Source organism: Neobacillus sp. PS2-9, from assembly GCF_030915525.1.
Lineage (GTDB): Bacteria > Bacillota > Bacilli > Bacillales > Cytobacillaceae > Neobacillus.
The window spans coordinates 1,578,837-1,636,507 of the sequence record NZ_CP133269.1 but is presented as its reverse complement, the minus strand read 5'-3'; the positions used below and the strand labels follow the sequence as shown (position 1 = coordinate 1,636,507).

The 57,671-nt window shown below is 37.9% G+C and carries 61 protein-coding genes and 1 pseudogene (2 of these 62 cut by a window edge); 10 read left to right on the top strand and 52 right to left on the bottom strand.

Annotated elements, in window-relative coordinates; translation table 11 throughout:
* On the top strand, positions 1-480 hold the 3' portion of the coding sequence (locus RCG25_RS08045; protein ID WP_308083148.1) for a 4-hydroxy-3-methylbut-2-enyl diphosphate reductase. 471 nt of this gene lie to the left of the window's left edge; 480 of the gene's 951 nt are visible here — the last part of the coding sequence; the start codon falls outside the window, past its left edge; it ends in the stop codon at positions 478-480.
* Positions 481-713: 233 nt separating this feature from the next.
* On the opposite strand, the gene RCG25_RS08040 is transcribed toward RCG25_RS08045, so the two are convergent.
* The 24 genes from RCG25_RS08040 to rpsU all read right to left on the bottom strand — a co-directional run bounded on the left by RCG25_RS08040 (position 714) and on the right by rpsU (position 23,026).
* On the bottom strand, positions 714-1,829 hold the full coding sequence (locus RCG25_RS08040) for a Nif3-like dinuclear metal center hexameric protein (protein ID WP_308083147.1): 1,116 nt from the start codon (positions 1,827-1,829) through the stop codon (positions 714-716).
* A complete protein-coding gene (locus RCG25_RS08035) occupies positions 1,816-2,535 on the bottom strand; it encodes a tRNA (adenine(22)-N(1))-methyltransferase (RefSeq protein ID WP_308083146.1) in 720 nt (239 codons plus the stop codon). Before RCG25_RS08035 ends, RCG25_RS08040 begins: the two co-directional genes overlap by 14 nt.
* Before the next feature lie 101 nt (positions 2,536-2,636).
* The gene (gene cccA, locus RCG25_RS08030; protein WP_308083145.1) at positions 2,637-3,005 is read right to left on the bottom strand and encodes a cytochrome c550; all 369 of its coding nucleotides are present in this window, start codon (positions 3,003-3,005) and stop codon (positions 2,637-2,639) included.
* 193 nt (positions 3,006-3,198) lie between these two features.
* Positions 3,199-4,338, bottom strand: a complete 1,140-nt coding sequence (locus RCG25_RS08025) for an acyl-CoA dehydrogenase family protein (RefSeq protein ID WP_308083144.1) — start codon at positions 4,336-4,338, stop codon at positions 3,199-3,201.
* Positions 4,339-4,711: 373 nt separating this feature from the next.
* The gene (rpoD, locus tag RCG25_RS08020) at positions 4,712-5,839 is read right to left on the bottom strand and encodes an RNA polymerase sigma factor RpoD (RefSeq protein WP_307286736.1); all 1,128 of its coding nucleotides are present in this window, start codon (positions 5,837-5,839) and stop codon (positions 4,712-4,714) included.
* A 41-nt stretch (positions 5,840-5,880) separates the two neighbouring features.
* A complete protein-coding gene (gene dnaG, locus RCG25_RS08015) occupies positions 5,881-7,692 on the bottom strand; it encodes a DNA primase (RefSeq protein WP_308083143.1) in 1,812 nt (603 codons plus the stop codon).
* Positions 7,693-8,237: 545 nt separating this feature from the next.
* On the bottom strand, positions 8,238-9,047 hold the full coding sequence (locus RCG25_RS08010) for a pyruvate, water dikinase regulatory protein (protein ID WP_308083142.1): 810 nt from the start codon (positions 9,045-9,047) through the stop codon (positions 8,238-8,240).
* A 37-nt stretch (positions 9,048-9,084) separates the two neighbouring features.
* A complete protein-coding gene (locus RCG25_RS08005; RefSeq protein WP_308083141.1) occupies positions 9,085-9,717 on the bottom strand; it encodes a transcriptional regulator CcpN in 633 nt (210 codons plus the stop codon).
* A 154-nt stretch (positions 9,718-9,871) separates the two neighbouring features.
* On the bottom strand, positions 9,872-11,257 hold the full coding sequence (locus RCG25_RS08000; RefSeq protein WP_308083140.1) for a glycine--tRNA ligase: 1,386 nt from the start codon (positions 11,255-11,257) through the stop codon (positions 9,872-9,874).
* A 342-nt stretch (positions 11,258-11,599) separates the two neighbouring features.
* Positions 11,600-12,352 (bottom strand): DNA repair protein RecO, encoded by a 753-nt coding sequence (gene recO, locus RCG25_RS07995; protein WP_308083138.1) that lies wholly within the window; start codon positions 12,350-12,352, stop codon positions 11,600-11,602.
* Positions 12,353-12,386: 34 nt separating this feature from the next.
* Positions 12,387-12,530 carry a YqzL family protein gene (locus RCG25_RS07990; RefSeq protein WP_024030127.1) on the bottom strand — a complete coding sequence of 48 codons (144 nt, stop codon included), beginning with the start codon at positions 12,528-12,530 and terminating at the stop codon, positions 12,387-12,389.
* Between the two features lie 160 nt (positions 12,531-12,690).
* Positions 12,691-13,611 (bottom strand): GTPase Era, encoded by a 921-nt coding sequence (era, locus tag RCG25_RS07985; RefSeq protein WP_308083137.1) that lies wholly within the window; start codon positions 13,609-13,611, stop codon positions 12,691-12,693.
* On the bottom strand, positions 13,601-14,002 hold the full coding sequence (locus RCG25_RS07980) for a cytidine deaminase (RefSeq protein ID WP_308083136.1): 402 nt from the start codon (positions 14,000-14,002) through the stop codon (positions 13,601-13,603). Before RCG25_RS07980 ends, era begins: the two co-directional genes overlap by 11 nt.
* Before the next feature lie 211 nt (positions 14,003-14,213).
* Entirely contained in the window at positions 14,214-14,597 is a 384-nt protein-coding gene (locus RCG25_RS07975; protein ID WP_308083135.1) for a diacylglycerol kinase family protein, read from the bottom strand.
* The gene (gene ybeY / locus RCG25_RS07970; protein WP_308083134.1) at positions 14,581-15,051 is read right to left on the bottom strand and encodes an rRNA maturation RNase YbeY; all 471 of its coding nucleotides are present in this window, start codon (positions 15,049-15,051) and stop codon (positions 14,581-14,583) included. The genes RCG25_RS07975 and ybeY overlap by 17 nt, the downstream gene beginning before the upstream one ends.
* Positions 15,048-17,222 carry an HD family phosphohydrolase gene (locus RCG25_RS07965; protein WP_308083133.1) on the bottom strand — a complete coding sequence of 725 codons (2,175 nt, stop codon included), beginning with the start codon at positions 17,220-17,222 and terminating at the stop codon, positions 15,048-15,050. Before RCG25_RS07965 ends, ybeY begins: the two co-directional genes overlap by 4 nt.
* 163 nt (positions 17,223-17,385) lie before the next feature.
* Complete coding sequence (locus RCG25_RS07960; RefSeq protein WP_308083132.1) at positions 17,386-18,354, bottom strand: PhoH family protein; 969 nt, start codon at positions 18,352-18,354, stop codon at positions 17,386-17,388.
* Positions 18,351-19,544, bottom strand: coding sequence for a sporulation protein YqfD (gene yqfD, locus RCG25_RS07955; protein WP_308083131.1), 1,194 nt, complete (start codon positions 19,542-19,544; stop codon positions 18,351-18,353). The genes RCG25_RS07960 and yqfD overlap by 4 nt, the downstream gene beginning before the upstream one ends.
* The gene (yqfC, locus tag RCG25_RS07950) at positions 19,541-19,843 is read right to left on the bottom strand and encodes a sporulation protein YqfC (protein WP_308083130.1); all 303 of its coding nucleotides are present in this window, start codon (positions 19,841-19,843) and stop codon (positions 19,541-19,543) included. Before yqfC ends, yqfD begins: the two co-directional genes overlap by 4 nt.
* 99 nt (positions 19,844-19,942) lie before the next feature.
* Complete coding sequence (locus RCG25_RS07945; RefSeq protein WP_308083129.1) at positions 19,943-20,401, bottom strand: hypothetical protein; 459 nt, start codon at positions 20,399-20,401, stop codon at positions 19,943-19,945.
* Positions 20,402-20,623: 222 nt separating this feature from the next.
* On the bottom strand, positions 20,624-21,616 hold the full coding sequence (gene floA, locus RCG25_RS07940) for a flotillin-like protein FloA (protein ID WP_308083128.1): 993 nt from the start codon (positions 21,614-21,616) through the stop codon (positions 20,624-20,626).
* A gap of 21 nt (positions 21,617-21,637) precedes the next feature.
* On the bottom strand, positions 21,638-22,270 hold the full coding sequence (locus RCG25_RS07935) for an NfeD family protein (protein ID WP_308083127.1): 633 nt from the start codon (positions 22,268-22,270) through the stop codon (positions 21,638-21,640).
* Positions 22,271-22,393: 123 nt separating this feature from the next.
* Complete coding sequence (locus RCG25_RS07930; RefSeq protein ID WP_308083126.1) at positions 22,394-22,837, bottom strand: GatB/YqeY domain-containing protein; 444 nt, start codon at positions 22,835-22,837, stop codon at positions 22,394-22,396.
* A 15-nt stretch (positions 22,838-22,852) separates the two neighbouring features.
* Positions 22,853-23,026 (bottom strand): 30S ribosomal protein S21, encoded by a 174-nt coding sequence (gene rpsU, locus RCG25_RS07925; protein ID WP_007087607.1) that lies wholly within the window; start codon positions 23,024-23,026, stop codon positions 22,853-22,855.
* Positions 23,027-23,244: 218 nt separating this feature from the next.
* Between rpsU and RCG25_RS07920 the strand changes: the two genes are divergently transcribed.
* Positions 23,245-24,180 (top strand): Na/Pi symporter, encoded by a 936-nt coding sequence (locus RCG25_RS07920; protein WP_308083124.1) that lies wholly within the window; start codon positions 23,245-23,247, stop codon positions 24,178-24,180.
* 28 nt (positions 24,181-24,208) lie between these two features.
* Here RCG25_RS07920 and deoC read toward each other — a convergent pair whose 3' ends face one another.
* From deoC to gpr, 13 genes are all read right to left on the bottom strand, one after another.
* Entirely contained in the window at positions 24,209-24,883 is a 675-nt protein-coding gene (gene deoC, locus RCG25_RS07915; protein ID WP_308083123.1) for a deoxyribose-phosphate aldolase, read from the bottom strand.
* Positions 24,884-25,006: 123 nt separating this feature from the next.
* Positions 25,007-26,380, bottom strand: coding sequence for a tRNA (N(6)-L-threonylcarbamoyladenosine(37)-C(2))-methylthiotransferase MtaB (mtaB, locus tag RCG25_RS07910; protein WP_308083122.1), 1,374 nt, complete (start codon positions 26,378-26,380; stop codon positions 25,007-25,009).
* Positions 26,381-26,387: 7 nt separating this feature from the next.
* The gene (locus tag RCG25_RS07905; RefSeq protein WP_308083121.1) at positions 26,388-27,137 is read right to left on the bottom strand and encodes a 16S rRNA (uracil(1498)-N(3))-methyltransferase; all 750 of its coding nucleotides are present in this window, start codon (positions 27,135-27,137) and stop codon (positions 26,388-26,390) included.
* A 107-nt stretch (positions 27,138-27,244) separates the two neighbouring features.
* Complete coding sequence (gene prmA, locus RCG25_RS07900; RefSeq protein WP_308083120.1) at positions 27,245-28,186, bottom strand: 50S ribosomal protein L11 methyltransferase; 942 nt, start codon at positions 28,184-28,186, stop codon at positions 27,245-27,247.
* An 18-nt stretch (positions 28,187-28,204) separates the two neighbouring features.
* Complete coding sequence (dnaJ, locus tag RCG25_RS07895) at positions 28,205-29,335, bottom strand: molecular chaperone DnaJ (RefSeq protein ID WP_308083119.1); 1,131 nt, start codon at positions 29,333-29,335, stop codon at positions 28,205-28,207.
* Between the two features lie 145 nt (positions 29,336-29,480).
* On the bottom strand, positions 29,481-31,307 hold the full coding sequence (gene dnaK, locus RCG25_RS07890) for a molecular chaperone DnaK (RefSeq protein WP_308083118.1): 1,827 nt from the start codon (positions 31,305-31,307) through the stop codon (positions 29,481-29,483).
* Between the two features lie 34 nt (positions 31,308-31,341).
* Positions 31,342-31,932: a nucleotide exchange factor GrpE gene (gene grpE / locus RCG25_RS07885; protein WP_308083117.1), complete on the bottom strand. Its 591-nt coding sequence runs from the start codon at positions 31,930-31,932 to the stop codon at positions 31,342-31,344.
* Positions 31,933-32,035: 103 nt separating this feature from the next.
* Entirely contained in the window at positions 32,036-33,067 is a 1,032-nt protein-coding gene (gene hrcA, locus RCG25_RS07880) for a heat-inducible transcriptional repressor HrcA (protein ID WP_308084123.1), read from the bottom strand.
* Positions 33,068-33,182: 115 nt separating this feature from the next.
* Positions 33,183-34,322 (bottom strand): radical SAM family heme chaperone HemW, encoded by a 1,140-nt coding sequence (gene hemW / locus RCG25_RS07875; RefSeq protein WP_308083116.1) that lies wholly within the window; start codon positions 34,320-34,322, stop codon positions 33,183-33,185.
* Between the two features lie 78 nt (positions 34,323-34,400).
* Positions 34,401-36,236 carry a translation elongation factor 4 gene (gene lepA, locus RCG25_RS07870; RefSeq protein ID WP_308083115.1) on the bottom strand — a complete coding sequence of 612 codons (1,836 nt, stop codon included), beginning with the start codon at positions 36,234-36,236 and terminating at the stop codon, positions 34,401-34,403.
* 294 nt (positions 36,237-36,530) lie between these two features.
* Positions 36,531-36,857, bottom strand: a complete 327-nt coding sequence (locus RCG25_RS07865) for a YqxA family protein (protein ID WP_308083114.1) — start codon at positions 36,855-36,857, stop codon at positions 36,531-36,533.
* Between the two features lie 18 nt (positions 36,858-36,875).
* Complete coding sequence (spoIIP, locus tag RCG25_RS07860; protein ID WP_308083113.1) at positions 36,876-38,081, bottom strand: stage II sporulation protein P; 1,206 nt, start codon at positions 38,079-38,081, stop codon at positions 36,876-36,878.
* Positions 38,082-38,209: 128 nt separating this feature from the next.
* Positions 38,210-39,334 (bottom strand): GPR endopeptidase, encoded by a 1,125-nt coding sequence (gene gpr / locus RCG25_RS07855; RefSeq protein WP_308084122.1) that lies wholly within the window; start codon positions 39,332-39,334, stop codon positions 38,210-38,212.
* 222 nt (positions 39,335-39,556) lie between these two features.
* Here gpr and rpsT point away from each other — a divergent pair, with 222 nt between their 5' ends.
* Positions 39,557-39,817 (top strand): 30S ribosomal protein S20, encoded by a 261-nt coding sequence (gene rpsT, locus RCG25_RS07850; protein WP_308083112.1) that lies wholly within the window; start codon positions 39,557-39,559, stop codon positions 39,815-39,817.
* A 54-nt stretch (positions 39,818-39,871) separates the two neighbouring features.
* Here the strand turns inward: rpsT and holA are convergent, their stop codons facing one another.
* Positions 39,872-40,888 (bottom strand): DNA polymerase III subunit delta, encoded by a 1,017-nt coding sequence (gene holA, locus RCG25_RS07845; protein ID WP_308083111.1) that lies wholly within the window; start codon positions 40,886-40,888, stop codon positions 39,872-39,874.
* Positions 40,889-41,193: 305 nt separating this feature from the next.
* On the opposite strand from holA, the gene RCG25_RS07840 reads away from it, so the two are divergent.
* Entirely contained in the window at positions 41,194-41,328 is a 135-nt protein-coding gene (locus RCG25_RS07840) for a YqzM family protein (RefSeq protein ID WP_307286666.1), read from the top strand.
* Positions 41,329-41,401: 73 nt separating this feature from the next.
* Here the strand turns inward: RCG25_RS07840 and RCG25_RS07835 are convergent, their stop codons facing one another.
* The 3 genes and pseudogenes from RCG25_RS07835 to RCG25_RS07825 all read right to left on the bottom strand — a co-directional run bounded on the left by RCG25_RS07835 (position 41,402) and on the right by RCG25_RS07825 (position 44,988).
* Complete coding sequence (locus RCG25_RS07835; RefSeq protein ID WP_308083110.1) at positions 41,402-43,729, bottom strand: DNA internalization-related competence protein ComEC/Rec2; 2,328 nt, start codon at positions 43,727-43,729, stop codon at positions 41,402-41,404.
* Between the two features lie 91 nt (positions 43,730-43,820).
* Positions 43,821-44,267, bottom strand: a pseudogene (locus tag RCG25_RS07830) (ComE operon protein 2); the annotation flags it as partial.
* A 73-nt stretch (positions 44,268-44,340) separates the two neighbouring features.
* Positions 44,341-44,988 (bottom strand): helix-hairpin-helix domain-containing protein, encoded by a 648-nt coding sequence (locus RCG25_RS07825; RefSeq protein WP_308083108.1) that lies wholly within the window; start codon positions 44,986-44,988, stop codon positions 44,341-44,343.
* Between the two features lie 90 nt (positions 44,989-45,078).
* Here RCG25_RS07825 and comER point away from each other — a divergent pair, with 90 nt between their 5' ends.
* Complete coding sequence (gene comER, locus RCG25_RS07820) at positions 45,079-45,900, top strand: late competence protein ComER (protein ID WP_308083107.1); 822 nt, start codon at positions 45,079-45,081, stop codon at positions 45,898-45,900.
* 246 nt (positions 45,901-46,146) lie between these two features.
* Here comER and RCG25_RS07815 read toward each other — a convergent pair whose 3' ends face one another.
* The 8 genes from RCG25_RS07815 to RCG25_RS07780 are packed head-to-tail and all read right to left on the bottom strand — an operon-like array spanning position 46,147 to position 51,219.
* Positions 46,147-46,911 (bottom strand): class I SAM-dependent DNA methyltransferase, encoded by a 765-nt coding sequence (locus RCG25_RS07815; RefSeq protein WP_308083106.1) that lies wholly within the window; start codon positions 46,909-46,911, stop codon positions 46,147-46,149.
* On the bottom strand, positions 46,908-47,264 hold the full coding sequence (gene rsfS, locus RCG25_RS07810; protein ID WP_308083105.1) for a ribosome silencing factor: 357 nt from the start codon (positions 47,262-47,264) through the stop codon (positions 46,908-46,910). Before rsfS ends, RCG25_RS07815 begins: the two co-directional genes overlap by 4 nt.
* Before the next feature lie 3 nt (positions 47,265-47,267).
* Positions 47,268-47,834 (bottom strand): bis(5'-nucleosyl)-tetraphosphatase (symmetrical) YqeK, encoded by a 567-nt coding sequence (gene yqeK / locus RCG25_RS07805; RefSeq protein WP_308083104.1) that lies wholly within the window; start codon positions 47,832-47,834, stop codon positions 47,268-47,270.
* A complete protein-coding gene (locus tag RCG25_RS07800) occupies positions 47,824-48,393 on the bottom strand; it encodes a nicotinate-nucleotide adenylyltransferase (RefSeq protein WP_308083103.1) in 570 nt (189 codons plus the stop codon). Before RCG25_RS07800 ends, yqeK begins: the two co-directional genes overlap by 11 nt.
* A gap of 27 nt (positions 48,394-48,420) precedes the next feature.
* The gene (gene yhbY / locus RCG25_RS07795) at positions 48,421-48,711 is read right to left on the bottom strand and encodes a ribosome assembly RNA-binding protein YhbY (RefSeq protein ID WP_308083102.1); all 291 of its coding nucleotides are present in this window, start codon (positions 48,709-48,711) and stop codon (positions 48,421-48,423) included.
* Positions 48,705-49,544 carry a shikimate dehydrogenase gene (aroE, locus tag RCG25_RS07790; RefSeq protein ID WP_308083101.1) on the bottom strand — a complete coding sequence of 280 codons (840 nt, stop codon included), beginning with the start codon at positions 49,542-49,544 and terminating at the stop codon, positions 48,705-48,707. The genes yhbY and aroE overlap by 7 nt, the downstream gene beginning before the upstream one ends.
* Positions 49,545-49,596: 52 nt before the next feature.
* Entirely contained in the window at positions 49,597-50,700 is a 1,104-nt protein-coding gene (yqeH, locus tag RCG25_RS07785) for a ribosome biogenesis GTPase YqeH (RefSeq protein WP_308083100.1), read from the bottom strand.
* Between the two features lie 3 nt (positions 50,701-50,703).
* Positions 50,704-51,219, bottom strand: a complete 516-nt coding sequence (locus tag RCG25_RS07780; RefSeq protein WP_308083099.1) for a YqeG family HAD IIIA-type phosphatase — start codon at positions 51,217-51,219, stop codon at positions 50,704-50,706.
* Between the two features lie 454 nt (positions 51,220-51,673).
* On the opposite strand from RCG25_RS07780, the gene RCG25_RS07775 reads away from it, so the two are divergent.
* On the top strand, positions 51,674-51,814 hold the full coding sequence (locus RCG25_RS07775) for a sporulation histidine kinase inhibitor Sda (protein WP_308083098.1): 141 nt from the start codon (positions 51,674-51,676) through the stop codon (positions 51,812-51,814).
* A 70-nt stretch (positions 51,815-51,884) separates the two neighbouring features.
* On the opposite strand, the gene RCG25_RS07770 is transcribed toward RCG25_RS07775, so the two are convergent.
* A complete protein-coding gene (locus RCG25_RS07770) occupies positions 51,885-52,667 on the bottom strand; it encodes a phosphatidylserine decarboxylase (RefSeq protein ID WP_308083097.1) in 783 nt (260 codons plus the stop codon).
* Between the two features lie 127 nt (positions 52,668-52,794).
* Here RCG25_RS07770 and pssA point away from each other — a divergent pair, with 127 nt between their 5' ends.
* Together pssA and sigK are read left to right on the top strand one after the other, a co-directional pair.
* Complete coding sequence (gene pssA / locus RCG25_RS07765) at positions 52,795-53,334, top strand: CDP-diacylglycerol--serine O-phosphatidyltransferase (RefSeq protein ID WP_308083096.1); 540 nt, start codon at positions 52,795-52,797, stop codon at positions 53,332-53,334.
* 155 nt (positions 53,335-53,489) lie between these two features.
* The gene (sigK, locus tag RCG25_RS07760; protein WP_308083095.1) at positions 53,490-54,206 is read left to right on the top strand and encodes an RNA polymerase sporulation sigma factor SigK; all 717 of its coding nucleotides are present in this window, start codon (positions 53,490-53,492) and stop codon (positions 54,204-54,206) included.
* Between the two features lie 26 nt (positions 54,207-54,232).
* Here the strand turns inward: sigK and RCG25_RS07755 are convergent, their stop codons facing one another.
* Positions 54,233-55,207 carry a F510_1955 family glycosylhydrolase gene (locus RCG25_RS07755; protein WP_308083094.1) on the bottom strand — a complete coding sequence of 325 codons (975 nt, stop codon included), beginning with the start codon at positions 55,205-55,207 and terminating at the stop codon, positions 54,233-54,235.
* A 43-nt stretch (positions 55,208-55,250) separates the two neighbouring features.
* Entirely contained in the window at positions 55,251-55,931 is a 681-nt protein-coding gene (locus RCG25_RS07750; protein ID WP_308083093.1) for a response regulator transcription factor, read from the bottom strand.
* Between the two features lie 162 nt (positions 55,932-56,093).
* Between RCG25_RS07750 and RCG25_RS07745 the strand changes: the two genes are divergently transcribed.
* Both RCG25_RS07745 and RCG25_RS07740 read left to right on the top strand, forming a co-directional pair.
* Positions 56,094-56,264 (top strand): hypothetical protein, encoded by a 171-nt coding sequence (locus RCG25_RS07745; RefSeq protein ID WP_308083092.1) that lies wholly within the window; start codon positions 56,094-56,096, stop codon positions 56,262-56,264.
* A gap of 170 nt (positions 56,265-56,434) precedes the next feature.
* On the top strand, positions 56,435-57,671 hold the 5' portion of the coding sequence (locus tag RCG25_RS07740; protein WP_308083091.1) for a M3 family oligoendopeptidase. The gene runs 563 nt beyond the window's last position; the window shows 1,237 of its 1,800 coding nt (coding positions 1-1,237); the start codon lies at positions 56,435-56,437; its stop codon lies off the right edge, out of view.

Here is a 57,671-nt window from a genome sequence, read left to right as displayed (position 1 = left end):
ACCATTGATTGTGAGAAGCTTCTCGTAACGAACCAAACGACTATGAGTCAATGGGATGTTTCGGATACGATGAAAAGGGTTCAACAAAAATATCCTCATGTTGAGGTTTATAATGAAATTTGCCATGCAACCCAAATACGCCAAGAGGCAGTTGCCGATCAGGCCACTGAAGCTGACGTTACTATTGTTGTAGGAGATCCAAAAAGTAATAATTCTAATCGCCTTGCACAGGTTTCAGAAGAAATTGCTGGTACAAGGGCGTATCGTATTGCAGATATTACTGAGTTAGAAATTGATTGGATTAAGGATGCTAAGACGGTTGCTGTTACATCCGGAGCCTCCACACCTACTCCTATTACAAAGGAAGTCATAACGTTCTTAGAACAATTTGATCCGAACAATGAAGCCACTTGGGAACGGAGAAAAAAAGTTCAACTAAGTAGAATATTACCTAAGGTTAAAAAGGCCGAAAACGAGTAAAAGAAAAGAACCGCGTCTAACGTTAGACGCGGTTCTTTTCTTTTTGTCTCTGTTTAACTTGCCTGTTGATTTCCGCTCCAGGCACGAGCGGTTCGTGGGTGTTTCGGCGAGCCTCCTCGGCGCTTGCGCCTGCGGGGTCTCCCCTGAACCATACTCCCACAGGAGTCTTCGTGCCTTCCGCTCCAATCAACAGGGTGTATAAATCAACACTGTTCTTTAACACAGCCTTCTTTTTAAATGAATTGGAAAGGATCCGTATTTACTTCAGAAGGGAATATCTCTACTTCATATCCTTCTTCTCTACACATCTTTTGCAAGGCTGCTGTCAATCCTTTTTTCATGACCTTTTCAACATTATGCCCAGGATCAATCATATTAAGGCCTTGCATCATGGCATCATGTGCAGTGTGATAATAAATATCTCCTGTTACATATACATCGACTCCTTTGTATTTGGCATTCATGAAATATTTATTTCCATCGCCACCCAAAACAGCAACCTTTCTAACCTTAGAAGATAGATCGCCTACTACTCTTACTCGTTCCACATCAAGTGCGGTCTTTACTTTTTCTGCAAACTCTCCAAGAGTCATTTCACTCACTTTTCCTATCCTACCTAGACCAAGCACTTCCCCTTTATTTTCAGTAGGATATATATCGTAAGCTACTTCTTCATAAGGATGTGCTTTAACCATCGCAGTTATAGCTTTTTTTAGAAGCGGTTCTGGAACTATGGTCTCAATCCGAATCTCATCTACCACTTCTAACTGACCAGGCTGTCCCACAAAGGGATTTGTATTCTCACCAGGCAGAAACCGCCCGGTGCCATTTGTAGAGAAGGTACAATGACTGTAATTCCCTATAAAACCTGCTCCGGCTTTGCCAAGTACGTTTCTAATTTCTTCTGCATGGCTTGCAGGTACAAAAACCACTAATTTTTTTAACTTCGTGTCAAAGGTAGGGACTAGTACTTCTGGTTCCTGTAATTCTAATGCAGCTGCCAAGAGGTCGTTTACTCCTCCCTTTGCAACGTCAAGATTGGTGTGTGCCGCATAGACTGCAATGTCGTGTTTTAATAGCTTTTCAACCATTCTACCTTGTGTTGTATCCGTTAGTACATTTTTTAGTGGGCGAAAAATAATTGGATGGTGTGCAATGATCAGTTGTACATTTTTTTCTATAGCTTCATCTATTACATCTTCCAGCACATCCAGAGCAATCATCACCCGATCAACCTTTTTATTTAACCTTCCAACTTGCAGGCCAATTTTATCGCCTTCCATGGCTAAGGATTTCGGTGAAAACTGTTCAAAAAGCTGAATAATCTCATGCCCGTTAGGATTCTTCAAGTTTCAATACCTCCTCAACTAGCCTTATCTTGTTCAATAACTCTTGCTTTTTTTCTACTGTTTCAGCCGTTTCGCCTGCACTCTCTAACTGATCTACTATTCGCTTCCAATTTTTTATTTCCATGGTCCATTTTTTTTGAAAGGCTGGTTCTTGATTTTGACTTAGAAATGGCCCTAATAAAAGACCACTTTCTAACTGATTTTGATAAGGTTTAGAGGTATCTCCTTTTTCAGCAACAAGGACTTCGTAAATTTTCTCGTCCTCTTCCATAATTTCTTCCGCAACAAGTTCCCAATTATTTTCTAAGAACCATTTTCGAATAGAAATTGCACTAATATTTGGTTGCAATACTAACCTTTTGACAGATTCGAGCTTTTCTTTCCCATTTTCTAATATACTTGTGATTAAAGAGCCACCCATTCCTGCAATAGTAATACAATCCACTTCTCCAGGCTGAATGACTTCTAAACCATCACCCATTCGTACAGAAATAATAGAAGATAAACCTTCCGATTGAACATTTCTTTCGGCCGATTGGTATGGTCCTGCAGCAACCTCTCCTGCAATAGCAAAAGAAATTCCGGTACTTTTGGCTAAGTAACAGGGTAAATATGCATGATCAGAGCCAATATCTGCAATCCTAGATCCAGCAGGTACATATTTAGCCACTGTAGCTAATCGGATTGATAATTTATCAGTATTCAAAAAATCACCACTTTACAAATTATAATATTTTTTTAAATCGCTTTTCTCATTATAAAAAAAAGTCCTTCACTTATGCAAAGGACTTCTTTAAAAACGTTAAATTATTTGATTGTTTTTAACCAATCTGCCATTGCTCCAGCTTTATCTGGTGAAACTAGACCAGCTGGCATGTTACCTCTACCTTTTGTTACGATCTCTTCTAATTGTTCCTTAGAATACTTGCTACCAACACCTTTTAGCGTAGGACCAACTACCCCTTGGTACTGATCACCGTGACAAGCAACACATGTTTGCTTATAGATGTCTTCTGGTTTAGATGCAGCTACTTCCGTCTTCTCGCTGCCTTTTCCTTCACCCTTCTCACTAGCTACTTCTTTCATATCACCAAGGCCTTTGAAAGACATGACAAATACAAGTACGAGTCCAAAAACCATGATAAGAATAAAAGGAATTACTGGATTACGTTTCATGCAATTAACCTCCCTTATGTACGAACATCTGTTAATAAATAAATAGTCTACAAACAATTACTATTTTACTTGAAAATGAACAGAAGGAAAAGCCCTAAACTTATTTTATCACTATAATCTTTGTAAAAAAGAAAAAAGAGGTAAATTAACGAAAATAATTAATTTACCTCTCTTAGCTTTCCCATATTTACTTTTAGCAACCAATTAATCGCGAAATAACCATTCGTTGAACTTCAGATGTCCCTTCACCAATTTCAAGCAGTTTTGCATCACGCATCATTCTTTCCACATGATACTCCTTCATATATCCGTATCCACCATGTATCTGAACAGCCTGACTCGTTACTTCCATACAGATTTCAGATGCATATAGTTTACACATTGCAGCTTCTTTTGAGAACGCTCTGCCTTGATCTTTTAACCAAGCAGCTTTATACACCATATTTCTGGCTAATTCAATTTTCATTGCCATATCGGCTAATTTAAACTGAATGGCCTGAAAAGAGGAAATGGATTTTCCAAATTGCTTCCGTTCCTTGGCATAGGCAAGTGCCTTCTCATACGCGCCCTGAGCAATCCCCACTGCCATAGCTCCAATCCCAATTCGGCCCCCATCAAGCGTAATCAAAAACTGTCTAAAACCCTCTCCTCGCTTTCCTAAAAGATTTTCGGAAGAAACTCTTACATCCTCTAATACAAGCTCCGTGGTATTCGAAGCATTCAAACCCATCTTTTCGTAATTATCAATAATCGTAAAGCCGTCAGAATTAGTAGGAACGATAATCGCACTGATTTCTTTCTTCCCGTTATTTTCACCAGTTATAGCTGTTAAGGCTAAATGCTTTGCGAAGCTTGCGTTAGTAATGAAACACTTATTCCCATTTATTATGAATTCACCATTCGCTTCTCTAGCGGAAGTTCTTGTACCGCCCGCATCTGAACCCGCATTGGGTTCCGTTAAGCCAAATGCACCAAATGATTCACCTGTACAAATAGGAGTTAAATATTTTTGCTTTTGTTCTTCAGTCCCAAACAAATGAAGGGGAGCTCCACCTAATGAAATATGAGCAGAATAGGTAATCCCTGTCGACGCACAAGTTCTACTTAATTCTTCAGTTACAATGGCAAAGCTGACAGTATCTGCTCCAGCACCGCCGTATTCTTCAGGGAATGGAAGTCCCATAATCCCCATTTCAGCAAGCTTTTTAAAAATTTCTACTGGAAATTGTTTAGTTTTATCTCTTTCAATAGCACCAGGTGCTACCTCTTCATCTGCAAATTGGCGAATAGTTCTTTTAATCATATCTTGTTCAGCTGTTAAGTCAAAATTCATTTTTATCCCCCTTGAAACAACTTTGTATGCGCTTTCTTTATTTATTATAAAAGAAACAACCGAAATTTCTCAACATTTAAAAATTTTATAAAATAATTAATTATTTAAAAATAATAAAAATAGTAATACAACAAAGTTGCAAGAAAAGAATTGACACTATTAACACAGAGAATAAGAAACAAGAACAAGTTTATTCCTTTTCCAAAAAAATAAAATTCATTAAAACAAATGAATAAATCAATGTGCCTATTTGCAAAATGAGAGACAATTCAGTAAAATAAACTCAAATACAGTAAGTGCTTTCAATGTAAACTTTTTAAAAAGACAAAAAAAAGTTTACTCCCTTAAAGAGTAAACCATTAATTGAATAAATTTATTCTAAGAAATCTTTCAACCGTTTGCTCCGGCTTGGATGACGTAATTTCCGCAATGCTTTCGCTTCAATTTGACGAATTCGCTCGCGGGTTACTCCAAAGACTTTCCCTACTTCTTCTAGTGTACGAGTCCGGCCATCATCCAATCCAAAACGCAGGCGAAGGACGTTTTCTTCCCTGTCTGTCAAAGTATCGAGAACGTCTTCTAATTGCTCTTTTAATAATTCATACGCAGCATGTTCAGAAGGAGACGTTGCATCTTGGTCTTCTATGAAATCACCAAGATGAGAATCATCTTCTTCACCAATTGGTGTTTCCAATGAAACAGGCTCTTGAGCAATCTTTAGAATTTCCCTTACTTTATCCGGGGTTAAATCCATATCTTCTCCAATTTCTTCTGGTGTTGGTTCACGTCCAAGATCCTGTAGTAATTGACGTTGAACACGGATAAGTTTGTTAATTGTTTCAACCATATGAACAGGGATACGAATGGTTCGGGCTTGGTCCGCAATTGCCCTTGTGATAGCTTGGCGAATCCACCAGGTTGCATAGGTACTAAACTTAAAGCCTTTACGATAATCGAATTTTTCAACTGCTTTAATTAGACCCATATTTCCTTCTTGAATCAGGTCTAGAAATAGCATACCGCGACCTACATAGCGCTTTGCAATACTTACGACTAGACGTAGGTTTGCTTCAGCCAAACGGCGCTTCGCTTCCTCGTCACCTTCTTCAATACGGTTGGCGAGTTTAATCTCTTCTTCACCAGAAAGTAAGTCAACGCGACCAATCTCTTTTAAATACATACGAACTGGGTCATTAATCTTAACACCTGGAGGAACGCTAAGATCATTTAAATCAAATTCTTCGTCGTCCCCTTTTGATAATTGTTTACTATTTGGAGCTTCCTCACTATCGCCTACTAATTCAATACCTTGATCTCCCAGGAATTCATAAAACTCATCCATTTGATCAGATTCTAAATCAAAATTAGCCATCTTTTCGGCAATGTCATCATAGGCAAGGACACCAACTTTTTTTCCTAATTCAGTTAACTGATCCTTTACTTGTTCAAAGGTCAGTTCATTCTCGGCCTCTTTTGAACGGGCTGATTTTTCAGCAGCCATATGTCCTCCTCCTTCCAGAATCAAAGACACTAAAATGGAATCTATAACGATTTACGCAATTGAATAATTTCAATACCAATTGCAGCAGCTCTACTAAATTCACCATGTCGCTCTGCTTCTTTTTGTTCCACTTCTTTTTCTTTTATCTTTAGCATTTTTTGATAATTCAACACCTGTTTGATATAATCAGTTAATTCTTGGTCACTTAATTCATCATTAATGGACATCATTTCAATATTTGCAACTATTCTTCTAAGATTTTCATCTTGAATATAGGTTAAAAACGCACTAGAATCAGGTTCTAAGTGATCTTCATAAAATCCTAACAGATATGTTATTATTGCCTGATGTTCATCCATATTAAACGTGTTTTGCTGTAATAAATCCTGAACCTTGTAAGCAACATCACGATTTTTTAGCATATGTGCAATTAAACGCCTCTCAGCAGTATAATGTGCGGGCTTTAACTCGTTCACCTGCTTAACAATTTTCAATGGTGGTTTATTACTTGTTTCAGTCTTTCCGTTGGATTTTCTTTTTTCTTCGAAGAAGATTTGTTTTTGCTGCTGTTTTAAAGCATCCAACGAAAGTGAAAATTCACCAGCGAGCTGCCGCAAGTAATGATCTCTTTCAACAGCCTTATTTAATTTGCTGATTTCTTTAATTATTTGTTCGATATACGCAAGCCGATCTCCTTCAATTTGAAGATTTTTTCCTCTTCTAAAGTAAAGAAATTTAAAACCCATCCAGGTTGAGCTTGCACCAATTACTTCATTGCGAAATTTTTCAGAGCCATTTTTTTTTATATATTCATCAGGATCCATTCCATCTGGCATCATAGCCACCTTGATTTGGAAACCCGCATCATTTAAGTGACTACCTGCTCGATAGGCCGCTTCAATCCCAGGCTTATCAGAATCATAGCAAATTGTTATGGATTGAACGCTTTGACGTAATAGGGCTATATGTTCATCAGTCAAAGAAGTTCCCATTGTGGCAATACCATTCTCTACACCAGATCGATCTGCTGCAATACAATCGGCAAATCCCTCAAACAAAACAGCATGTTGCAACTTTTTTATACTTGATTTAGCTAAATGATAATTGTATAGAATTTTACTTTTATTAAAGATTGCGGTTTCGGGACTATTTAAATATTTGGGCTCATCGGCCCCAAGTGACCTCCCTGAAAATGCAATCGTATTACCATTTCGGTCGGAAATTGGAAACATGATTCGATCTCTAAATCGATCAAAATATGTCCCGTCTCTTTCCCGCTGGATAATTAGTCCGGCTTTTTCCATCCATTCAGGTGAAAAATCCCTTTTAGATAGGAACTTATAAACAAAATCCCATGAATTTAATGAATACCCAATTTGAAACTTATCAATCGATTCCCTTGAAAAACCTCTATCTAATAAATACTCTAATGCGTGCTGACCTTCCTTTGTATTTACTAGTAAGTGATGATAAAATTTTCTTAATAACTCATGGGCATCGAGCATAGATTGAAATTCTTTGGAAACCTTCTTCTCTCCAGAAACCGTAGACCTTTTAATATCGAGATCAATATTAACTCTCGCAGCTAATTTAATGGCTGCTTCCTGGAACGACATACCTTCAAGTTCCATTAAGAAAGAAAAAACATTTCCACCTGCTCCACATCCAAAACAATGGTAAATTTGTTTATCAGGCGATACTGAAAATGAAGGGGTGCTTTCACCATGGAAAGGACATAGTCCGAAGTAATTTCGCCCCTGCTTTTTCAGTTGAACATAATCGCTGATTATTTCGACAATATCAACAGCTTGACGAACTTGATCAATCTTTTCTTCGGCAATACGGTCTGCCATGTGAACATCTCCATTTGTACTAACAGGTATTCGGCAGGCAATCTTTAAATTCCTGCAAATTTCGACAAAATTTTTGTTAATTCTGCCGTAAAACTTTATATTGCATTCTCCTTAAATAACACTCCCTTTGGAGATAAAATTATGTAGAATAGTTCATGTCATGGTAATTTCAGGAAGCAATAAGTCAAAATTCTTCTGAAAAATCAGAAGCTATTTCGACAATTTCCTCATTAACCAGTCATGAATCTTATCCACTTAAATCTTGGAATGCTTTTGCATAAGTATTAATTCTACATCTCTCCGCATATTCCTTCTTAAAAGTGATAACTTTTACAAAAAGGTTTTATGTCGAATTTTTTTTAGGGGGTTTCCTTGACATCTAACAATAAATAGTTTATTCGTTCACAGGCAACTCTAAACCTAAAAAGATATATTTTTATCACAATTTTTTATTATAGTACAATCATTATCATTTTACCATAATTATTTTGTATTATTTGTTTAGTTTTTTTCATAAAAAAGCACATAATCAATTGATTATGCGCTTACGGTCTACCTTTTTGAATATAATTTAAAATAACGTTCGCTGTTTCCTCAACAGCTTTATTGGTCACATCAATAACAGGGCAGTTAATTTTTGAAACTAATTTTTCAAAAAAGGTTAATTCATCTTTTATCCGTTCAATATTCGCATAACTAGCCTCGTCATTTAATCCTAGGGACCGTAATCGTTCACGTCTAATATTATTTAACTTTTCAGGGCTAATTTTTAGACCAAAGCATTTTTCAATAGGAACCTTAAAAAGTTCTTCTGGTGGATCGACCTCAGGCACAAGGGGAACATTTGCCACTTTTAAGCGTTTATGGGCCAAGTATTGAGATAGTGGAGTTTTAGAGGTTCTTGAAACACCAATTAATACTATATCAGCCTTTAAAATTCCTCTTGGGTCTCGGCCATCGTCATATTTAACGGCGAATTCAATCGCCTCAATTTTTTTAAAATAATCCTCGTCCAGCTTTCTGACAAGTCCAGGCTCACATAATGGAGTTTTTCCGCTATAAAGTTGAATTTGATCCATAATAGGCCCGATAAGATCTACAGCAATGATTCCTTCCTCTTCCGCACGTTTCTGCATATATGTACGCATGTCCGGTTTAACTAGTGTAAAGGCAATCATTCCCTTATCAAGAGAAACAAGTGAGATGACTTCATCAATATGTTCCCTGTCTTCCACGTAGGGAAATCTTTTTAATGTCATACCAGAACCATTAAATTGGGTTATTGCCGCTTTGGTCACTAATTCTGCTGTTTCTCCAACCGAATCAGACACTACATAAATAATTGGTAAACTCATTCTCCTCCAACAGCTCCTCTATTCAAGTTATCTAACCTTATTCATCCCCTAATGCAACAAAAGCTTTTGTAATATTCGTTTTCGTTATTCTGCCAATTACTTCAAAACCCTTGTCAGATCTTTTCACTACTGGAAGAGCATCGATTTGTTTTTCAATTAATTTCTTGGCAATATCAATCAGTAGATCTTCCCGCTCACACATTGTAATATTAGGCATCCTGGTCATAATAATATTGACAGGTATACTTGCAAGTTCCTGCTTCCCAATACTCGCTCTAAGCAAGTCCTTTCTAGAAAGAACACCTACTAAAAGAGTGCTTTGATCAACTACAAATAATGTTCCCACATCTTCAAGAAACATTGTACAAATAGCATCGTATACCGAAACATTCTCATTCACTACAACAGGAATGGATTGATAATCCTTCACATAAATTTTTTGAAGGTTTTCTGTTAATAATTGGGCTCCCGATTTTCCCGTATAAAAATAGCCCACACGTGGTCTGGCATCAAGGAAACCAGCCATCGTTAGTATGGCAAGATCCGGTCTTAAGGTTGCTCTGGTCAAACTTAATTGATCCGCGATGTGCTCTCCTGTTATCGGCCCATTTTCCTTTACTATTTGTAGAATATGTTCCTGGCGTTTTGTCAGTTCGATTGTCCTCACCACCCTTAATATGGATTAATATGGATTCCTAATGAACCCTATTCCTATGATAACGTTATACTTTAATAGAAATATTATATACTAATTATCTTAAAGGCGGAAGCATCCCTTTCATGATAAAAAGGTGTGGTTTCCCACACCTTTAGGTTTGCATATATTAAAATACCATTTTCTCCTGAAGGAAGCTGACAAGATCCGCGATTGGGATTCTTGTTTGCACCATGGTATCACGGTCTCTTACTGTTACCATTTGATCTTCTTTTGAGTCAAAATCATAGGTAATACAGAACGGTGTTCCGATTTCATCATGGCGGCGGTAGCGTTTACCGATAGAACCAGCCTCGTCATAATCAACAGTAAAGTATTTAGATAATGTAGCAAAAACTTCCTTTGCCTCATCAGATAACTTCTTGGATAACGGAAGAATGGCTGCCTTAAACGGTGCTAGTGCAGGATGAAAATGCATAACTGTTCTGGAAGTACCATCTTCAAGCTCTTCTTCTTCATATGCATCAATTAAAAATGCCAATGTAACGCGGTCCGCACCGAGTGATGGTTCGATACAGTAAGGAACATACTTTTCATTCGTTTCCGGATCAAGGTAATGGAAATCCTCACCCGAAAATTCCATATGTTGCTTCAAATCATAATCTGTTCTGGAAGCAACACCCCAAAGCTCACCCCAGCCAAATGGAAACTTATATTCAAAATCGGTCGTTGCATTACTATAGTGAGAAAGTTCATCTTCAGAATGGTCACGCAGTCTTAAATTTTCTTTTGTAAGACCTAAAGAACCTAACCAGCCTTCAGCGAAATTCTTCCAATAATCAAACCATGTGAGCTCTTCTCCTGGTTTACAGAAAAATTCAAGCTCCATTTGTTCGAACTCACGTGTACGGAATGTAAAATTACCTGGTGTAATTTCGTTACGGAAACTTTTTCCAATTTGAGCGATACCAAATGGTAATTTCTTTCTCATTGTACGTTGTACATTTTTAAAGTTCACAAAAATTCCTTGAGCTGTTTCAGGTCGAAGGAAAATCTCATTGGTGCTTGACTCAGTAACACCTTGGAAGGTTTTAAACATAAGATTAAACTGTCGGATTCCTGTGAAATCATGACTTCCACAATCCGGACATGCTATATTATGTTCTTTGACAAGCTCTTCCATCTTCTCAAACGGTAAGCCATCAACAACCATTTCAATACCTTTTGCATCGAGAGCATTTTCGATTAATTTATCTGCGCGGTGACGCGCTTTACAGTTTTTACAATCAATCATTGGATCATTAAAGTTTCCAATGTGTCCAGACGCTTCCCATGTTCTTGGATTCATCAGAATACTCGCGTCCAAGCCCACATTGTAAGGGGACTCCTGAACAAATTTCTTCCACCATGCCTGTTTGATATTGTTTTTGAACTCAACACCTAATGGACCGTAATCCCATGTGTTTGCAAGGCCACCATAAATCTCTGACCCCGGAAAAATAAATCCTCTGTGCTTTGCATGTGCAACAATTTGCTCCATCGTTACATTACTCATTTTTATTGCTCCTTTTCTAAAAAATTTCTAGCTATAGTGCCTTTAAAACAGGGGGTGCCTATTCCAGCAAATAAAAAAACTCCCACCCCTATGCTTATTAGCATAGGGACGAGAGTTACCCGCGGTTCCACCCTATTTGCTGCTTGTAATAGCAGCCTCCTTAAATGTGCCTAATCAACACAAAATTGCTCAGGAACGCCTTCATTAGTGCCCTATACCCTAGCTCTCACCATCCTAGGTTCGCTTTTATAGAGAGAGAAATCTAATTACTCTTTTCCGTCAATGCAAATATTTTATTATCCAAAATATTAACCAAAACTTCTGCTATTGTCAATATAGCTATCATAAGAGATTACGAAATTGATCCATGGAGTTAAGAAATTTCTTTGTTTTTAAGTGCAGTCCGGAGTACTCTTCATAATATGCGTCAATCACATTTTTTAGTTCGGCCTTCGTTTCTGCTTTAACAGATATATTTCCTAGTCTAGAAAGATCAAAATAATAAAATAGCCTTAATAATTTAACTGTAGCTGGTGATAATTTATAATGGTATCGATCTTTTTCTAAACATCTGTGACAAATAAAGCCGCCTTCCCGAATGGAAAAAGAAAAATGTCCGTCTGTACTCCCGCAAACGGAACATTGATTCAAGACTGGATATAAGCCCATTACATTTAACATTTTCATTTCATAGATATTCATCAGAATATCAGGTTCATAGCCTTCGTTCATGTAGTTCAATGTTTGGAGAAGCAATTCAAAATGAAAAGGGTTTGGTTTTTTTTCATCGGTGCATTTATCAGTTAATTCAACAATATAACTCGCATACGCAGTTAAGAATATATCTTCACCAATTGACCTTAAGGAAGTAGCAATCTCCCCCTGTTGGAGACTGCCTAATCCAGATCCTCTTTGTACCAAAAAATAACCATGTGTAAAAAGCTGGGTAACGGAAGAAAGGCGGCTGTTGGGCTTTTTAGCGCCTCTCGCCATAACACCTATCTTCCCCCATTCCCTTGTAAATATTGTTATTATTTTATTGGTTTCACCATAATCTGTCGTTCTAATGACGATGCCTTCACACTTTTGAAGCATAAATGTCACCTTCTAAAGTAGTACGAAGACAAACTTATGAAACGGGAAAATCGATTTGTGCTAGCTCTTCATTCAGATTTCCGGGTATTTCTTGGTTTTCCTTCTCAAGCTCTTTGAAGAGAAGATATGTGTCAATATTACCTGTTTGGAGGAATACTTTCCACGTAAAATCCATCATCGAAAACCCCACCTTTCAATATTTAGACTAGCTTTAATTCAATCCCAAACCTTACATTTATCATAGCCTGCCTGCGCAAAAATCATAAGACGAAAAAATTGTTAATGTTGTCCATGCATAATTTGATCTATATCGTAATATTTTAGTTAGGGTTATTGTCTCAATATTCATCTTCGTTAAAGCCATAATCACGAAGCTGGGACATTTTGTTACGCCAATCTTTTTGAACTTTTACCCATAACTCTAGGAAAACCTTAGATCCAAGAAGATTTTCAATATCTACCCTGGCACGCTTTCCAATTTCTTTTAACATGCTTCCTTGTTTTCCGATAATAATACCTTTTTGTGAATCTCTCTCCACAATTACAGTTGCCATAACATGAATGATATCCTTGCCCTCTTTACGCTCCATTTTGTCTAAAACAACAGCCAAAGAGTGAGGGATTTCTTCTCTTGTTAAATGCAATGCTTTTTCCCTAATGAGCTCTGTTATGATAAACCGCTCTGGATGATCTGTTACTTGGTCAGCTGGATAATACTGTGGTCCCTCTGGTAAGAATGATTTAATTTGATCAAGAAGACGCTCCACATTATTTCCTTCAAGAGCAGATATTGGGACAATTTCTTTGAACGCGTACTTTTCTTTATAAGACTGTATAATTGGCAATAAATCATCTGGATGAATCTGATCAATTTTATTTATTACAAGAAAGATTGGAGTATTAACTGTTTGGAACTTTTCAAGAATAAATTCTTCACCCCTGCCAAATCCTTCTTCGGCGTTTACCATAAATAATACTAAATCAACTTCTTTTAGTGTATTTTGTGCAACCTTCATCATAAAGTCGCCTAATTTATGTTTTGGTTTATGGATCCCTGGTGTATCAATAAAAATCATTTGAGAATCATTAAGCGTTAGCACACCTTGAATCTTGTTCCGTGTGGTTTGGGGCTTATCACTCATTATAGCAATTTTTTGTCCAATCACTCGATTTAGAAAGGTTGATTTCCCAACATTGGGGCGCCCAATAATGGAGATAAATCCTGATTTGTATCCGTTTCCATTCCCATTATTCTGCATGTAAATCCTCCGGAGAAAAGGCACCAGGCAATAATTCTTCGACTGTAATTTCCTGAATATCCCCTTTTAGGTTCGTTAATACAACTTTCATGTCTCTTGGACAAAGTTCAGATATTACTTGTCTACACGCTCCACAAGGAGAACATGGACGTTCTGTATCGGCAACAACGGCGAGCAATTGAAAATTCCGATCACCTTCGGAATAGGCTTTAAATAAAGCTGTGCGTTCTGCGCAGTTGCACATGCTATATGCGGCATTTTCAATATTACAACCATGATATACTTTTCCATCTGTTGTTAATAAGGCTGCTCCAACTCCAAATTTGGAATACGGAACATAAGCTTTATCTCTTGCTTTTTTTGCTTCTTCAATTAATTGTTCGATGTTCACTAGCTCTTCTTCCCTTCCAGCAGGTTTCTGCTGTTCCTTTATTTTACATTAAAAACGAGAGAAAATCATTACTTGTAGCGAAAAAGTAATATAAAATTTTTAAAAATTAGAATTTTCTCATAACTCAACTTGTCTAGTAATGAAAGTTGGTAATTCATTTTACCGAATTCCCCGCACCATTTCAAATACATTTAAAATGTTTAATAAATACCTACTTGAATAGCTTAAATATGTATGGAATAAAAATGATACTTCCAACGATCACTGCAAGAACTGCGTAAAGGAATACAGCCCCTGCCGCTATATCCTTTGCTTGTTTTGCGAGAGGGTGGTATTCCTTCGTTACGAGATCCACCACTCTTTCAATAGCAGTATTTATTAACTCTAAGGAGAACATGCCGCCAATAGCGAAAAGAATGACTATCCATTCCATTTTTGTTATTGAAAAGTATATGGAAAAGAGAAAGACCACTATCGAGCTGATCAAATGAATCCTCATATTCCTCTCTGAAAGTAGCGCGGTAAGGATCCCTGCAACAGCAAAAGAAAATGACCCCAGCAGTGGTTTTGACTTTCTTTTATCTTGTAAGTCCATACTCGTTAAAAATTTCCTTTTGCAATGTAAACATTTCTTTTTCTTCCTCTTCAGTCATATGATCATATCCTAAGAGATGCAAAAATCCATGTATCGCTAAAAAACCTAACTCTCTTTGAAATGAATGACCATACTCTTCCGCCTGTTCCCTTGTTTTAGGGACAGAGATGATAATATCTCCTAAGACTCGAGGCATATCCACACCCTTTAGCTCCACTTCACCTTCACCTAGTTCTTCCATAGCAAAAGAAATAACGTCTGTTGGAGTGTCCTTATCGCGGTACTCTCGGTTTATTTCATGAATTCTTTCATTTGTAACGTAGGTTACAGACACTTCACTATGTTCTTCAATATTTAGTTTCTTAGCGGCAAACGCTAATATCCTTTCCACATCAAGCATATGTTCTTCAGATAATTCATTCGTCTCGTCAGCACAATCAATTAGTAAAGTCATGCTTCTTTCACCTTCTTCTTTGTCATTTCTGGATATTCAATCCTTGAGTGAAATATCCCTTTAAGTGTTTCACATAACGTATGGGAGACTGTCTCAATTTCTTTTAACGTTATATCACATTCATTTAACTGACCATCTTGAAGCCTGTCTGCAACAATTTTCTTAACGAGTGATTCTATTAATTCTGGCGTAGGTTTCGACAATGAGCGAACAGCGGCCTCTACACTATCTGCAATCCCTACAACTGCGGATTCTTTTGTTTGTGCCTTCGGGCCAGGATAACGGTAATCATCTTCCTTTATAGCTGTCTCATCTTGAAGTGCCTTATGATAAAAGAATTTTAATAGGGTTGTTCCATGGTGTTGTTCTGCGATATCGACAATTTCTTTTGGCATATGATGTTTTCTCAGTATATGAGAGCCATCAGTGACATGCGCAATAATAATATTTGCACTTTTATCCGGCGGTAGACGGTCATGAGGATTTTCTAAATGCATTTGATTTTCTATGAAAAAGTTTGGTCTTTTCGTCTTACCGATATCATGATAATAACTTCCTACTCTTGCTAAAAGCCCATTCGCTCCTATCGCTTCACATGCCGATTCAGCTAAGTTGGCCACCATCACACTGTGATGATATGTACCAGGCGCTTCCATTAGGATTTTCCTGAGCAGTGGATGATTGGGATTAGAAAGTTCAATCAGCCTCATTGTTGATAAAATTCCAAAACTAGCTTCAAAAAAAGGTAATAATCCTATGGTCAATACCGCAGAACCAATTCCTGAAACAAGAGCTGTAATGAAGTAATTCCCATATTCAACCCCAGAATACTGACCATTAGGTAGAAACATTAACGCCAAAATAGTTAGAAGATTGATCAGTGCAGCAAAGGTACCTGCCTGTAAAATTTTCGAACGTTGATTTTTTTTGCTTAAAAATAAAATCCCCGCAATAGCACTAAACAAAATGTAAATGCCTTCAGAAAAGTTTAGCGTTCCTGCCATTCCCTCATTAAAAAGGATACTGCCGCAAATCGCCATAATAATGGACATAAAAATCGCAAGCTTCTCGTCAATTAGAATCTTTATTAGCATGCCCCCCATCGCAGCAGGAAATATATAGCCAATACCCCCAAAATTAAATATTTGAAGCATGCTTATTATTTTCATAATAAAGATGGAGAGAATAAAGATAATCCCAAATAACAGCAGGTAGGTCTGCCTTTTCTCAGGCAACGATTTCATTTGATAAAAATAATAGTAAATGGCAGAAAGAATAATGGTGACAAGCACTATCAATCCAATAAACGGTTTAAACGATTTTTCTGTGCTTAAAAGTCCTGCCAGCTTAAGTTGACGATAGATATCTTGCGTAATTAATTCCCCTTCTTCAACAATAACCTGACCTTGTAAAATTTTTACAGGTTCTACACTTTCAACTGCTTGATTTCGCAGCTCTTCTGTTGCTGTTGGGTCATAAAATTCATTTTGAATAATGGCATACCTACCAAGCTCAATCGAGGCCATTCTTAGGTTTTCACTAAGTGTTGTATATTTTAACTCCTCTTCCACTCTCTTTTTTGCATTTTCTACTTCATCTGCAGAGATCCTTTTAGTCATAACATTGTTAATGGCTGTCACTGTCATATCTCTTGCAATAGATAGATCCTCATTATTCGCTTGCACTAATGCAGTTAGAACTTGAGTAGAGAGATCCTTTGAAGCACTAGACGTTAATTTTGCTTTTAATCTTGTTACTTTATCCTCCGTACTTGGCTCTTCTTTAATAGGAGTATCTTCTGTTGCCTGTTCAGCTAGCTTTTTTAATTCCTCTTTCATTTCATTATTTACATCAATTGCTGATTGAAAAATGGAGGTAATTAAATCCACTCTATTTTGAGTATATTCTTTTTTTAATGTGTAAACGTCTTGTACCTGGTCAAGTGCATCTTTGCGTTTATTTTCGGTACTTTTTTTATCCTCTACTGTCCCAGGGGAACGAATGGTTTTTTCAGCAACAGAAAATAAGCTTAATTCTAACTTTTCCGGCTTAACATTACTGTACATTGCTGAAAAAAGGACAGAGCCTAATACAAAGAAAAAAAGCAAGCGAAAAAAAGTAATATCGAGCAGCTTTCGGATACGTATAAAGTGTTGCTGTATTTTGTCCAATTAACTCCCCCCGACCACACCATAAAAAATGCTTTGTAATTCCACAAAAAAATACAAATTACTACTTACACGTGTGCTTTATGTAAAATGATAACAGTTTTTCTGGCAACTTTCACGTTTAATGAAAAAAAAGAGGATAACCCCATATGGTTTATCCCCTTGCTTACTTTTGATTAACTATCTTTTCATAGGCTTGAATGATCTTACCAACTAACGGATGGCGAACAACATCACTTTGTTCTAAAAACACAAAGGAAATACCATTTACATTTTGTAATATCTCTTCTGCAACAATTAGGCCAGATTTAGCACCCTTTGGCAGGTCAATTTGGGTTCGGTCACCTGTAATTACCATTTTGGAACCAAAACCAAGTCTAGTCAAAAACATCTTCATTTGTGCATGAGTTGTATTTTGCGCCTCATCCAATATAACAAATGCGTCGTCCAATGTGCGGCCCCTCATGTATGCTAATGGAGCTATTTCAATGGTTCCCCGTTCAATTAATCTTTGAGTATGCTCCACGCCTAATATATCATTAAGAGCATCGTACAAGGGCCTCAAATAAGGGTCAACCTTTTCCTTTAAGTCCCCAGGTAGGAAGCCAAGACTTTCTCCTGCCTCAACAGCAGGTCTTGTTAGAATGATTTTATTGACGTTCCCATTTCGAAGCGCGTTAACAGCCATAACTACGGCTAAATAGGTTTTCCCGGTCCCAGCCGGTCCAATCCCGAAAACAAGGTCATTTTTCTTAATAGCTTGTACATATTGTCTTTGTCCAAGCGTTTTAATTCTAATGGTTTTACCTTTAACGTTTTTTCCAATTTCTTCGTCATATAAATTAACAAAATAATCAAGCGTTCCTTTGTTCGCCATTTCAATGGCGTATAAAACATCTCTTTGGCTGATGTTAATACCCTTACGAATAACAAAGATTAATCTGTCAATAATTTCTCCAGCCATCGTGACCTTCTCTTCATCACCTGACAAGCTTACAGATTCTCCTCTTGTAATAATGGATACACCAAGCTCTTGTTCAATGGTTTTTAAGTTTTGATCTGAATTACCGAGAAGCGTAATAGCCTCTGCCGGATTTTCTAACTGAACATTTATAGTAGTTAATTTTTCTGTCATTCAGGAGTCTCCTTGGAAATTGGTTGTCCGACCGCAATGTTTTCAATTATCTTAAAATGGATATCTAGTATAACTTTACCATTTTCATTTGCCTTGTGTAAAATTTTTTCATCTTTTATAATAGCATCTTCATCTAAGTGACTTTTTATTTCTTTTTTTGCCATTTCTAACGCAATTTCCTCAGCCTGTTTAACCGAGTAGGTTCGAGTAATTTCCTCCCGTTCACGCAACGTTGTATTTACGTAAGAAATCGGTAATTCCCATTTTAAAAAATGGATTTTATGAGTATTCTCCTCTGTTTCATATTCCCTAAACTCCGGCTTTCCAAACCCCCAAATAGGCACTTTCATATTCCAAAGCAAAAGAGAGTGTTTTTGTTTTTCCTTACCATTATATACCTTAAAGTTACTGACTAACGGCAACTCAACGTGGCTCTTATACCAGGTTTCACCCCAAACTTCCCCTTTTGCTGCCACCAATTTAGGACTCTCTTCCTGTCCAAACGCACCAGAAACGAGGAGTTGTCCTGCTTCTACATGATCATGAATGTCTACAGCCTTTTGGCCTTCTTCAATAAACATTTTTACAATAATAGCCTTCTTTTTAGCAATTAAATTTTGGGGTGATAGAACCTCAGGTTTTTGGGGGTCATTTTTTTCAACTACTTGAAGATGATAGGTTGTCCCTTTTAGTTCCACACCGACCCAAGTTAACGCACCAATATTATTTGTTAATTTTCTTTGAATCCCTTCCACATTATCTACAAAAAACTGGACCTTGCCTATTTTCACCCCCATCTTGTCCAATTCTTTGCGTATTTGATACTCCGTAGCTGGTTTTGCACCTTTAATCTCAATTCCCCAAATGACATTTGACAGAAGAAATATAAGGAGTAAAAAAGTAGCTGCTCCAATTAAAAAGCCGCTATTCTTTAACAATCTCCTTAATAGAAATGGCGCACCATTTCTCTGTAAAAAAGAAATTGTACATTCACTTTTCCTGGCAAATTTTCTGATTCGGAGAGCATCCTGAAGTCTCATCTTAAATGTTATGGTCTCAGTACCATGACGTTTTACATTCCAAACATGTAGACCATTTCTTATTAACACATTTATAAACCGCTCAAGCCCCTTTCCTGAGACTCTAACGGTAACCCTGCCATAAAAAAATTCTATCCACTGGTTCTTCATTTTGTACCTCCCGGGTTATCTGTTATATAGGTCACCTGATCAATTTTTCCTTGGAGTAAAATTTCTTCAGGTAAGATCGTTTTAATAACAAAAGATTTGCCTTTTATTATTAATTGACCTTGCTTTAACAACAATCGGAGTTCTTTATCAGAAAATGCCAGAAGGCCGCGATGGTTTTCTATATATATATGAATTTGTCCTATCATGGTTATTCGCGGCAAATCCATCATGACATCTTGAGGAAGATCCATTTTATTAGCCATCCAGTTTCGAACCCGCCCGGCCCATTTTTTTGCCATAAAAAAAGAACCCCCTTTCATCTCATATTTATGAAAAGAAAGGGGGTTCTAGCACATTTTTTTCTATTTAGATTCATATGTTGCTTTAATCTGATCCAATTATCTTCTTTTTGAAAAATAAGGTCTTTTTGCGCGCGGTTCGCCAAGAATTTCCGACCAAATGATTCCATTAACAATCGTATTAGCATCTGGGTTTTCTAACGCAACAGGTATAGTCGTTTCCTCATGGTTAACTTTCGTAGTAGGGGCTATCACTCGTTCAGCCTGTTGCCGAGTTACTGCCATTCTAGTACGACTAGCTTCTGACTCTTGCCTCACTTGAACATATTCATTTTCAAGATCTTTTATTACGTTTTGCGGCACTTCTGTATGAGTCTTCGTTTCAGCGGAGAAGGTTTCTCTTGGTTTTTCATTGGTATATTCATCAAAAAGCGTTCGAATATCTTTCATGTTACCTACGGAAAAAGGCTTATTTCGTGACTTTCCTTGGGTGCTTTTTGTTTTACCAAAGATTGTTGAGATCACGCCGGCAATGATTAAGAATAGTATCGTTTCCAAATCCTACCCTCCTTTTTTTAATTAAAGGCTCTGTTAAACTAGCCTGTTGATTTCCGCTCCAGGCACTGCGCTTTCCGTGGGTGTTTCGGCGAGCCTCCTCGGCGCATGCGCCTGCGGGGTCTCCCCTGAACCATACTCCCACAGGAGTCTTCGTGCCTTCCTCTCCAATCAACAGGGTGTGAAAATCAACACTTCTCTTTAACACAGCCTAATTAAAGTGGGTTATTGGTCGTCTTTTTTCTCACCTGTTATTTTTCCGATGGATCCTCTCATATCTGTATCAGCAGAAATATTTTTAATGTTCATATAATCCATCACACCGATATTACCAGACTTAAGTGCTTCTGCCATTGCAAGCGGGACTTCTGCTTCTGCTTCCACTACTTTGGCTCTCATTTCCTGAACCTTGGCTTTCATTTCTTGTTCTAGAGCTACTGCCATCGCTCGGCGTTCTTCTGCTTTCGCTTGGGCAATTTTCTTATCCGCTTCTGCCTGTTCTGTTTGAAGTTCAGCACCTATATTCTTACCGATATCAACGTCAGCAATATCGATCGATAAGATTTCAAACGCTGTACCTGCATCAAGTCCTTTGGAAAGGACCGTTTGTGAAATAAGGTCAGGGTTCTCAAGTACCTTACTGTGACTATCTGATGAACCAATTGTAGAGACCACCCCTTCACCAACACGAGCAACGACGGTTTCTTCCCCTGCCCCACCGACTAGACGCTCAATATTGGCACGAACAGTAATTCTTGCCTTCGCTTTAACCTCAATACCATTCATTGCAACACCCGCAATAAATGGTGTTTCAATGACTTTCGGGTTAACGCTCATTTGCACGGCCTCTAGCACATCACGACCTGCAAGATCAATTGCTGCACAACGCTCAAATGATAATTCTATATTTGCCCTGTGGGCAGCTATAAGAGCATTTACGACCCGATCCACATTTCCACCAGCTAGGTAATGACTTTCTAGTTGATTAGTTGAAACATTCAGGCCTGCTTTATGTGCTTTTATAAGTGGGTTAACGACCCTGCTCGGGGTTACCCTTCTTAGCCTCATTCCAACTAATGTAAAAATACTGATTCGAACACCGGCAGCCAGTGCTGATATCCACAGCATAACAGGGACAAATGATAATAATATCCCTAAAAAGATAAGTGCAATAATGACAACAGCAATAATAAAAATTGTTCCACTACCTACAACCATGCTAAATACCCCCTTCATATTTTATACTTCTCTTACAACAATTCGGGCTCCTTCTACCTTAATGACTATTACCTTTGCATTCTGCTCGATGAAACCGCCTTCACTTACCACATCTATTCTTTCGTTATTAATGATAACCGTCCCTGCTGGCCTGAGAATGGTCAATGCTTTACCCTCTATTCCTAACAGGTCTGTACGGTTCACATTAGATACATACCCATCTTCTTTCCTCGCTGTCTCAAACAAAACCATTTTATTAAAGAGAACAAGCTTTTTATTAAGTACCTTTATCATAATAAAGAAAACGCTAATAGAAACAAACAAGGCAATTAAAATAGAGACTCCTATTTGGAGGGCATCTTCTCCAGCTAAAAAAAGGCTTAAAATTAACGCAGCGACGCCAAGGGTACCAGAAACCGCTCCCGGTAAAAAAAACTCTAAGAAGATAAGAAGGATTCCTGCTACAAATAGGGTTAATGTCCCGTATCCAGCCAGCCCTGCTTGAAAATGCCCATAAAAGAATAGCAATAGTGCAGCTACCCCAATGAAACCAGCGATACCAAATTTCTGTGAAAATAGCTCTAAGACGATTCCAACTCCAGCAATCGTTAACAGAACCGTTACAACAATCGGGTCAGTTAGAAATGCAATCATTCATATCCTCCTCTCTCCCTTTCATCCTGACTCTACTTAATACGTTTTAACATGTAAAAAGTTTCATAAAAATATATGTAAAAAGACCGATAGCTGAAAGCCATCGATCTTTGTGTCAGAATACTATGAAAGGTGTTGTTGTACAAGTTTATTTACAAGCGATCCGTCTGCTTTACCTTTAACTTTAGGCATGATAGCAGCCATCACTTTTCCCATTTCCGCTTTTGATTTTGCACCGACTTCTGAAATTGTTTCTGTTACAATCTCAGACAGCTCTTCTTCTGAAAGCTGTTTCGGTAAATACAGTTCGACAATCGCCAACTCTGTACGCAATTTCTCAACTAGATCTTCACGACCAGCCTTATCAAATTCATGGAGGGAGTCTTTGCGTTGTTTTACTTCGCGAGAAAGGACCGTTAACTCTGCATCTTCGGGAAGCTCTGTTCCAAGCTTAATAGCTTCATTTTGCAACGAAGCTTTAACCATCCGAATGACTGAGAGTTTGTCTTTTTCCTTGTTTTTCATCGCTTGTTTCATATCATTATTTAAACGCTCGAGAAGACTCATATAATACACCCTCTCTTAAAACTTACGTTTTCTAGCTGCTTCAGACTTTTTCTTACGTTTAACACTTGGCTTTTCATAAAATTCGCGCTTTCTTGCCTCTTGCAAAGTACCAGTTTTTGATACTGTACGTTTGAAGCGACGAAGAGCATCTTCAAGCGATTCGTTTTTACGAACGACGGTTTTAGACATTCTCTTTCCCTCCCTCCGAAACACAACACACTTACATTCAATCCATGTACCTTGCAATTATAATATAACCTTGAAACAAGGTCAACTGAATTTCGCTAGGATAAAACATGCTTTTTAAAATTTATAGAATTATTGCTAATACTTGTCTCTATTTCCCATGAAAAGTGGCATGTCCCTCTCCCTATGACCATAGAATGAAGGGGAAGGGGGCATAAGACATGCTTTACATATTTTTATTTATTCTTTGTATCTTAATATTTATTTTCGGAATGACAATTATACGATTTGGCTTATTCAATTTATCAGCAAATAAATTAAAAACGTGGCTAATCAAACTAACAAGTACACCACTAAAAGGAATGCTGACAGGAACTTTTATCACGGCCCTTTTACAGAGTAGCTCTGCGGTAATGGTTATTACCATTGGATTGATTTCTGCAAGAATTATGACCTTTCCTCAATCGATCGGAATTATTCTTGGAACAAATATTGGGACTACCTTTAAGACAGAACTTATTACCTTTAATATTGATGCGGCTTTGGTACCACTAGCAGTAAGTGGAGCATTCCTAATATTATTTAAAAATAAAAAGGCTCGTAGTATAGGGATGCTTCTTTTTGGAATTGCTTCTGTGTTTACAGCCATGAAGGGCTTTGAACTACTAGCACAGCCATTAACGTCCATGAACATCATTCATAACTTTATCTTATCTATTAATGATCGTATCTTTTTAAGTTTATTAACAGGGACCATCATCACAGCTATTATCCAATCAAGTACAGCTATGACTGGGATTGCCATGGGCTTTTTAACAGCTGGTTTATTACAGCTTGATGCTGGAATCGCGATTGTGCTTGGTGCTAATATTGGTACCTGTATTACAGCGGTGATTGCTTCTATAGGTGGTGGTAAAGAATCCCGATTGGCAGCATTTGCACATGTTTGGTTAAATGTCTTCGGGGTCTTGTTGTTTATTCCGCTGATTCCTATGCTTAATGAGCATGCAAACCTGCTGGCAAGTCGCATCGAGGTTCAGTTAGCACATATAAGTGTAATTTTTAATATTGCCACCTCGTTACTCGTCTTACCTTTTGCAGAGAAGTTTGGGAAAATGATTTTATTTTTTCATGACAGTCCGCCTAAAAAAATATAAAGAAAAGACGGCAAGTAGGCCGTCTTTTCTAGTATCCTGAGGTTACCGTGAGTCCTTTTATTATATCCACACTTGAACTTGCACCGATTCTTGTTGCGCCTGCTTCAATCATTTTTTGTGCATCCTCTGTGCTTCTTACACCACCGGATGCCTTGACTCCAATCGTAGGCCCTACCGTTTTTCTCATAAGGGCAATGTCATCAAACGTGGCACCACCCGTTGAAAATCCTGTAGAGGTTTTAACATAATTTGCCCCCGCTTTAACTGATAACTCACAGGCGCGAATTTTTTCTTCCTTCGTTAGGAGACTTGTTTCAATAATCACTTTAGTAAGTGCTTTGCCTTTTGCTGCTTCGACAACGGCCCTGATATCATTTTCTACCAAGGTATCGTTTTGGTCCTTAAGTGCTCCGATATTAATTACCATATCAACTTCATCTGCACCATTTTCTATCGCATTTTTGGTTTCAAATGCCTTGGTTTCTGATGTTGATGCCCCTAATGGAAATCCAATAACAGTACAGACTTTTACTTCACTGTTTTTTACTAATTCCTTTGAGGTTCGAACCCACACTGGATTCACACATACCGAAAAGAATTTATTTTCTATCGCCTCTTGGCACAATGTCTCTATTTGTTCTTTCGTCGCTTCTGGTTTTAGCAAAGTGTGATCTATCATTGCAGCAACATTCGTCGTAGCCATATGCTTTTATTCCCTCCGATTTCACTTCGAAATGAAAACACTCTTACTTGGTTCAGAAAGAAATTTTTTGCTGCTAAAGGTAGTATGCCCTACTTAAATTAAAAAAAGAACCCAAATGGGTCCTTAAATAGCAGCTTCTTCTTTAGTAAAAACTTCTTCTTTCACGAATGCCGTATCTTCAATTACTCGAACAAATTGTCCCTCATTGTACGGGTAACCCGCTTTAGTAAGTTTTACTTTTACAATTTTACCAACCATATCTTCAGTAGCAGTGAATACTACTTTTAAGTAATTATCGGTATAACCAACAAACATACCTGTCATTCCTTCTTCGTTGTATTCCTCTTCTGGAATGACCTCTAATACTTCGTTCTCAAATTGAGAAGCATATTCCTTAGCCAGCTGGTCAGAAAGAGAAATCAAACGGTGAACCCGCGCATTCTTCACTTCTTCATCTACTTGGTCTTCCATACGTGCAGCTGGTGTTCCTGTACGTTTAGAATAAGGGAATACGTGTAATTCTGAGAATTTATGATCTTTAATAAAATTAAATGTTTCCATAAATTCTTCTTCTGTTTCTCCAGGGAATCCAACAATTACATCTGAAGTAACAGCAAGCCCTGGAAGAACTTCTTTAAGTCGCTCCAGTCTTTCTCCAAAAAATTCCATCGTATATTTACGTCGCATTCTTTTTAAGACAGAATTAGAACCGGATTGCAATGGAATGTGTAAATGACGGACGACAATATTTGAATGTTTAATGACTTCAATCACTTCATCCGTAATCTGACTCGCTTCGATTGAAGAGATACGAAGACGCTCAATCCCTTTAACTTGAGCCTCTAAATCATGGAGCAGCATAGCAAGGTTATAATCCTTCATGTCTTCTCCGTAACCGCCAGTATGAATACCTGTTAACACGATTTCTTTATACCCAGCATCCACAAGCTGCTGCGCTTGACGAATGACTTCTTTTGGATCCCGTGATCTCATCAACCCTCTTGCCCAAGGAATAATACAGAAGGTACAGAAATTATTACAACCTTCTTGAATCTTTAATGATGCGCGTGTTCGATCAGTAAAAGAAGGAACATCTAGCTCTTCATACACACGATTCTTCATAATATTCCCGACACCATTAATAGGTTGTCGTTCTGCTTTATATTGCTCAATATATTCAAGCATTTTCACACGGTCTTGTGTACCTACAACAATGTCAACACCTGGAATAGCCATGATTTCTGCAGGCGATGTTTGAGCATAACAACCTGTTACACAAATAACCGCATCAGGATTCTTTCTTACAGCACGACGAATCACTTGACGGCTTTTTTTATCGCCTGTATTGGTTACTGTACATGTATTAATAATATATACGTCGGAGATGGATTCAAATTCCACTCTCTCGTATCCTTTTTGTTTAAACAACTGCCAAATTGCTTCAGTTTCATAATGGTTCACTTTACATCCAAGTGTATGAAACGCGACTGTTGCCATTGGAACCTCACCTCAATAATTCAAAATGATAGGAAATAGCCGCCAGTGTATACAGTGGAGCTGTTTCCGTTCGTAAAATACGTGGGCCTAACCCGCAAAGTTTAAACCCATGTTCCTGTAATAAATTTACCTCTTCATCTGCTAAACCGCCTTCTGGTCCAAAAACGATAAGAAGGGACTCCCCTTGTTTCATTTGCTTCAAAGTAGAAGCAAAAACAGACGCCTCCCCTTTTCTACTTTCTTCTTCAAAGGCAGCTAATTTATATTGGTATTCCTTACTTTTTCCCAATAAAGCTTTAAATGTCATCGGGCTAATAATTTTTGGCATTACCGCACGATGGGATTGTTCTGCAGCTTCTTTGGCAATTTTCTGCCATCTATCTATTTTTTTCGCTGCTTTTTTTTCATCCCACTTCACTACTGAACGAGCAGCAGAAAAGGGGAGGAACTGATGTGCTCCTAATTCAGTACCTTTTTGAATAATCCATTCAAGCTTGTCCCCCTTGGGCAGGCCGCTAGCAATCGTAATTGTTATCGGTAGTTCAGGAGACTCTTCTTTCCATTGTACAACGTCTGCAACGACTCTTTCATCGGTAATTTCTGCAAGCCTGCAAACAGCCTGTTTCCCTTCAGGATCAACACATATAATTTGATCGTCTATTTGCATGCGCATAACCTTTACGATATGATGACGGTCTTCCTCATCAATTAAAAAACGATCATCATTTGCTCGTTGTTTAACAAAGTAACGTTGCACACAATGCACCCTCTCTAAAACATTTTACTCTTTATTTTACTAAAGAAGCGATTAATTTAAAAGGCAGAAATAAAAAAAAGGGGAACAAACACCCCTTTTTTTCATCATTATACCCTCTTTGCAATAATCGCAACCCAGTCTTCCATTAAGATTGTTTCTAAAATTTCAAATCCTGAGTTCACTAATGCTTCTTTTACTTGGTCTTTTTTCTGCTTGATAATGCCTGATGTAATAAATGCACCACCCGGCTTAATCACACGGGCTGCGTCATCAGTAAACCGCAAAATAACTTCAGCTAAAATATTGGCAACAATAACATCTGCTGAATCTTCCTCAACATTGTCCAGCAGGTTATTTTGGGAAATCGTAACTAAAGGGTGCACTTTATTAAGCTTAATATTAAGCCTTGCCTGCGTAACTGCTACTTCATCTAGATCGAAGGCCCTAACATCTTCTGCACCAAGCATGGCTGCTGCTATGCTCAATACACCAGATCCTGTCCCTACATCAATTACTCGGTCCCCAGGCTTAACAGTTCGTTCTATTGCTTGAATACACATTACGGTCGTTGGATGTGTTCCTGTACCAAAGGCCATTCCTGGATCCAATTCAATAATTAGTTCATCACTACTGACTGGAGTATATTCCTCCCATGTAGGAACGATCGTAAACTTTTCAGATATTTTTACAGGGTTATAATACTTCTTCCAAGCTGTTGCCCATTCTTCTTCATTCACTTCACTAATAGTTACTTTGTTTAAGCCGATATCAATATTATAAATAATTAAGTTATTGATTGATTCTTTTATGGCATCAACGGTTTCACCAAGGAAGCTGTTAACGGGTAAATAAGCTTTGACAATTACCCCTTCCTCAGGGTAATCATCGGGATTTAGTTGGTAGATTTCTCCGAATTGATCTTCCCTTTCTTTCGTCAACTCAAATGGATCCTCAATGACTACACCGCTCGCCCCAGCTTCATGCAAAATATGAGAAATAGGTTCAATCGCCTCATTTGTTGTGTGAATACTGATTTCAGACCATTTCACATCTACCAACTCCAATCCTTACTCGCTTTTAAATGCACGTTTTACTTTTGAGAAGAAGCTTTCTTCGTGTTCACCAATTGGTGAATTACCGCTAAGTTCTGCAAATTCTTTAAGAAGTTGCTTTTGTTTGTCTGATAGCTTAGTTGGGGTGATGATTCGCACGATAATGTACTGATCACCTACACCATAGCCACGGACATTTGGAACACCCTTACCCTTAAGACGGAATTTTTTACCTGTTTGTGTACCAGCTGGAACCTTCAGTTTAACTTTCCCGTGAAGAGTAGGTACTTCAATCTCATCTCCTAGAGATGCCTGAACAAAGGTGATTGGCATTTCACAGTAAATATCGTCGCCATCTCTTTCAAAAAACTCATGTGGACGGACATGGAATACTACATAAAGATCTCCAGCTGGTCCTCCATTCATTCCCGCTTCCCCTTGGCCAGATACTCGGAGTTGCTGACCATCATCAATACCAGCAGGAATTTTGACGTGAATTTTCTTACGTTTCTTTACCTTACCAGCACCACCGCAGGTTGAACATTTGTGTTTGATTTCTTTTCCGGTACCATTACAATAATGACATGTACGGCGATTCACAATCCTGCCAAATGGAGTGTTTTGTTCCACATTTAATTGACCTGATCCATGGCAGTGATTACATGTTTCAGGATTAGTACCTGGTTTAGCACCTGAACCACTACATGTTTCGCATGTTTCTTCCCGAGGAATTTCAATATCGGTTTCTTTTCCAAATGCTGCTTCTTCAAAAGAAACTGTCATTGTATACTGGAGGTCAGCACCTTGTCTAGGTGCATTCGGGTCACGTCTTCTTGAGCCGCCGCCACCTCCGAAGAAAGTATTAAAAATATCCTCAAACCCACCAAAGCCGCCACCAAAATCAGCGCCGCCTCCGAATCCTTGATTCGGATCGGTATGACCGAATTGATCATAATGCGCCTTTTTTTGATCATCGCTTAATACTTCATATGCTTCCGCAATTTCCTTAAACTTATCTGCCGCATCAGGCTCTTTATTAATATCAGGATGATATTGTTTAGAGAGCTTACGATACGCTTTTTTTATCTCATCCTTTGAAGCACTCTTACTGACACCAAGCACTTCATAGTAATCTCGTTTACTCATGATTACCACTCCCGAATCTTTCACATAAAGATTATTCTATCACCCATAAGATGAAGATTGCAATAAAATACTTATGTTTATTACAGAGAAAAAGCCAAAGCCCATAGACTGACTTTGACTTTTCTCTTGTTAGTTAGCCAACAACTTATTTGTCATCTTTTACTTCTTCGAATTCCGCATCAACTACATCGTCTTTGCCCCCAGCATTACCTGCTTCTTGGCCTGCCTGTTGTTGAGCTTGTGCCGCTTGTTCATAAAGCTTAACTGTTAAAGCTTGAACGATTTCTTGAAGTGCATCCTTCTTCGAACGAATTTCATTAAGATCGTTTTTCTCAATCGCTTGCTTTAGTTCATCCTTAGCTTCGTTTGCTTTGGCAACTTCAGCAGCGTCTACCTTACCTTCAAGATCTTTAACTGTTTTTTCAGTTTGGAATACTAACTGATCTGCTTCATTACGAAGCTCCACTTCTTCTTTACGCTGCTTATCTGCTTCTGCGTTTTCTTCTGCTTCTCTAACCATTTTTTGGATTTCTTCGTCAGAAAGTCCTGTAGATGATTTAATCGTAATTTGTTGTTCCTTATTTGTGCCAAGATCCTTCGCACGAACATTTACAATACCGTTTTTATCAATATCGAAAGTAACCTCGATTTGTGGAATGCCACGTGGTGCTGGTGGGATATCCGATAACTGGAAACGGCCAAGCGTTTTGTTGTTTGCTGCCATTGGGCGTTCCCCTTGAAGGACATGGATATCAACAGCTGTTTGGTTATCCGCAGCAGTCGAGAATACTTGTGATTTAGATGTTGGAATCGTTGTATTACGATCGATTAACTTAGTGAATACACCACCCATTGTTTCAATACCTAGTGAAAGAGGAGTTACGTCAAGTAATACTACGTCTTTTACATCACCCGTAATGACTCCACCTTGAATAGCAGCACCCATCGCTACTACTTCATCTGGATTCACTCCACGATGAGGTTCTTGTCCTGTAGCCTTTTTAATCGCTTCTTGGACAGCTGGAATACGAGTTGATCCACCAACAAGAATTACCTTATCAATTTGTGAAGCAGTTAATCCTGCATCGCTTAACGCTTGACGAGTTGGACCCATTGTCCGTTCAACAAGAGGAGCGGATAATTCATCAAATTTCGCTCTTGACATAGTCACTTCAAGGTGAAGTGGACCAGCAGCGCCGGCTGTGATAAACGGTAAAGAAATTTGTGTGGATGTTACACCAGAAAGATCTTTTTTCGCTTTTTCAGCCGCATCTTTTAAACGCTGTAAAGCCATTTTATCTTGTGAAAGGTCAATGCCATTCTCTTTTTTGAACTGGTCAACAAGGTAATCAATAATGACTTGGTCAAAATCATCTCCACCAAGACGATTATCACCAGCAGTTGATTTTACTTCGAAAACACCGTCACCTAATTCAAGGATAGAAACGTCAAATGTACCGCCGCCAAGGTCATAAACTAAAATAGTTTGATCTTGGTCTGTCTTATCCAAACCATAGGCAAGTGCAGCTGCTGTAGGCTCATTGATAATACGCTCTACTTCTAAACCAGCAATTTTTCCAGCATCCTTTGTTGCTTGACGCTCTGCATCGTTAAAGTAAGCTGGTACTGTAATAACAGCCTTTGTCACAGGTTCGCCAAGATAATCTTCAGCATAAGATTTTAAATATTGAAGAATGATAGCCGAAAGTTCTTGTGGCGTATAATCCTTGCCTTCAATTCCAACTTTATAGTTCGTACCCATATGACGTTTAATGGACATGATCGTATTTGGGTTTGTGATGGCTTGACGCTTTGCTACTTCCCCAACCTGACGCTCGCCATTTTTGAACGCAATAACAGATGGAGTTGTGCGATTACCTTCTGGATTTGGAATAACTTTTGGCTCTCCGCCTTCAAGTACAGACACACAAGAGTTTGTTGTTCCAAGGTCGATACCAATAATTTTACTCATTGCCTTTTCCTCCTAAAAAAATAATATGTAGTCTTTATTGATTTACTTTTACCATGGATGGTCGAATCACTCGATCCTTTAGTAAATAACCTTTTTGAAATTCATCAGTAACAATGTTAGAACCAAAGTTTTCATCTTCCCCTTGCATTACTGCTTGGTGTTGATGCGGGTCAAATTCTTTACCAACCGCTTCGATTGGTTCCACACCTTCCTTTTTCAAGGCATCCACCAAACTTCGGTATACCATATCCATCCCTTGAAGTAATGCTTTTGTTTGTTCATTGTCTGCCTCAACCTGCATTGCTCTTTCAAAGTTGTCTAATGCAGGTAGTAAATCAGTAATAAGTTTTTGTGCTCTATATTTTTCACTCGCTTCTAAATCTAATCTAGTGCGACGACGGAAATTATCAAAATCGGCTTGAAGACGTAAATAACGATTATCTGCTTCCTCTAACTTATCCTTAAGCACTTGGATTTGTTTTACATACTCCTCACCAGGGTCTACAGACGTTTCATCTGAAATTTGCTCTTCATTTAAAACCGCTTGTTCCTCGGTAAGTTCAACTTGGTCAGCACTCTCGATTTCTACTTCTTCATTCAATGAATTGGTTTTTTCATTTGTCAACTTACTCACCTCCCTTAAAGCATCTACTATTTATAGTCAAATTATTTCTCATAGAAAAGGGGTGAAACATAAGGAATTTCACCCTTACTCAATATTGCCAGTGCTACTTGGTTTGATACAATCTTGTCAAAACCGCCGTCAAGTCGTTACTTAACAATTGGAGCAGGCCAATGACACGTGAATATTCCATTCGGGTTGGACCAAGAATGGCAATCGTACCTAACTTTTCAACTCCAACAGAATAAGTAGCAGTAATCAAACTACAATTATCCATAGCACTGATATTATTTTCTGTTCCTATTTTGACATGAATCCCAGCTGAATCTTTTCGAATCAAATTGTAAATCCACTCTTCTTGGTCAATCATGGTTAGTAATGTACGGATTTTACTTATATCATGAAACTCAGGCTGGCTTAACATATTTGTTTTTCCACCAAAGAAAAGTTTTTCAGTGACTGGCATTTTTAGTGAATCTGCTACTGTATGCAGCATCAAATCATAATTATGAATATGCTGTCTAAGCAGCATGGCAACTTCTTTGTAAATTTTGTCGTTCAAATCTTCTAGCGGAACACCAGCAAGACGGTCATTCAGAATATTTACTGTTTTTTCCAGATCACTCACATCAATAGAGGCAGGTAAGGAAAAGGTTCTGTTTTCAACATGACCTGTATCTGTAACAAAGATGGCTACCGCTGTTTCCTTATTCAAAGGAATAATCTGAATTCTTTTCAGCTTATTGATACTAGCAGCCGGTCCAAGCACAATCGATGTGTAATTGGTTAATTCAGAAAGGATTTTTGCAGACCTTTGAATAATTTTCTCAAACTCATAAATTTTTTCGGCAAAAATCGATTGAATAATGGAAACATCCTGCTGATTTAATGCCTGCGGTGAGAGTAAATGATCGACATAATACCGATAACCTTTTTCAGACGGAACTCTTCCTGAGGAGGTATGAGTTTTTTCAATATACCCCAACTCTTCTAGGTCGGCCATTTCATTGCGAATCGTAGCTGAGCTAAAGGAAATATCCTCTTTTTTCGACAAGCTTCTTGAGCCGACTGGTTGAGCAGATCGAATAAAGTCATCAACAATAACCTGAAGAATCAACAATTGACGATCTGTTAGCAACATTCATCACCTCTGTTAGCACTCATAGTTACCGAGTGCTAATTATATTAATAAATTATCAAAAAAGGGGGGATGGTGTCAATTAAAAAGAAAGCCGATATTTGTGACAGATTGACTAGACCGCGCCCAAAAAGGCCTGGAAAACCTCATTTCCTAAAAAACGACCCGTTTTAGTTAAATATATATTATCGTTCTTCACTTCTATCCATTGCTTACTAATTAATTCAGTAATTTCCTTTTTAAATAACTGTAAGGGGTCCTGATCGAATTTTTCAATAAAATGAGAAACGGAAACTCCTTCTGTTTTACGCAATCCAAGGAACATTTCTTCTTCCATTTGTTCTGCTTTTGTAACTAGATGATCATCCAAAACTGGAAGCAATCCGCTATTTACTTGATCCATATATTTTTTTAATGGGCCTGAATTCGAGCGTCGAAACCCATTCACATAGCTATGTGCCCCAGCGCCAAACCCGTAATAATATTCGTTATTCCAATACGTCAGATTATGCTTACTCTCAAAACCAGGCTTAGAAAAATTACTTATTTCATATTGATGGAATCCATGTTTTTCCATTTCATCCATTAATACCTCATACATTTTTGCCTCTATATCCTCCCCAGGGGTTGGGAGCTTCCCTTTTTTTAATAGATTATAGAAAACAGTCTTCGGTTCAATAATTAATGAATAAGCAGAGTAATGATTGATATCGAGTGAAAAAGCTTGCGTTAATGATTCTTTAAAGTCATCGACTGTCTGCGATGGCAGGCTGAAGATTAGGTCAATGCTGATATTTTCAAAACCTACTCTTTTAGCACTCTCAATGGTTTGATAGACATCCTTAGCTTTATGGACACGACCGATTTTTTTTAAAAGTTCTTCGTTGAAGGTTTGAACGCCCAGGCTGATCCTGTTTACCCCAGCATCCTTTAATATTTGTAATTTTTCAATGGATAAATCACCTGGATTTGCTTCAAAAGTAAATTCAACAGCATTACTTGTAGGAAGGTTTTTATTTATGCTCTCACAAAATGTAAAAAGCTGTTGTTCATTTAATGAGGTAGGTGTTCCACCCCCAACAAAAATGGTGTCTAATTGATTGGTTGGATACTTTGCAAGAGTAATTTTCATTTCTTGATCAAGTGCTTTTAAATACTCCTCAACTGGCTGCCCTTTTAGAAAAACTTTATTAAAATCACAATAATGACAAATATGCTCACAAAAAGGGATATGAAGATAGGCAGCTTTTATCATTTTTAACACTTCCTTATGCTAGTAACAAAAAGAGGCTAGAATGCCTGCTACAGGCATGTCCTAACCTCCAATTTGTTATTATTTTTTTGTACTATTGTCATCCATCTTTAGTACAGCCATAAACGCTTCCTGCGGTACTTCAACAGACCCTACTTGTTTCATCCGTTTTTTACCTTCTTTTTGCTTTTCAAGTAATTTACGTTTACGGGAAATATCTCCCCCGTAACATTTCGCTAACACGTTTTTACGCATCGCCTTAATCGTAGAGCGAGCAACAATTTTTTGACCGATGGCGGCCTGTATTGGAACTTCAAATTGTTGTCTTGGAATCAATTCCTTCAGCTTTTCAACAATAATCTTACCACGATCATAAGCAAAGTCTTTATGAACAATAAAACTTAATGCATCGACTTGTTCTGCATTTAGTAATATATCCATTTTAACCAGGCTAGATGGTTTGTAACCAATCAACTCATAGTCAAAAGAAGCGTAGCCCCTTGTGCTGGATTTCAACTGATCGAAGAAATCATAGACAATTTCCGCTAACGGAATTTCATAAACGATACTAACCCGGTTCTCGCCCTGGTATTGCATATCTATAAAATTCCCGCGCTTTAACTGACAAAGTTCCATGATAGCACCAACATAATCATTTGGAGCCATCATTGTCGCTTTAACATACGGCTCTTCTACGCGGTCAATTTTCTGTGGTTCAGGCATGTTAGCAGGGTTGTCTACATTGACTTTTGTACCATCTGTCATGTAGACATGGTAGATAACACTTGGTGCAGTTGTAATTAAATCAATTTTGAATTCACGTTCAATTCGTTCTTGAATGATTTCCATATGAAGAAGTCCAAGGAATCCACATCGGAAACCGAAACCAAGCGCTTGTGACGTTTCTGGTTCAAATTGAAGAGCAGAATCATTCAATTGAAGCTTTTCAAGGGCTTCACGAAGATCATTAAACTTAGCTGTATCAATCGGATAAAGTCCGCAATATACCATCGGGTTTAATTTCCGGTAACCAGGAAGCGCTTCAGTCGTTCCGTTTTTCGCATTTGTAATGGTATCACCAACACGAGTGTCACCGACATTTTTAATAGATGCAGTTAAAAAGCCAACATCTCCAACTGTTAATTCGTTAAGTTGTGTAGCTTTTGGAGTGAAAACTCCCACTTCGTTAACTTCAAATTCTTTTCCTGTTGCCATCATTTTAATCTTGTCGCCGACTTTTACAGACCCTTCTACTACACGAACATAGGCAACAACGCCACGATATGCATCATATAACGAGTCAAAAATCAGGGCTTTTAATGGCGCTTCCGGGTCTCCTGTTGGAGCTGGAACTGTTTTCACGACCTGTTCAAGAATATCTTCAATGCCGATTCCAGCTTTAGCTGAAGCTAAAACGGCCTCAGATGCATCTAAGCCGATAACCTCTTCGATTTCATTCCGAACTCTCTCTGGCTCGGCACTTGGTAAGTCAATTTTATTAATAACAGGTAAAATTTCAAGGTCGTTATCCAAGGCAAGATATACGTTTGCTAGTGTCTGTGCTTCAATTCCTTGTGCTGCGTCGACGACTAATATAGCCCCTTCACAAGCAGCAAGACTCCTTGATACCTCGTACGTAAAATCAACATGCCCTGGTGTATCAATTAAATGGAAAATATATTCTTCTCCATCTTTCGCTTTATATTTTAACTGTACAGCATTTAACTTGATGGTAATCCCGCGTTCCCTTTCAAGATCCATGGAATCCAAAAGCTGGTCTTTCATCTCACGCGATGTTAATGCATTTGTTTTTTCCAAAATACGATCAGCCAATGTTGATTTTCCATGGTCGATATGAGCGATAATGGAAAAATTTCTGATCTTTGATTGTCGTTTGAGTTTTTCTTCTCTGTTCATGGTCTTTCACTCCTACTATACTCGCACATGTACACTATTTTTGATTATATCAGTAGAGCATTCGAGATTCAATTAAATTTAAGCTCTATTAAAATTGTCTGTTGATTTCCGTTCCAGGCACTTCGATTTCCGTGGGTGTTTCGGCGAGCCTCCTCGGCGCTTGCGCCTGCGGGGTCTCCCCTGAACCATACTCCCACAGGAGTCTTCGTGCCTTCCACTCCAATCAACAGGTTTGAAAAATCAATTCATTGCCCAAAATTAATAAGCGGCACCTTCTTAGGCACCGCTTTAGCTTTATTTCGTTATTTTTTGAATCAGATTTTCAGAGGCATTTGATATCCCATCAGACATTTTTTTCCCCATTGAGGAAAAGAAGTTATAGGCGCTAATCTCCTCAAGCTTCTTCTTCTTTGCTTCAATATCATGACTGGAAATATCATTACCCAATATGGAGGCACTTATGTGATTATCGGTATCATTTAAGCTGACAGCCTGATGAAAGTTTGGATCGTCGTACCCTTTCATTTTATGAATTCCGTTATTGGCTAATTGCATGCCTGTTAAAACAGAGATTAGCATGAGAGCGGCAATACCAACGCTTTTAAGCATAAATAACTTCATACAACTGCTCCCTTACACTTATTGTTTATCAGTTGACTGCTTAACATCCTGATTCACCTTTTCTGCCTGCCAGTAGTACTCACTAAATACTTCAGCAAGAGCATCCGCAGAACGGTTTAACTCTTCAAACGTATTATCTACCCCGCCAAACTCAATTAGAATGGCATTTGATGATAGGTTTTGATTATAGATACTATTTGACCCGGCCGCATTTTTAACCATAACTCCTCTGCTTAACCCCTTATACTTTTTCTGTAAAAGATTGTGCAGTTCTGTTGCTAGCTTTGCATTTTTCTCATAATTGGGGTTTTTACCTCCAATAATAAACGCAAGCTTTGCATACGGTTTTCCATCAATCGATACGGTTGTCTTTTCCTTCCTTTGCGAATCACGATGAATATCTATAAAATAATGCAACTCTTTATTAGAAGCCATGGCTGTTTGTACAACAGAACGGGATTCTTCATAGGACTTCGTAAAATTCCAACCCTTTTTATTTAGATTTGCTTGGATATCTGTTTTGTCGATAAAGCTTCCGATTCCTCTATCGCTAAGGCTTGTCTTAAGTTGGTCACCAATTTTAGTAACATTAATTTGAGAATGATAAGCCAGATTTGGATTGGTTACGCCCTTAAGATATGGTAAATAGGATTCCCGATTATGAGAGAAGTAAACATAGACAACTTGTCGATTTCCCGTCGTTTGCCCTGGCGTTGTAGAAGGATTCTCGTTTGTTGGCTTATCTAATCCTTCAAGATTTTGTAATGCCGCTTCCCGTTCCGCCTTCATAATCTCAATGGGCGGGGCCGATTCAATTGGCATATTGGTATAATTAGTGCCCTCTCCTGCCACAAGAATTTTTCCATCAAATTGATAGAACCCCGGCAGCTCTCTTCCAAGAAGACTTCGTGGGTCATTCAAATTAATATTACTAGATAGCTTAAAAACCAAATTGGTCAGAGTTGGTGTTGCAGCCCAATTATTTTCCACCTTTAAAAAATGGTGATTTTCCCAGCCCATCAGTTGATAGAGAAGTTCCCCATTCACATTTGTGGCAGCCTGATTTACAGAAAGAGACATAAGTCTATATTGTGGCTTGAGTGACGTTAAGAGGCCGCTTATAGAAAAAATCAATATGATAAAGAGTAACAGAGCAGCGATTATTTTAAATAAGCTTGTCCCTTGGACGATAAAAAACGTTCCATTTGTTCTAGCATTTTTCATAGTTCCACCCCACTTAAACGATTCTAGTAAATCTTATGACATTACTAGAATTGGTAGAACCATAAATACAGCTAAAGCTGTTCTAAAAAGGGGCTAATGGTTAAAAACCACACACCCCTAAGAAAATTTTATTTTGTATAATATCCGGCGTTTTCCTGATCAACAGCCGTGTGAAGCGATGAGTTTAATCCATTTGCAATGAGGTTCGCCATATCCTCAATGAAAACATCAACTTCCTTTGGAGTAACCATTAAGTTATGGCCAATTGGTGCAAGTACCTCATAAATCAACTTTCTTTTCTCATCATCTGGCAGGGTGCCAACAATTCCGAGAAAGGTTTTCCGATGTTTTTCTTCAGGTAAATCTTCCTCTGTTAACTTTCTCTTTTCACCAAAACTCATACCTGCTGGTGCCAGCGCTCTTGAAGGGCGATTGCCCTCCTTCAATTCTTTACCAAAGTGTTTCAGGATAAAATCAATCGTATCACTAGTAATAGAAACTGCGTCCACCACCGTTGGAACTCCAATAGCTATAACAGGAATCCCTAACGTTTCTTTGCTAAGTTCTTTTCTTTTATTACCGACACCTGAACCAGGGTGAATACCTGTATCAGAGATTTGGATAGTTGAATTAACCCTTTCGATTGACCTAGATGCTAGGGCGTCGATAGCAATTACAAAGTCCGGTTTTGTATTTTCTACTACACCGAAAATAATATCACTTGTTTCAATCCCTGTTAGTCCCATCACTCCAGGAGCCAAGGCACTTACAGATCGATACCCTTCCTCCACATTTTCAGGTTGAAGCTGAAAGAGATGTCTTGTAATTAAAAGGTTTTCACAAACCATTGGCCCTAAAGCATCTGGAGTTACATTCCAATTTCCCAGTCCAACAACGAGGCACGAGTCTGTTTTCTTAATTCCAGACCCTTCTAGAAAATGAGCAAATTCCCTAGCAAATATTTCCTCTACCTTGTGCTGTGTGTCTGTGTTTTGCTGACGGATTCCTTGCACCTCTACCGTTAAATATCTTCCTGCTTTTTTCCCGAGCTGCTGCTCTCCTTGTTTTGTTACCTCAACCAAAGAAATTTTTATATCGTCAACATCTTTTTCCTTAATTATTACTCCCTCAATTTGTGAAAGGTCTTCCTCTTGCTCGACAGTCCCCTTTCTACCAGCTATCACCATTTCCCTTGCTTCAATGGCTAGGTCAGTTCTAACCGAGTATTGACTTAAGTCGATTGATTCACTCATACTCATTCACAATTCACTCCTAACATGTTCTCCATAAAATAGAAACTATTCCCTATTTTTGCCCTCTTCACTTCAAAACATGCAAGTTAAATAATTATCACTTTTCATTTGTGTATTGCAATATAGGCCATCGTTTGATAAAATACTTCTTGTTCTGAATTATTATTGATGAATGTAAAGTCGAGTTCATATAGTCTCGATTCTTTGTAGGAGGTGAATGTAATGCCTAACATTAAATCTGCTATTAAGCGTGTTAAAACAACTGAAGCTCGTAATGCTCAAAATACAACTGCTAAATCTGCAATGCGTACGGCTGTTAAAAAAGTAGAAGCTGCTGTTTCAACTAACGACGCTGCTGCTGCAAAAGAAGCATTAGTAAGTGCTGCTAGTAAATTAGACAAGGCTGCTGCAAAAGGTCTTATCCACAAAAATGCTGCTGCTCGTAAAAAATCACGTCTAATGAAAAAGTCAAACGCTCTATAATATAGCGCGCAATAAAAAAACGATTCCGCTCAGGAATCGTTTTTTTATGTTTCTTTACTTTTTTAAACGAAACAATAGCATCTCGATAAGCAAGGATTTGTTCATACCGCCTGTTTTCATTTGATAGTCAGCCTCAGCCAGCCATTCCATAAGTTTAGCTAATTCTTCATCTGTAAATTTATTTGCCTGCCCACTTGCTAATTTGACACGAAACGGGTGGGTTTTTAAGTAACCAGCAATTTGCTGTTGACCATACCCTCTTCTAGAGAGTTCCTTTACTTGATAAATTAAGCGAAATTGCCCGGCTAGTAAGGCAAGGATTTTAATTGGCTCCTCATTTTGCTTTAGCAAATCATAATAAATCCGTAGTGCCTCATCCAATTTTCGTTGAACCACTTTCTCAATTAAGGTAAAAATATTCTGTTCAAGAGATCGGGCCACTAATTTTTCAACTAAATCCACATCAATTCTTTTATGGTCTGCTGCATACAAAGCCAACTTATCCACTTCTGTGGTTAGCATAAACATATTTGTTCCAACTAAGGCAAGTAATTGATCAACAGCATTCGCTTCAATTTCAATTCCATTTCCTGCCGCACGATCCTTCACCCAGTTTTTCAACTCATGTTCATTTAACTTTTTAGCTTCTACTAGTTCTGCGTTTCTCTTCAGTTCTTTCGTGATTTTTTTTCGCTCATCTAATTTTTCATATGGCGCTGAAATAACCATCACCGTATACGGGGCTGGTTCTTTCAAGTAGGCTTCAAGTTTTGTTAAATCGTGTTCAACCTTTTCCTTCGTTTTCTCAGCAGTTAAAAATACGGGATTATGTAAAAAAACAACTTTTTTTTCACCTAGAAAAGGAAACGTTTCTGCATCCTCCAATGCCACATCAATGGGAGTCTCCTCTAAGTCATATGCAGAAAAATTAAAGTCCTTCTCTTCTTCGTCTAATATACGGTTAAGAAGTAGTTGCTTCGTTTCATTGATTAAATATGCCTCTGTTCCATATAATAAATAGATAGGAGCAATTTCTTTTTTTTTGATTCTCCTCCAAATATCCAATACCATTGTCCAGCGCTCCCCTTCATTTCACTTACATCTTATCGTAATGAAGCTTGGACGATTTGACAAGTACTTAAAGGGAATTAGCAATTAACTAATAAGTGCCAATTCCCGATCTATAATGAACGCCTGCAATATTCAGCCCTAGGATCTGTAATTGCCTGGCGGAGTTCCTAACGTAATAATAGTGTAGCCTTAACTGAATCATAGTATTTTGACAACTCTTGTCATTACAGGAAAACGGTAAAGGGAGGCTGGATTTTTTCAGCCAAATAGCTTATACTATATTTTGAAAATAGGAGGGGTAGATTGTGAATCAATTTGAAAAAAACGTGCAAAGCAAACGTAACGACGCTATCGATTCTGGAGTAGGATTTGGGGTTTCTTTTGGCTTCTTTGCTTTATTGTTCATTATCGCAACTGTTATTAAGCTTATCGGTTCATAATGAAGGGTTTACATACCGTAATCAAGGACTGCTACCTTGCAGTCTTTTTTTATTTCTTATTGAATGCTTTATCTTATGGTAAGAAGGTTGAAAAGGTTCCTTTCTGTTTATAAAAACGATACGTAATCGCTCCTTGTAAATCAGTTCGGTAAATGGTAGCATTGACTTTTTTTAACCGCTCAAGCACTTCTTGATGTGGATGACCAAAACGATTTTTTTCACCGGCAGAAATTAAAACTGTCTTTGGTTTAACTTGATGAATAAATAATTCAGCACTCGATGTCTTACTTCCATGATGTCCTGCCTTAAGTACATCAATTGTTAGATTTGGATATTTCTTAATAATTTTCTCTTCTCCTTCCTGATCAAGGTCTCCCCCGAAAAACCAATTCCGTCCCCCTAACCTTGAAACAAAGGCAATTGACCCACTGTTTCTTTCACCCGCAAAATTTCTTTCCGGAGAAAGGATAAAGAATTCAAATTCATCAATATTCCAATGATCCCCGGCCGCAACTTTTATAACAGGTATCCTTTTCTTTTTAGCTATTTTAATGATATCAAGCTCTGTTTCAGACGGAGCAATAACCGAGGGTATTAAGATTTGTTTGACCTTAAGCTCTTCTAAAATAGAAAAGGAACCTCCGATATGGTCTATGTCTCCATGTGTTAAAATCAGTTTATCAATTTTTGTAACACCTTTACCTTTCAAGAAAGGTACTACCACATCTTTCCCCACTTCAAAAGGATTTGCTCGCTGCCTCCATTCTTCCACATGGTATTGCATCGTTCCTCCTGTATCAATCAGAATGGTTCCTTTTTGGAAAGGAAGTTGAATTAGAATACTGTCCCCTTGCCCGACGTCAATCATAGTCACCTCTCCATAAGGATTAAATCTGTTTAACTCCATTTGAAGACTGAAAAGCAGAATACCCAACAAAATAAGATGTCTTTTCCCTTTGGATGAAGTAATCTCTTCCCAATTACAAAAGACCGCAAATATAATGATGATTTCCACTATTAAAAGTATAAGATTGGGCCTACCAGCTATAAAGCTCCCAAAAGGGATTTTTGCCGCATAATCGATGACTTCATTAAAAAAGGAAATGATTTTCAAGAAACTATTTACAAAAATGATTGGAGTATTACTGAATAGCAGTTGAACGACAAAGAGGAAGTAAACACCTGGAAGATATACAAAGGAAAAGAGAGGAATATACAGCATGTTGGCGATAATGCCGACTAATGAAAGCTCAAAATAATGATAAAGTAAAAATGGAAAGGCTGCTAATTGAGAAATAACAGATGTAACTAACATCCGTAATAAACTGTGCTGATAAATAGAAAAGATTAATCCAGCTGACAGAATGATGGCCGTGCTTACTGAAAAAGAAAGTTGAAAACCAACATCAAAAATTGCCAGTGGATCTATAAACAAAAAGATAATAAAGGCCAAACATATTGCGTCAATTGGTAAAAGCTTAAGTCTATTTTTCCATTTTGTCGTTAGCAGGACAAGGAATATCATTAATCCAGCTCTAATCACGGATGGAGAGCTCCCTGTAAGGATTACATAGACAGGAATAGCCACCAAAAGAACATTCGTCATCCACTGCCTTGTGATTCCTACCCGCAGCCCCAAATAAAAAACAACCCCAATTAACAAGGAAACATGAAGTCCAGAAATAGCTAATAAATGAACGATGCCAGTTCTTTGATAATTACCAAGCAAGGCCGGATTCAGTAAACTCCTATCGCCAAAAATTAAAGCTGCGGACAGTGAAGCAATTTCAATAGGGAAATGGTCGATAAGATAACGCGTACCCGTAAAACGAAATTGTTTTAAGGTAACCAGTAATGAAGACGGAATGGAAGTACAATGTTGGAGTGGATTTTCATTGGTTTCAAGTATCCAATGAATGCGCTTATTGGAGAGATAGTTACGATAATCAAATCCATTTGGATTTTTGGCCATCGCCGGTTTTTTCAAGGAACCCGATACCCTGCAAACCCGACTAAAAAAAATTTTATTCTGAAGGTTTATTTTTTCATTTTCTGATTTTAATTTGTAACGTAGGAGGAGATTCTCATTGTGGAATTTTTCCTTTATCTCTACCTGTAATAAATCGCCATCAATTTTGGGATTTTCTATGTATTCCAGAGTAAAGGCTGTGGTAGATTCAGGTATAAGAGAGTGATTCATTCTTTCCCCCCTCATTCCTATTAACAGAGAGATGGTAAAAATAACCACGAGGAGGGCTATTTGTTCCTTCGAAAATCTTTTGTATTGATACAGTAAATACATATAAATAATCATTAGAATAAAGAAAGGAAAAAACGTTACAAGAGCGCATAGTACGCCCAACAAAGCAGAAAGGGCAATATACATATACTTTCCATTCATTTTACTTCTCCAATTTGTAGGTTTTTTAAGGAGTTTGAAAGGGATGACGCCGGATATGACCGGCGCCAAGAAAAAGCTATTGTGTGATCTTTCTAAAGTCGATGACTTGTTCAGTCAGTTCTACCTTTTCAATTTTTACACCCGCTTGCTCAAATAATTCAATGGCATATGGATGATTTTTATAATCCTCCGCGTAATAAACTGTCTTTATGCCCGCTTGGATAATGGCTTTACAGCATTGGAGGCAAGGAAAATGAGTCACATAGATTTCAGCATCAGCAGTAGGTACACCAAATTTAGCACATTGGAGCAAGGCATTCATTTCTGCATGAATCGTTCTTACACAGTGGTGGTCAATCACATAGCATCCTTTATCAATACAATGGTCGCCCCCTGCAATCGATCCGTTGTAGCCTCCCGCAATAATACGCTTATCTCTAACAATGGTTGCACCTACTGTAAGCCTAGTGCACGTGCTTCTTAGTGCCAGCAAGTGGCTTTGTGCCATAAAATATTGATCCCAAGATAGTCGATTCACGATTCCCCACTCCCTAGAATTAAAAAGTTTACATTTAGTGTAAGGGTACTTGTACTATAGGTCAATCTATGATTCAGTGAACCACAATTAAATCCTTTAATTTTTCATAAGTTTTATCCCCAATCCCACTAATATTTTTAAGGTCTTCTACCACCTTAAATGGTCCGTTTGTGTTCCGATATTCCAGTATGGCAGCTGCCTTAGACGGACCAATTCCAGGGAGGTTTTGCAGTTCGTTTTCATCCGCTTTATTAATATTAATTTTAGCCTGACCCTCACTGGTACTCGCTATTACGGTGGAGTTTCCATCTATGGAACCAACAACAGCAGCAGCGGTTTCCTCACCCTTGGCCGGTACATAGACAACCATTTCATCAACAACATGTGCAGCAAAATTAACTTGGGTTTGGTCAGCTTGCACCGTTAACCCACCAGCGCGGCTAATGACATCAATGACTCGATCACCTGTATTTGCCTGATATACGCCCGGTTGCTTGATTTGTCCCTTTACATCAACCATAATTTTCTCTGTCTTTTCCTTTTGTTCGGGTTGATTATTTTTCGTGTTTTCCTGACCCTCCTCTTTCAGCGTGCTTTCCATGGAAATTGTCTCAGTTGCAACAGGGGCATTTTCTATGAAGGAAAAATAATAAAAACAACTTAAACCAATAATTATAGCAACCACCATGTAAAACTTGTGTTCCAACAACCAGTCTTTCATTAGGATCCATCCTTTCAAATCGAAGGTATATTTCACATTTACTTTTCATATGGTTATAAAAGAATATTGCATGCGAAGGAGGGTCGGAAAATGAATCTAGGTATCATCGGTACCGGTAATATGGGGAGAATTTTGGTGGAGGCCTTGATTGATAGTAAGGCCATATCCCCTTCTTCAATGATCATTACAAATAGAACGAAATCTAAAGCCATGCTGCTTAAAGATAAATATAGGGAAATTAGGGTTGGGGCAACTCCGGAAGAGGTGGCGGCTCAATCCGATTTATTATTTATTTGTGTCAAACCATTAGACATTTATAAATTACTGGATGATATAAACCCTCACTTAAATGATGAAAAATGTCTTATATCCATAACAAGTCCTGTCAGTACAAGCCAAATTGAAAAAAAGGTATCTTGTTCAGTAATCCGAGTAATTCCAAGTATTACAAATCGGGCATTATCCGGCGTGTCCTTACTTACCTATGGAGAAAATTGTAGTGACCTTTGGAGAGAAAAAATTGGAACTTTAATTACGAAGATTTCGGTACCAGTTAGTATTGACGAGAACATTACGAGGGTGGCATCAGATATTGTGAGTTGCGGCCCGGCTTTCTTCAGCTATCTCCTACAGCGATTCATACAAGCAGCAGTGAAGGAGACAGAAATTGACGAAGCCACTGCAACCATTTTTGCAAGTGAGATGATTGTGGGACTTGGTGAGTTGTTAAAACAAGGTCACTACACTCTACCATCATTACAAGAAAAAGTTTGTGTAAAAGGTGGAATAACGGGTGAAGGGATAAAGGTGTTAGACAATGAACTGGGGAACGTGTTTGAACATTTGTTCCAGGCGACCCATTCAAAATTTAAAGAAGATCTTGATAAAGTGGAAATGCAATTCTCTAAGTAATTATTCGATAGCATTAGACAAATTCCTTCTTTATTTTTAAGGCTTTGTTAAATTTTTCTGTTGATTTCCGCTCCAGGAGCGAGCGGTTCGTGGGTGTTTCGGCGAGCCTCCTCGTCGTTAGCGCCTGCGGGGTCTCCCCTGAACCATACTCCCACAGGAGTCTTCGCTCCTTCCGCTCCAATCAACAGGGTATAAAAATCAACAATGTTCTTTAACATAGCCATTTCAAAAAAATGAGGCTGACTTTTAGTCAGCCTCATTTTTTATTTTTTTTCGAGCGACGAAAAAGATTCGTTCGGATTGTGGCTCGGGTGATTTTGGTTCGAAGTCCGCACAAACCTTGAGCAATTCAAAGCCTGCTTCATTTAACCAGTCTGAGTATTGCTCAATAGGATAGGTCCGTTGGTAATGAATTTCATCATACCGATCATATTTACCCGACAGTTCATCTAACACAAAAAAACTTATATCATGTTCCACACTGTACTCTTTTTCTCCAGAGAAACTATTCCAAATATAGGAAAGACCCTCATCATTTACCGCAAAGGTTTGGTCAATAAAACCATGAGAGATTTTGTAAGTGGAATGCACGTCAAACATAAATAGTCCATCAAGCGTTAAATGCTGGAATACAGAAGAAAACGTCTCTTTAACGTCCTCTTCTGTTTGCAGGTAATTGAGTGAGTCACAGAATATACCGATCACATCGAATTGGCCCTGTCCTTCCAAATCAATCATATTCTGTTCAAACAAAGGAATATGAATTCCTTTTGTTTCTGCCTTTGCCTGCGCAACAGCCAGCATATCGGACGATAAGTCAACTCCAGTTACTTGAAACCCTTCATTCGCAAAGCGAATGGAGAGTTCTCCCGTACCGCAGGCTAAATCAAGCAGGCGAACCCCAGTCACGTTATAGTTTACAAGCTGTTCTTTGACAAAACTTACCCATTCGTCATAAGGAGCATCCTTCATTAGCTCATCATACAAATAGGCAAATTGTTCATAACTCATGAATTTAACTCACTATGGATATCTTCAAGCGGCGCATCGCCCCATAAGCGTTCTAAATTGTAATAGCTTCTTTCCTCACGATGGAAGACATGGGCTACCACATCACCTAAATCAATTAACACCCATCTCGCTTCATCAAAGCCTTCCATTCTTTTTACATCATAGCCGCTCTCTTGGGCTTTTTCCTTAATCTCTCTAGCAATCGCTTGTACTTGTTTATCTGAATTACCGTGGCAAATAATAAAGTAGTCTGCAATTAGAGATATGCCCTTCATATTTAAAGCCAAAATATCTTCTGCACGTTTATCGTCTGCTGCCTTTACAGCCATTTTTAATAGATCTTGATTATTCATCCATCAATCCTCCAATTTATTAACAAGGTCATTGTAAGTATAAAATGTATCAGGGTACACCTTTTGATTCTTTTTTAATAAAAATATCATGGTATTTTGAACTGATTTAATTAACGCACGCTGTAAATTGTCTTGCGCAAGCTCTCTCACTTCTTCTACACCAGGAAAGTGACGGCCTGGCTCCATATAATCTGCCAAATAAATGACCTGTTCCAGCAAGGTCATTCCGACTCTTCCAGATGTATGGTAACGGATGGCATCTAGTACCTCACGATCCGTAATCCCCACTTCTTTTTCGACTAAGTATGCGCCTGCAGGAGCATGCCACAATTCGGAATTATATTCAAGCAAATTCAGCGGAAACCCTTGAGTAGTGATGATTTCCTTCATTTCCTCTTTTGGACGGAATTTTGCATAATCATGAAATATAGCAGCGGTTTCGGCTTTCTTTACATCGGCTCCAAATCGCTTAGCGAGTATTATGGCTGTATCCATGACCCCGATAGTATGTTGATACCGGTGCTCGGTTAACTGCTCCTTAACAAGCTGTAATGCTTTTTCACGTTCCATATAAGCGCTTCTCCTCAATAAATTCAATGACAGCATCAGGCAGTAAATATCGAATAGTCTTTTCACTCTTCACACGATCTCTTATCATACTTGACGATACGTCCATCCCTGGCACCTCCACATAAAGAACAGGATAATTAGTTTGATGACTATAGGACGGCCTATGTACACCAACAAATTGAACGAGCTTAACAAGCTCATCAATTTGTTGCCATTTCGGTAAATATTCGATCATATCTGCCCCAATGATAAAGAAAAATTGATACCCAGTATACTTATCATTTATTTTTTTCATAGTATCAATAGTATAGGAAGGACCTTCTCTTTCTAATTCAATCGTCTCTATTTTAAAATCTGAATTTCCTTGAGTTGCAAGCTCAAGCATCCGAAGACGATCTTCATTTTTAACAGAACCTGTCTTTTTCTTATGGGGAGGTTCCTGGTTTGGCATGAACCAAATTTCATCAAGTTCAAGTGCGGAAAGAACCTCATTAGCAATCATCAGATGACCATAATGTGGAGGATCAAATGTTCCTCCCAAAATTCCAACCTTCTTCATGCATTCGCCATCCTTTACTACATTGGATTATGGAAGAGTGATTGTTTTCTTTTCAACAGACTCTTTATACAGGACAATCGTGTTCCCAATGATTTGGACAAGTTCAGCACCTGTACCTTCAGCTAACTGTTCAGCAACTACTGTTTTATCTTCCTCACAATTTTGCAAGACACTGATCTTAAAAAGTTCTCTCGCTTCAAGTGCGTCCGATACTTGTTTAATCATATTATCATTGACTCCGCCTTTTCCTACTTGAAAAATAGGATCCAAGTGGTGTGCTTTTGAACGTAAAAAACGTTTTTGTTTACCTGTTAACATGTTTTTCCTCCTAATTGTTTCAACACATTCTCTCTCATTCGTTGGATATCCGGGAGTATTCCTGTCCACTTTTCAAAGGCAAGGGCTCCTTGATAAACAAACATCTCAATTCCATTTTGCGTTCGTGCCCCTTGTCCATTTGCATCATGTAAAAATTGAGTTGTAAGCGGATTGTAAATTATATCACAAACCATTGACTCTTTCCTTAGATTATTTAAATCCAAAGGTTTTTCATCTAACCGAGGTGACATCCCAACCATGGTTGTTTGAATGATTAAATCATATTCTTCTATTTGGTTACCGGCTTCGGCAATAGATTTTGCTGCAGACGAGATGGTATATGGACATGCTTCAATCAAGCTCTGAGCTTTCTCCAAAGTACGATTAGCAATGTCAATCACCGCAGGTCGTTCCTTTGCCAAGGTAAAATAAATGGCCCTTGCAGCACCACCTGCACCAATGATTAAGACCCTTTTTCCTTCTATAGAAGGAAGACTTGTATGGAGTCCACTTAAAAATCCTGGTCCATCAGTATTGTAGCCAATTAATTTTCCACCGTCATTCACGACTGTATTTACTGCTCCAATGCTGGCAGCTAATTCATCTACCTCATCTAAAAAGGGAATAATCTTGCTTTTATGGGGAACAGTGACATTAAATCCACCTGCGCCAATTGCCTTTAATCCCTTAACGGCATCCTCTAGATTCTCTGATTTTACTTGAAAGGGAAGATAATAGGCATCAATATTATAAAAAGAGAATAAATCATTGTGCATGACTGGCGACATCGAGTGCCCTATCGGATCGCCCAAAACAGCAAAAAGCTTTTTCACCTTTTTTCTCCTCACCCAATCTGACTTTTTATCATTTGTTTTACATACGTATTTAAATTAAAGATTTACGTATTAACGTTTGTACACCCTTTGGAACATAAGCAGCCACTTTTGCCCCAGGCTCGTTGACCGTAATCCAGCCTAACCCTGAAAAAACGATATCTGTTTTAGCTTCCCTCACCACAAACTCTTGTCTTACTAACTCTGGGAAAGAATCAACTTGTTCCGGCTGTGGCGGTGTTAGCATTTCCCCGACATGCTTTTCATAAAGTTCAGAGGCATTTTCTGTTTTTGTCCTATGAATAGTTAAATCATTGGATACATAACAAACAAATGACCTTCTACCTCCACTGATATAATCAAATCGTGCTAAGCCTCCAAAGAATAAGGTTTGACCTTCATTCAGTTGGAATACTTTTGGTTTAATCTCCTTTTTAGGGGTAATCACTTTTAAATCACTTTTGTCAACAAAATGAGCCATTTGATGGTGATTGATAATTCCAGGAGAATCAATTAGATACTTTCCATCGTCAAGTGGGATTTTGATAATATCCAATGTAGTCCCAGGAAAATGCGAGGTAGTAATGAGGTCCGCTTCCCCTGTTACATCCTTAATAATTCTATTGATAAAGGTTGATTTCCCTACATTTGTACAGCCAACCACATAAACGTTCTTTCCATTTCGCATCTCATCAATAGCTGCGGCTGTTTCTTTAATAAACTGACCTTTGGCTGCACTAACAAGGAACACCTCTTCTGCTCTTAATCCCAGTTCCTTTGCCTCGTTCTTCATCCAGTTAATTAATTTATTGTGTTTGACCGACTTTGGTAAAAGGTCCACCTTGTTACCTACAAGCAGTACCTTGTTATTCCCAACAAATCTGTGTAATCCCGGTAACCAACTTCCATTAAAATCAAAGATATCAACAATCATCACAATAAGGGCATCAGTTTTTCCCATTTCATTTAAAATCTTTAAAAAGTCATCGTCGGTAAGATTAACATCTTGAACCTCATTGTAATGCTTGAGCCGGAAACACCTTTGACAAACAATTATTTCTTTCTCTAAAGCAGAAGATGGTGCATAGCCTATTAATTCCGGATTTTCCGTTTGAACTTTTACACCACAGCCTATACATATATGTTGTTCACTCACAAATTAATCCTCCCATTGAAGCATTCCTTTTTTTCTGAACCAGTTTAAGATCCTTCTCTCAGCAAAACGGTTGAACTTTGTAAAGAAGCCATCGGTTTGGGCAACAGGTACAACCAAAATGGTATGAAAACCACTACGGTTTCCTCCAAGTACATCCGTTAATAATTGGTCCCCTATAACGACGGTCTCTTCTTTTTTTATGCCCATTTGCCTAACTGCTTTGTTAAATGCAGGTCCGAGCGGCTTCCGTGCGCGAAAGATAAACGGAAGGTTTAAAGGATCAGAAAAAGCCTTTACACGTTCCTCATTGTTATTTGAAACAATGGTTACAAGAATATGATGTTTTCTAATTTCATCAAACCAATTAATTAATTGGGGAGTGGCATTCGGACGATCCCATTCCACTAATGTATTATCCAAATCAGTAATAATCCCTTTTATCCCTTTTTCCTTTAATTGTTCAGGCGAAATATCCAGAATGCTTTTCACATGCTCATCTGGTAAAAATTGTTTTAACACTAAGCTTACACCTCATTATAATTCTTAATATGAATAGCTCTTTCATCTGTACTTGTACAATCATAACCAATAATACCCTTTGTTTCAAAAGAAAAATGATCAATGTCTGATTCAACAAAATTCGACCACGTCTAATTCTACTGGAACTAAAAAACAGCTATTTTTAATGGATGTAACATCTTTTTTAAAAAATAAAAAATATTTTTCGACAAAGATCTACTTTTTTTCATCCTGTGGATAACCTTATTAACATTATACCCATTGAACTCCTTGAGTTTCCTTAGTTTATAAACAAATTAACCACAACTTATCCACTAGAAGTTGTGGATAAATAGAACGATTGTTCTATAGGGATAAATTTGGTAGATTTAGGGTACACCAATTGAACGTACTATTTTATGTTTAGTTTTCATCAAATAGAACAATTTATTTATAATCGGAGGTGGATTCTGACGTGAGAAAACTGTCAGATGAATTATTAATTGAGTCATATTTTAAAGCAAAGGAATTAAACTTAAGCCCGGATTTTATCGGTCTTATTGAGTCCGAAATTAACCGACGTTCCTTATATAATAAAATAAAGCTCTCTTCCTAAAACCATTACACTGCCCTATTATGGGCTTTTCTTTTTTTATAAGAATATTCTAGGGCAGAAACTCCCTGCCTTATTTGTGTATTACACCTATTTTTTCGCCAACCTTGATATCCTTTGGTGTCTGAATAGCTGATTCCACTTGGAAGGTGTTCTTTTCAAATAGCAGGACCACCGTTGAACCAAAACTGAAATACGCCATTTCTCCCCCTTTTTCAAGTTCTGATCCTTTATGCGTTGTTTCAATTGAATTAACAAACATCGCTCCAACCTTTACAATAGCCACATGCCCGAATGATGTTTTTACTTCAGTTATTACCCTATAATTCTTTGCTAGGGTACGAACTCCATATTTTAACCCTAACTTATTTACTGGATAGGATTTAGCCCCTAGTGTCCATTGCTTCGTTACTGTGCCATCAACAGGACTGTGTATCCTATGGTAATGACTTGGACTTAAATAGAGAATCATGTATGTACCATTTAAGTATTTAGATAAGACTTCTTGATCACCAAGCATTTCTTCGATGGAATACGTTTTTCCTTTTACTAAAATTTCACTTGTCTCTTTTATCGGTCCAATGTCCTCTATAACGGCATCAACGGGACTAACAACGGAGTCTTCACTTCTGTCAATAACTCGAGATTCGTTTTTTAACGTTCGAACAAATAAATCATGAAGAGTAGGATATTCCGAGACTGACTTTTCCATTTCATCCACATTCAACTGATAAATTCTTGTAAAGGATGGTACAACAAATCGGCTTGCACGTGAACGGGCAAACCTTCTTAAAAGGCTGGATGTCCACTTTCCATTCGTTAATTCAATCATGAGACGATATAAACCTTGTATCATCAATCTACCCCCAAATAGTGTAAAAATACTCTTTACGAACTGTCATAAAAAGCTTAGAATTAAATATTATAGAATAAACTAAAAAAAATGATTTTCCTTTTGCTAAAAAAAGGAGTGATGAGGAGAAATGTTTTTGTTGGACGTATTGGACCAAACAATAAAGAAATTAAAATCTCAAACAGCCAATGTAATAACGCTTGCCAATTTATCATTAGGCGGATTTGCGATTGTATTCGGACTACATGGAAATTTAAGACTAAGCTTACTGCTAATTTTTATTGCAGCCTTAGCCGACCGTTTTGATGGTATGGTAGCACGAAAATTCAATATTGAATCAGAACTCGGAAAACAATTAGATTCCATGAGTGATATTATATCATTTGGAGTGGCTCCAGCACTATTACTATACCAAGGAATTTTGCATGAATTCGGCGGACCTGGATCATTTTTTACTGTTTTTTATATCGGCTGCGGTGCTTTTAGACTAGCTCGGTTCAACATTACTGAGAGTAATGGATATTTTACTGGTTTACCAATTACAGCTGCAGGCTGTTTGGCAACCTTAAGCTTTCTAATCATTCCTTACGTGCCAGCTCAAACGTTCTTATTCATTATCATCATTCTATCATTCCTAATGGTAAGTTCATTTAAACTGAAAAAAGTCTAATAATCAACAATTCGCACCAACCACTTTTACGGTTGGTGCTTTTCATTTTATAAAATAAAATATTAATTTGAATGGACAGACACATTTTCCCGATTTCTTCATAGGAATTAGTAATAGGCCCTAGCCCAAAAAAGAAAGCACGGGGGTGGATGTGGATGTCTGGAATCTTAACAGCTCTCGGATATTTAATGAAAGAATTTTTATTTCTTGTTTCATACGTTAAAAATAATGCTTTTCCTCAGCCCCTATCTGCTGCTGAAGAAAGAAAGTACTTACGGTTAATGGCAGAAGGGGATCCGCATGCGCGAAATATGTTAATTGAACACAATCTACGACTTGTCGCGCATATAGTTAAAAAATTTGAAAATACCGGGGAGGATTCTGAAGATCTAATTTCAATTGGAACAATTGGTTTAATAAAAGCAATCGAGAGTTATTCAGAAGGTAAAGGGACAAAACTTGCAACCTATGCTGCTCGTTGTATAGAAAATGAAATTCTTATGCATTTACGGGCACTAAAGAAAACAAAGAAAGATGTTTCCTTGCATGATCCGATCGGTCAGGATAAGGAAGGAAATGAGATTTCATTGATTGATGTCCTTAAATCGGAATCTGAGGACGTTATCGATACCATTCAGCTTAATATGGAACTGGAGAAAATAAAAAAGTATATAGAAGTTTTGGATGATCGAGAAAAAGAAGTGATTGTGGGGCGTTTTGGCCTAGACTTACAAAAGGAAAAAACCCAACGAGAAATTGCTAAGGAATTAGGAATATCAAGAAGTTATGTCTCGAGAATAGAAAAGCGCGCCTTAATGAAAATGTTCCATGAATTTTATCGGGCTGAAAAAGAACGTAAGAAAAAAAATTAAAGAAACACGCATTAAAAAAAGAGCAGTTACTCCTGCTCTTTTTTTCCGTCTTTAAGAAGAACGCTCCAATTCTTTCCGCCGTCTTTAGATTGATAAATATCATTTTTATAGGTAGTAAAGGCGATTTGATTATGATCCTTTTGATTAACCGCTAAATAAGTAATAGGATTATCATAATCTAAGAAAGGAAAAGCCAATACTCCTTGTTCGCCAGTTACAGGATTTAACGTTTTTAAAAAAATCTTATCATTCTCCACACTAGAAAATAGGATTGTATCCCCGCTAAACGTAAGGGCTGTCACCATAATGGGATTAGTAATTAACTTCATCGTGTTTCCATTGTCAGATGAATAATAAATACCCGTTCGTGTAGACATTGCCACGATATCACCATTAGTAGGGTGTACTGCTATCATTCCTAATGAGTCCGCATTAAACCCCTTAAATGCGCTCTTTGTCCACGTATCGCCATTGTTTGTAGAATAGTTGACACCATAGCTTAAACCATCTTCAGGTGTTTCACTAATTACATAAAGCCCTTCACCTGAAAAACTGGCAGCCATAAAGTGGAAGTTTCTCTTCCCATAGAATGCCAGCTGATCAAGTGTCTTTCCTTGATCAACACTGCGCACTACACCAAGCGGGTCTTTAAAGCCTGTCCCCTTTTGAGGGTGTCCACTTCCTAAAAAACCAGCTTCTACTGCTTGAAATCCTATATAATCATGTTGATTCGTGGTTGATTCATACCACTTTGAATCTTTGTAGAATTTTAAACCGGCATTTGTGGCAAGATACAGTGCTTGATCATTGCCTGGATAACCAATTCCACGTATATTTTTTACACTGAATGAACTGGCCTCAACCACTTCAAATTTAGCCTTTGATTCAGCCTTTTTTTCCTGTTGATTCTTTTCTTGGTCCTCACTATTGTTTCTACAACCTGTTGCAATAAGTAATATTCCTATTAACATAGCCAATATCACTTTCATTTGAACTTTCACCTTGTTACCTCCTGAACATTATCTTAAACTATGAGGTTTTCGTTTACGAATCCTTATCCATCCACTTATACCCTAGTCCCCATACAGTTGTCAAATAATCGTCCACAGGAAAACCTGATTTTCGCAATTTGTCTCGTAAATTTCGCACGTGGGAATCTATGGTCCGATCCTCAGTTGCAACCGCATACCCCCAAATAGTAGTCAACAAATGCTCACGGGTAAATACTTTATTTCTATTTTTTAATAAAAGAGTCAGTAAGGAAAATTCCTTGAGAGTAACCAAAACAGGATGTCCTTGATAGGAAACCTCGAATGACTCTTCATTTAGAGAAAGACCATTAAAGTCTATTTTACTTGAGGGTCCTTTATTTCTTCTTAGAATAGCTTCTATACGTGCAATTAGCTCTTCTTCATCAAAAGGCTTGGAAATATAATCATCTGCCCCCAGTTTCAGCCCTTTAACAATATCCATTTTTTCGCTACGAGCAGTAAGCATGATAATCGGGGTATCTCCCAATTTTCTAATTTCCTTACAGGCTTGCCAGCCATCCATTTCTGGCATCATAATATCTAATAAGACAAGGTCCACAGTTGCTTCACCAAGGTATTGAACCGCTTGGAAAGCAGAAGTCATTTTGATGCAGTCATAACCTTTTGGTGTTAAATAAAGGGAAAGTAAGTCTAACATCCGAGTTTCATCGTCAATAAGCAGTATTTTTTTCAATGGTATTCCTCTCCCGGTTTCAATCTAAGTAAAATTATACTATAGAATAGATCCAATTAGCTGTGAAATATTTGTTGAATTGATTAGGACATACACGTTCGCCTATACAAGCTTAAACAAGGGCTCATACCCTATTCTAAAAGGATAAAGGGGGGAATCTAGATGCCTTTTGGTTATCCTAGTCCTTATGGTTTTTATGGATACCCGGCCCCATATACAGCTTATCCAGTTCCATATGCTGCAGGCAGTGGTTTTTGGATTGCAGTCGTCATTGTCTTATTTATTCTGTTGTTACTCTTCGGAGGCTGGTGGTGGTATACAAGAGTTTGTTAATACTATTTAAAAGGCTGAATTTCTCTAAGTAAACTCAGCCTCTTTTTTCTGTAAAAACCAATAATATAGAATTTTTAGAAAAAGTAAATTATAATGGAAGGCGGAAGTGTTAATTTTTTGACAATAATCAACCATGATTGTGGTTCATCTTTTAAGGAGGGGTACAAAGAATGACAGCGATTACATATTCGGATGTTTGGAACCTTGATGTGTTCTTTCAGGGCGGAAGCGATTCATTAGAATTCGCAAACCATTTAAATCTTACAGCAACCTTAATAGATAGTTTCCAAACAAAAGTAAACAACTGGACTCCGCTCAATTCACAAGAGGATCAAACATATTTAAAAGAATTACTTGAGGATTTTGAGCATGCTGCCAAAAAACTTCGTCAAGCAGGGGCATTTGTTAGTTGCTTGCAGGCACAAAACACCGACGATAAAAAGGCCTATACACTTGATTCAAAGGTTACCAGTTTAAGCGCGGCCTTCCAAACGGCTCTTAGTACCTTTGACAGCCTATTATCTTCATTTAATGATGGAATTTGGACAGAGTTATTAAAGGATGAACAGTTACAGGTCCTTTCCTTTGTTTTAACAGAAAGACGTAATCGAGCAAAAGAGAAGCTTTCTAAAGAAGAAGAAGCATTAATCAGCGCACTTGGTGTAGATGGCTATCATAGTTGGGGGCAATTGTACGATTTAATTGTGGGGAAAATAAAAGTACCAATACAAGAAAACGGCGAGGAAAAGCTCCTATCTGTCGGTCAGGCATTTAATAAGTTCTCAAGCCCCGACCGAAACGTACGAGAAAATACTTTCAGAAATTGGGAGAATGCATGGGGTGAACAGGCTGACTTTCTTGCCAAAACCCTAAATCACTTATCCGGTTTCCGTCTTAGTGTGTATCAAAAAAGAGGCTGGGAAGATGTATTAAAAGAACCTCTTAGCATTAATCGTATGGAAAAAGAGACGCTTGAAACGATGTGGGCAGTCATATCCGAAAATAAACAAAAGCTTGTTACGTATTTAGAGCGAAAAGCAGCACTCCTTGGGGTAAATAAATTAAGTTGGTATGATTTAGATGCTCCGTTTGGCAAAACAGAATCAAAGGTTTCCTATCAAGAAGGAGCCGAGTTTATCGAACAAAATTTTGCTATATTCGGTGAAAAAATGGCTTCGTTTGCCCGTAAAGCCTTTGAAGAGCAATGGATTGAAGGAGAAGATCGACCTGGTAAGGCACCTGGTGGCTTCTGTACTTTCTTTCCTGAAAGCGACCAATCTCGAATCTTTATGACTTACTCTGGAACACCATCAAACGTTTCAACTCTGGCACATGAGCTTGGTCATGGTTTCCACACATTTGCGATGAAGGGGGTTCACCATCTCAACCGTAATTATGCCATGAACG

What these genes read in the sequence shown, in the direction of transcription:
- RCG25_RS07920 (WP_308083124.1), top strand. Translation starts at nt 23,245, where the DNA reads ATGCTTTACATATTTTTATTTATTCTTTGTATCTTAATATTTATTTTC.
- RCG25_RS07975 (WP_308083135.1), bottom strand. Translation starts at nt 14,597, where the DNA reads ATGGACTTACAAGATAAAAGAAAGTCAAAACCACTGCTGGGGTCATTT.
- rsfS (WP_308083105.1), bottom strand. Translation starts at nt 47,264, where the DNA reads ATGAATAATCAAGATCTATTAAAAATGGCTGTAAAGGCAGCAGACGAT.
- era (WP_308083137.1), bottom strand. Translation starts at nt 13,611, where the DNA reads ATGCAGAATAATGGGAATGGAAACGGATACAAATCAGGATTTATCTCC.
- comER (WP_308083107.1), top strand. Translation starts at nt 45,079, where the DNA reads ATGAATCTAGGTATCATCGGTACCGGTAATATGGGGAGAATTTTGGTG.
- RCG25_RS07745 (WP_308083092.1), top strand. Translation starts at nt 56,094, where the DNA reads ATGCCTTTTGGTTATCCTAGTCCTTATGGTTTTTATGGATACCCGGCC.
- yhbY (WP_308083102.1), bottom strand. Translation starts at nt 48,711, where the DNA reads ATGTTAACAGGTAAACAAAAACGTTTTTTACGTTCAAAAGCACACCAC.
- dnaJ (WP_308083119.1), bottom strand. Translation starts at nt 29,335, where the DNA reads ATGAGTAAACGAGATTACTATGAAGTGCTTGGTGTCAGTAAGAGTGCT.
- RCG25_RS07930 (WP_308083126.1), bottom strand. Translation starts at nt 22,837, where the DNA reads ATGAGTCTTCTCGAGCGTTTAAATAATGATATGAAACAAGCGATGAAA.
- rpsU (WP_007087607.1), bottom strand. Translation starts at nt 23,026, where the DNA reads ATGTCTAAAACCGTCGTTCGTAAAAACGAATCGCTTGAAGATGCTCTT.
- yqfD (WP_308083131.1), bottom strand. Translation starts at nt 19,544, where the DNA reads ATGAAGAACCAGTGGATAGAATTTTTTTATGGCAGGGTTACCGTTAGA.
- RCG25_RS07865 (WP_308083114.1), bottom strand. Translation starts at nt 36,857, where the DNA reads ATGAAGTTATTTATGCTTAAAAGCGTTGGTATTGCCGCTCTCATGCTA.
- floA (WP_308083128.1), bottom strand. Translation starts at nt 21,616, where the DNA reads ATGGTTGTAGGTAGTGGAACAATTTTTATTATTGCTGTTGTCATTATT.
- deoC (WP_308083123.1), bottom strand. Translation starts at nt 24,883, where the DNA reads ATGGCTACGACGAATGTTGCTGCAATGATAGATCACACTTTGCTAAAA.
- RCG25_RS08010 (WP_308083142.1), bottom strand. Translation starts at nt 9,047, where the DNA reads ATGAGTTTACCAATTATTTATGTAGTGTCTGATTCGGTTGGAGAAACA.
- RCG25_RS07770 (WP_308083097.1), bottom strand. Translation starts at nt 52,667, where the DNA reads ATGATACAAGGTTTATATCGTCTCATGATTGAATTAACGAATGGAAAG.
- RCG25_RS08025 (WP_308083144.1), bottom strand. Translation starts at nt 4,338, where the DNA reads ATGAATTTTGACTTAACAGCTGAACAAGATATGATTAAAAGAACTATT.
- mtaB (WP_308083122.1), bottom strand. Translation starts at nt 26,380, where the DNA reads ATGGCAACAGTCGCGTTTCATACACTTGGATGTAAAGTGAACCATTAT.
- RCG25_RS07960 (WP_308083132.1), bottom strand. Translation starts at nt 18,354, where the DNA reads ATGACAGAAAAATTAACTACTATAAATGTTCAGTTAGAAAATCCGGCA.
- gpr (WP_308084122.1), bottom strand. Translation starts at nt 39,334, where the DNA reads ATGAGTGAATCAATCGACTTAAGTCAATACTCGGTTAGAACTGACCTA.
- cccA (WP_308083145.1), bottom strand. Translation starts at nt 3,005, where the DNA reads ATGAAACGTAATCCAGTAATTCCTTTTATTCTTATCATGGTTTTTGGA.
- spoIIP (WP_308083113.1), bottom strand. Translation starts at nt 38,081, where the DNA reads ATGAAAAATGCTAGAACAAATGGAACGTTTTTTATCGTCCAAGGGACA.
- sigK (WP_308083095.1), top strand. Translation starts at nt 53,490, where the DNA reads ATGTCTGGAATCTTAACAGCTCTCGGATATTTAATGAAAGAATTTTTA.
- RCG25_RS07990 (WP_024030127.1), bottom strand. Translation starts at nt 12,530, where the DNA reads ATGATGGATTTTACGTGGAAAGTATTCCTCCAAACAGGTAATATTGAC.
- rpsT (WP_308083112.1), top strand. Translation starts at nt 39,557, where the DNA reads ATGCCTAACATTAAATCTGCTATTAAGCGTGTTAAAACAACTGAAGCT.
- pssA (WP_308083096.1), top strand. Translation starts at nt 52,795, where the DNA reads ATGTTTTTGTTGGACGTATTGGACCAAACAATAAAGAAATTAAAATCT.
- rpoD (WP_307286736.1), bottom strand. Translation starts at nt 5,839, where the DNA reads ATGGCTGCTGAAAAATCAGCCCGTTCAAAAGAGGCCGAGAATGAACTG.
- ybeY (WP_308083134.1), bottom strand. Translation starts at nt 15,051, where the DNA reads ATGACTTTACTAATTGATTGTGCTGACGAGACGAATGAATTATCTGAA.
- RCG25_RS07815 (WP_308083106.1), bottom strand. Translation starts at nt 46,911, where the DNA reads ATGAGTTATGAACAATTTGCCTATTTGTATGATGAGCTAATGAAGGAT.
- RCG25_RS07825 (WP_308083108.1), bottom strand. Translation starts at nt 44,988, where the DNA reads ATGAAAGACTGGTTGTTGGAACACAAGTTTTACATGGTGGTTGCTATA.
- RCG25_RS07800 (WP_308083103.1), bottom strand. Translation starts at nt 48,393, where the DNA reads ATGAAGAAGGTTGGAATTTTGGGAGGAACATTTGATCCTCCACATTAT.
- hemW (WP_308083116.1), bottom strand. Translation starts at nt 34,322, where the DNA reads ATGATAAAAGCTGCCTATCTTCATATCCCTTTTTGTGAGCATATTTGT.
- dnaK (WP_308083118.1), bottom strand. Translation starts at nt 31,307, where the DNA reads ATGAGTAAAATTATTGGTATCGACCTTGGAACAACAAACTCTTGTGTG.
- dnaG (WP_308083143.1), bottom strand. Translation starts at nt 7,692, where the DNA reads ATGGCAGACCGTATTGCCGAAGAAAAGATTGATCAAGTTCGTCAAGCT.
- yqeK (WP_308083104.1), bottom strand. Translation starts at nt 47,834, where the DNA reads ATGGAACGTGAAAAAGCATTACAGCTTGTTAAGGAGCAGTTAACCGAG.
- RCG25_RS08000 (WP_308083140.1), bottom strand. Translation starts at nt 11,257, where the DNA reads ATGAGTAATGTAACGATGGAGCAAATTGTTGCACATGCAAAGCACAGA.
- RCG25_RS07835 (WP_308083110.1), bottom strand. Translation starts at nt 43,729, where the DNA reads ATGAATGGAAAGTATATGTATATTGCCCTTTCTGCTTTGTTGGGCGTA.
- holA (WP_308083111.1), bottom strand. Translation starts at nt 40,888, where the DNA reads ATGGTATTGGATATTTGGAGGAGAATCAAAAAAAAAGAAATTGCTCCT.
- yqfC (WP_308083130.1), bottom strand. Translation starts at nt 19,843, where the DNA reads ATGGCAAAAAAATGGGCCGGGCGGGTTCGAAACTGGATGGCTAATAAA.
- recO (WP_308083138.1), bottom strand. Translation starts at nt 12,352, where the DNA reads ATGCTTCAAAAGTGTGAAGGCATCGTCATTAGAACGACAGATTATGGT.
- lepA (WP_308083115.1), bottom strand. Translation starts at nt 36,236, where the DNA reads ATGAACAGAGAAGAAAAACTCAAACGACAATCAAAGATCAGAAATTTT.
- RCG25_RS07935 (WP_308083127.1), bottom strand. Translation starts at nt 22,270, where the DNA reads ATGATTGCATTTCTAACTGACCCGATTGTTGTAACGGTTCTGTTAACG.